Below are 57,671 nucleotides of genomic sequence, written 5' to 3'. Positions count from 1 at the left end.
TGTCTATAAAAAACTGATGGCATCAATAACACGGCCTGCCAGACCCCAAAAAAAGGTCATCAGGCAGGCCGCAAATAGGAACGTATGTCGCAGGTTCACTCAACAAAGGGAACACAAAGCGTCACCGTAAATGGTAATTAATCTTTTTCGATTTTACGCTCGACAGCTTTCAAGCGCTTATTCATCTCATCAATATTCATTACCAACGCAGCCGTCTTACGCCAAACTTTATTCGGTTGTAACGGAATACCGGAGGAGTATACCCCAGGTTCAGTGATTGGTCGCATCACCATTCCCATTCCTGTTACGACAGCCTGGTCACAAATCTCCATGTGACCGTTGATAACACTGGCTCCACCGATTTGGCAGTAGCGTCCAATTTTCAGACTACCGGCCATAATAACACCGCCAGCCACCGCCGTATTGTCTCCAATCACGACGTTGTGTGCAATCTGGCATTGGTTATCAATGATAACGCCGTTGCTGATAATGGTGTCATCCAGCGCGCCGCGGTCAATCGTGGTGCACGCACCAATTTCTACGCGATCGCCAATGATGACGGTGCCCAGCTGAGGAATTTTGATCCAGTTGCCGCGGTCGTTGGCATAACCAAAACCGTCAGCACCGATCACCGTACCTGACTGAATCAGGCACAACTCACCAATTTCTACGCGGTGATAAATAGAAACGTTGGCCCACAAACGTGTACCCGCGCCTATTTTTGCCTCTTTACCGATAAAGCAGCCTGCGCCGATGACAACATTGTCACCCAGCACAACGCCCGATTCGATGACTGCATTTGCGCCAACCGAGACATTCTTACCCAATGAAGCACTGTCTGATATCACCGCGCTCGCAGCAATATCCTGTGCCGGTGCTGGCGTAGTATCCAGCAACTGCGCCATACGCGCGTACGTCAGGTAAGGGTTTTTAACCACTAATGCCGCTGTAGGGCAAAATGGCAGATCCGCTTCCGTCAACACTACGGCACCTGCATGACAGGAGGCCAACTGTTCACGGTAGCGGCTGTTTGATAAAAACGTGATTTGCTCAGAGTGTGCGGAATGCATTGAAGCAACGCCGGTGATGGCAATTTCGCCATCACCGTGCAATTGTGCATCCAACTGCTGTGCGAGATCAGCCAGTCGAATTGAAGACATGTTTATTTAACCTGTTTCAGCACATCAGCAGTAATATCTTTGTCATTGCTTGCGTATGCAATAGCGTTTGCATCAATAACAACATCATAACCTTCTTTGCTGGCAACAGATTTCACAGCGTCCTGAATACGGCTCAGGATTTTGTTACGTTCTTCGCCCTGGCGACGACGGTTATCTTGCTCGAACTGCTGCGCTTTAGCTGAGAAAGCTTCGCGCTGAGCCATAACGTCTTTTTCGAGTTTAGAACGATCGCTGGCTTTCATGGTCGAGCCATCACGTTGCAGACGTTGCATTTTGGTTTGCAGATCACGTTCCTGAGATTGCAAATCAGTTGCACGACTTTTGAACTCGTTTTCCAGTTGTTTAGCCACAGCTTCGCGAGCTGGCATCTGTTGGAAAATGCTAGCGACGTTAACGATAGCAATTTTGTCAGCAGCCTGAACGCTAGCTGAAGAAGCCATAACTAAACCGAGGCCTGCGGCATATAACCACTTTTTCACTATAAACTCCTTCCATCACCCGTTTGTGCCAGATGGCACAGTAAATTACACAAAACACCCGACATTAAAACAATACACGGGCCGAAACCCGTGTATCAAATCCAGCATCAGGCCATTGCGATTCTGCTGAATAAACGCTTTGCAGACAAAACGTTACCAGGTTTTACCAATGTTAAACTGGAACTGTTCCGCTTTGTCGCCTTCGTATTTCTTAACTGGCTGTGCGTAAGAGAACACCAGCGGCCCCAAAGGAGACTGCCACTGCAACGCCAGACCAGAAGACACACGAATGTTGCCAGGCTTACTGTAATCAGGCACACCCGCTGCGATAGTTTGCGGCGTGTTTTCCCAACCTGTATCCCAGACTGTACCGCTATCCACGAACAGAGACGTACGCAATGAGTTAGCGTATTTCTCGCTAACAAACGGAGTTGGAACAATCAGTTCCGCACTCAGGATGGCCATTGCGTTACCGCCCACTGCATCGCTCGAATTATCAATCGGGCAGGTGCTGTACGAGGTATTAGCCGTAGTACATTTGTAATAAGCTGCTTTCGGACCGATGGTGTTCGACTGGAAACCACGAACACTGCTTGAACCGCCGGCATAGAAGTTGTCATAGAACGGCACTTCTTTGCCGCCCAGACCATCCGCATAACCTGCGCGCGCACGCCCCATCAGTACCCAATCACGATCCTGATTCAGCGGCATATAGCTGGTTGAATCGAAAGTGATTTTATAATATTCGTTATCTGAACCCGGCACGGTCACTTTACCGTTCAGGCTGGCTTTGGTCCCTGACGTCGGGAAGTAACCACGGTCAAGGTTGTTATAACCCCAGCCCAGATTCACGAAGAAGTCATCAGCACTGAAATCAGCATCTGAGTTATCGCTGGTCGTTACCGCAGGTTTCAGGCCCACAGAGTTCAGATAACGGAACATCGCGATCTGAGGTTCCATATTGGACAGATCGTTGTGTACGTAATCCAGCCCCAGACGCAATGAGTTGTTCTCATTGACAGGGAAACCAAGGTTGCCGCCAATACCGTAACTTCTGTTGGTATAGTCAGACAGGTCCGCATTATCCGCTTTAAAGTCGTTATAGAAAATACGACCGCCCAGACTCACACCGTCAACGGTGAAGTACGGGTCTGTGATCGTGAATTCTGCGTACGTCTGGTAATCATTTTTCGTACCGCTGATGCCTACGGAGTTACCCGTACCCAGCCAGTTGTCCTGCTGGACACCAACCTGGAAGCTGACACCACTTTCAGTACCGTAACCGACACCAAAGTTGAAACTACCGGTGTTACGTTCTTTCACTTTGTAGACCACATCAACCTGGTCCGGTGAACCCGGAACGCGTTGTGTATCCACATCAACAGTTTCGAAGTAACCCAGACGGTTCAGACGCTCTTTACCTTTATCGACCAGATCATTACCTAACCAGGCACCTTCCATCTGACGCATTTCACGGCGCAGAACGCTGTCTTTACTGGTGTCATTGCCTTCAAAACGGATATGACGCACATAGAAACGGTTACCCGCATCTACGTTGATATGCAGTTTTACTGTCTTGTCTGCATCGTTAATTTCAGGCTGAGTAGTCACACGCGGATAGGCATAGCCATAACGGCCCAACATCTGCTTGATGTCGTTTTCCATCTTGGTGACTTTAGCGCCGTTGTAAAGCTCGCCTTTATCAATTTTAGTCAGGCTCTGAACTTCAGCTGAGTGACCCGCCATGCTGCCGGTAACTTCAACACCAGAAAGTTTGTACTGCTCACCTTCTGTGATGTTCAGCGTGATGTAGATGCCTTTTTTGTCCGGCGTCAGGCTGACCTGAGTCGAATCAATGTTGAAACGGGCATAACCGCGATCCAGATAGAAACTGCGCAGGGTTTCAAGGTCACCCGCCAGCTTTTGTTTCTGGTATTTACGGTCACCGACCACGTTCCACCAAGGCACTTCATCGCGCAACTGGAAGCGGGAAATCAGTTCATCAGTCGAGAAGGCATGGTTACCCACGATGTTGATCTGCTGAATTTTGGCAGAAACACCTTCGGTAAACACCAGTTTCAGGTCAACACGATTACGCGGTAAAGGGGTCACAACCGCTTTTACCGACGCACTGTATTTACCGACGCTGTAATAGAAATCTTCCAGGCCTTTTTCAATACTGCCGATGGTTGTACGGTCAAGCGCTTCGCCAACGCGGACGCCAGAGGCTTCCAGGTTTTGTTTCAGCATGTCATCTTTCACCGATTTATTACCGGAGAAAGTGATGCTGGCAATCGTTGGACGTTCCTTGACCTGGACAATCAGAGAATCACCATCGCGAAGGACACGAACGTCCTCAAAGTTGCCAGTGGCAAACAATGCGCGAATGGTATTACTGATGTCATCGTCAGTAACGGTATCACCGACACGAACCGGCATATTGAGTAACGCCGCACCGACGGCAACTCGCTGCAGGCCTTCGAAATGAATATCTTTCACTACGAAACCGTCTGCACCGTATACGGTGGCGCTGCCAAACAGCAGCGACGCTATGAGCAACTTTTTGATCGCCATCGTTGTTATGCGTTCTTCCTAACCTAATCTCCGGTCTTAAAGACGGGAGAAATCATTGAAAAGTGCAAGCCCCATCAACAACACCAGCAAAACTGAACCAATGCGGTAACTGAAGTCCTGAACTCGCTCGGAAACTGGCCCACCTTTGAGCTTTTCTATTGCAAGAAACAGCAGGTGGCCACCATCTAATACCGGTAACGGGAAGAGGTTGATGATCCCCAGATTGACACTGATGAGTGCCAAAAACGTGAGGTAAGACACCAAACCATACTCCGCTGACATTCCTGCGCCCTGTGCGATGGAGATTGGGCCACTCAGATTGTTCAGCTTCACATCCCCGGTAATTAACTTACCCAGCATGCTCACGGTGAGTTTCATCAGTTGCCAGGTTTTATCCCCGGCCTCATAAAACGCCACAAACGGACCATACTGACGGATTGTTTTATATTCATCAGGCAGCGGCACCACTTTCGGGACCACACCAGCAAAACCCTGTATTTTGCCTTTACCTGCAGACTTCGTATCCGGCGTCAGTGTTAAAGCGACGGGAGAACCACCCCGCTCAACTTCCAGACTGATTGGCTTGCCCGGATTGTCACGCACCTGAATGACAAACGACTGCCAACTTTCCAGAATCTGACCATCGACTTTAACGATCCTGTCTCCGGCTTGCAAACCCGCCTTTTGCGCGGCTGAATCTGGCTGCACTTCCTGCAAGACAGATTCTATCTGCGGACCTCGTGGAATCATACCCAGAGAGACCACCGGATCCTGCTTTTCAGGATCAAACTGCCACTGACGTAAATTCAGTGTTTTCTCAACAACATTATTGGAGCCAAAAGGCGCAACTCCCACTGTCGTTTGATCATCACCAATCTCGCCAATCAACGCCATACGAACTGAATCCCAATCAGGCGTTTCGATACCGGCAACAGACTTTAGTTCCATTCCCGGAGAAATATTGGATTGCGCAGCGATTGAATTTGCAGTGACATTTGCAACAACCGGACGCACGGTCGGCACACCAATCACGAAGATCAGCCAGTATGCAAAAACAGCAAAGATAAAATTGGCAATTGGCCCGGCGCTGATGATAGCAGCACGCTGCCAGATTTTTTTGTTATTAAAGGATTGATGACGAAATTCAGGGGCTACAGCCTCGACGCGTTCGTCGAGCATTTTGACGTAGCCCCCGAGAGGAATAATGGCCAGCACATACTCCGTTCCCTGGCGATCGGTGCGACGCCACAATGCACGACCGAAACCAACAGAGAAGCGTTCAACACGCACACCACAACGACGAGCAACCCAGAAATGGCCGAACTCGTGCACGGTGATAAGCACCCCCAATGCAACGATAAAGGCGGCCAGGCTCCAGAGTATGTTCATCATATGTCCAACTATTCCTTAGAAAACTTCACCGTCTGCGACGGTTAATACACTAACAGCATCAGACAGGCGAATACAGGAACCGCAGCAGTCAGGCTGTCAATGCGATCCAATATTCCGCCATGACCCGGGATCATATGACCACTGTCTTTGATTCCGGCTTCACGCTTGAACATACTTTCCGTCAGGTCGCCCAGCACAGAAGCCAGCGCAGCAACCACAGAACAAATCAATAACGTTGCCGGCTGCACGCTCAAAGGTGCATACCGGCCAAACAACCAGGCTATCAGGGCAGATGTCACCAGCCCACCGATAAACCCTTCCCAGGTTTTCCCCGGAGAAACTTTTGGTGCCAGTTTATGCTTACCGAACAACTTACCAAACAGGTAAGCACCGGAATCAGCACCCCAGACCAGCAGCATGACATATAACAGCCACCACGCGCCTGTGTGAGGATTCTCAGCATAACCGTACTGACGCAACGCAACCATGCCCCAGAAGAACGGCACAATCGTCAGTACGCCAAACAGCAAACGCAACACGCGCGAATGACGCCAGAATGCAGCGGAAGCCGGATACGCAACAACCAGAACTAACGCCAGACACCACCACGCCAGCGCTGCCCACAGCGAGCCGCTAACCTGTGGTAAGTAAACACTCTGATGATAAGCAGGAATGCTCAACATCATGGCGGCTAACAGAAAACCACACAGTATCGCCAGCCAGATACGCTGACTACGGGTTGCAAGCCCGGCGAGCTGACCCCACTCCCACGCGCCCAGCATGCACACCACTAAGGTGACAATGGCGAACCCCACCGGCGGCAGCAAAAAGAGTGCTGCAATAACAATCGGTATTAAAATCAAAGCTGTGATAATGCGATACTTCAGCAAATGTTCTCCCTAGGACGCATCGGCGCCGATAGGTGTAGTCCCCCCGAAGCGGCGCTCTCGCTGTGCAAACGCGGTCAACGCACCTTCAAAGGTGTTTTCATCAAAATCAGGCCAGAGGACATCGGTAAAGTAGAGCTCCGCATAGGCAATCTGCCACAGCAAAAAGTTACTGATCCGATGTTCCCCACCGGTTCTGATCACCAAATCGACGGGTGCCAGTTCGCTCATACAGACCGCTGAATTCAGCAATTCTTCTGTAATCTGCTCTGCCCGCAATGTACCGGCTTCAACCTGCCCGGCCAGCGTCTTCACGCCCTGAATAATATCCCACCGGCCACCGTAATTTGCAGCGATGTTCAGGGTCAGACCGTCGTTATTTTGAGTAAGTGTTTCTGAACGACGAATGCGTTCCTGCAGACGAGCACTAAAACGACTGACATCGCCAATGATCCGCAACCTGACATTGTGTTTATGCAGGCTTTTAACTTCGCTGTCTAACGCACGAACGAACAGCTCCATCAAGGCGGAAACTTCCTGAGCCGGACGATTCCAGTTTTCACTGCTAAAGGCATAAAGCGTGAGCGCATCAAGGTGATGACTGGCAGCAAAGCTTACCGCTTTACGCACTGACTTCACTCCCGCTTTATGACCGAATACCCTCATTTTACCCTGACGTTTTGCCCAGCGTCCGTTGCCGTCCATGATAATGGCAACATGGCGAGGTTGAGAGCAACACATATCAGACATCTGTTGATTTTCGAGGGACATAACGCGTACTCATTTCCTTTTATCAGAACACAACGGCTTTCCAGCTGACATAAGCCTGATATGGCTCACGCTACAACGTTTAGCTGACGCTGCACCTTTTACCGAGGGTGCGGCAACACGCGCAAAAAAGCCGTGTCTCCCTTACAGGCACGGCTTACACTGACAGATCACCGATTCACCTTTAACATTCAGGCTCAGAAAAGCCAAATCTACTGTCAGTGTGGCGCAGACTATACCATTTCAATGTGGCGCTAACAAACTGCTGCATAAGCACTAAACCGGTCTTATCGCGCAAACTGAGGAAGTTTATCCTTTGCCGATGCACGTGCGCGAGCGTCAATCTCCAACACTTCCTCAACAGACGTCGGTTCGGCGCTCACTAACTGCTCCATAACCTGACGATTAAGTGAAGCAATGTCAGTAAAACGAATCTCGCCATTCAGGAAAGCCGCCACTGAGATTTCATTTGCTGCATTCAGCGTGGTAGTGGCCGCCTGTCCGGTATTGCTTGCTTCGATAGCAAGCTGAAGGCAAGGATAACGCGCGTAATCCGGATCGCTAAACGTCAGTGCGCCCATCTTACAAAAATCCAGTGCTTCAACGTCAGTCGCCACACGGCGGGGATACGCCATGGCATGCGCAATGGGCGTTCGCATATCCGGTGAACCCAACTGAGCCAGTACGCTGCCGTCACGGTAGCGAACCATAGAATGGATAACCGACTGCGGATGGATAATTACTTCCATTTCGGCGGCTGACGCATTAAACAGCCAGCGCGCTTCAATATACTCCAGCCCTTTGTTCATCATCGTGGCAGAGTCGACAGAAATCTTGCGTCCCATTGACCAGTTCGGATGAGCGCATGCCTGTTCCGGTGTCACGCGGCTGAATTGATCTAAAGGTAATTCGCGGAATGGTCCGCCGGAACCGGTCAGCACAATGCGCGAAATCCCGTGTTCCTCGAGTGAAGCATAGCCCAGTTGTCTCTGAACGGATTCAGGCAAACTCTGGAAAATCGCATTGTGTTCGCTGTCGATAGGCAAAAGCTGAGACTGACTCTGACGCACGGCATCCATGAAAATGCGGCCGCAGGTCACCAGGGATTCTTTATTTGCCAGAAGAACTTGTTTGCCCGCACGAACGGCAGACAACGTCGGTAACAGCCCCGCAGCGCCGACAATGGCAGACATCACCTGATCGACATCATCCAGCGCCGCCAGTTCGATTGCCGCATCCGGGCCAGACAGGACTTCAGTGTTGATTCCCTGTTCCGACAAGATTGCCCGCAATTTGCGCGTAGAAGACTCATCAGCCATCGACGCATAGGCCGGACGAAACTCCAGACATTGCTGGGCCATAACGTCGACATTGCGGCCCGCAACCAGAGCCTTAACAGAGAACGCGTCAGGGTTAGACCGGACAACGGAAAGCGTGCTGGTGCCGACAGATCCTGTCGAACCAAGAATAGTCATTTGTTTCATGAAAATGCCCGGGATAACGCTCGTAAATTCGGAAAGTGCACAGTCTGAAACCTCTTATCGGGCTTGTCCATGAGATTGTGCAGACAGATAAAAGAATTGGAGGCCACTTAAAAACAAAGCGCCGCAATTGCGGCGCTTTGTGAGAGACATAAGCCGGATTAGAAATCCATCAGCTCAGTTTCTTTTTCAGCTAACGCAACGTCGATTTTCTTGATGAAAATGTCAGTCAGTTTCTGAATATCGTCCTGAGAACGGCGATCTTCATCTTCGCTGATTTCTTTATCTTTCAGCAGTGCTTTGGTTTTGTCGTTAGCGTCGCGGCGGACGTTACGCACAGAAACACGGCCCTGCTCTGCTTCGCCACGAACAACTTTGATCAGGTCTTTACGACGCTCTTCAGTCAGTGCTGGCAATGGAACGCGGATGGTCGCTCCCGCAGAAGATGGGTTCAGACCCAAATCAGATGTCATGATCGCTTTTTCCACAGCCGCGCTGATAGAGCGGTCAAATACGGAAATAGCCAAAGTACGGGAATCTTCAACCGTTACCTGAGCCAGCTGGCGCAGTGGTGTAGATGAACCATAGTAATCGACCATGATGCCATCCAGGATGCCTGGAGAAGCACGACCGGTACGGATTTTGCTGATATGTGTTTTGAATGCTTCAACGCATTTATCCATACGGATTTCAGCGTCTTTTTTGATTTCGTTAATCACGTTGTGAACCCTTGAAAGCTGGTTACCTGGCAGACCATAACATCAGTATAGTCCGTGAATACTTATGCCAGCACAGGCTGGCTGAACGGTATGTTCAATTGTGAAGGATCACTCCGCGTTAGAAATCAGCGTCCCTTCATTTTCACCCATCACCACTCGGCGCAGTGCGCCCGGTTTGTTCATGTTGAAAACACGAATTGGCAGATTGTGATCGCGGGCCAGTGTAAACGCCGCCAGATCCATCACTTTCAATTCCTGTTCCAGCACTTCCTGATAGGTCAATTTTTCGTACAATGTCGCTTCCGGATTTTTCACCGGGTCGGCGGAATAAACACCGTCGACTTTGGTGGCTTTTAATACCACATCGGCTTCGATTTCGATACCACGCAGGCACGCTGCTGAGTCGGTGGTAAAGAAAGGATTGCCGGTACCGGCGGAGAAAATCACCACGCGGTTATGACGCAACAGGCTGATCGCTTCAGCCCAGCTGTAATTATCACAAACACCGTTCAAAGGGATTGCGGACATCAAACGTGCGTTAACATAAGCACGGTGTAACGCGTCACGCATCGCCAGACCATTCATGACAGTCGCCAGCATACCCATATGGTCGCCTACAACACGATTCATGCCAGCCTGCGCCAGACCCGCACCGCGGAACAAGTTACCGCCGCCGATCACAACGCCTACCTGAATGCCGAGTTCGACCAGCTCTTTCACTTCCTGAGCCATACGATCTAATACACTCGCGTCGATACCAAAACCTTCACTGCCCTGCAGGGCTTCGCCACTGAGTTTGAGCAGGATACGCTGATAAACGGGTTTCGCATTGGTAGCCATGGTGTCTGTCCTAGAAGCAATGTGTCTTAATGGATAGTCGGTCTTTACATCATAGCGCTGTCTGAATGGCCACACGCACAATGTAATGGGAATTTGGGGCTGGATAAAACGGAACCGCCCTTTCGCAGCGGTTCCATTTTAGGTGTATCAGATACTGATTAAGACTGTTTAGTCATCGCTGCAACTTCAGCAGCAAAGTCAGTCTCAACTTTCACGATACCTTCGCCCACTTCGAAGCGGATGAAGTTAACAACGTCAGCGTTGTGCTCTTTCAGAACCTGGCCCACAGTTTTGCTTGGGTCGATTACGAAAGGCTGACCAGTCAGAGAAACTTCGCCGGTGAATTTCTTCATGCGGCCTTCAACCATTTTCTCTGCGATTTCTTTAGGCTTGCCAGACTGCATAGCGATGTCCAGCTGTACCTGGTACTCTTTTTCAACAACTTCAGCAGACACGTCTTCTGGTTTAACAAATTCAGGCTTGCTTGCAGCAACGTGCATAGCGATTTGTTTAACCAGATCTTCGTCAGCGCCTTTAGCTGCGATCAAAACACCGATACGTGCGCCGTGCAGGTAGCTACCCAACACTTCGCCTTCCAGGGAAGAAACGCGACGAATGTTGATGTTTTCACCGATTTTTGCGACCAGAGCAACACGCTCTTCTTCGAATTGTGCTTTCAGCACTTCAACGTCGGTGATTTTGCCTGCAACCGCAGCGTCCAACACTTTGTCAGCGAAAGCCTGGAAACCACCATCTTTAGCAACGAAGTCAGTCTGGCAGTTAACTTCCAGAATCACACCGTAGTTGCCTTCGATTTTGGTTTTGATCACGCCGTCAGCAGCTACGTTGCCTGCTTTTTTCGCCGCTTTGATCGCGCCAGATTTACGCATATTTTCAATTGCCAGCTCGATGTCGCCGTTAGCTTCAACCAGAGCTTTCTTACAATCCATCATGCCAGCGCCAGTACGTTCGCGCAGTTCTTTTACCAGGGCAGCGGTAATATCAGCCATTGTATTTTCCTCGATTATCTCAGTGCAAAAAGGCTTTTTGCGGTGAGATATTTCTCGCATTTAAGATAAGCAAAGGGGGCCAATAAAGGCCCCCTAACCAACATATTTCAATACCTGGTTAATAAGGGCTCTGCTGAGCTTGCCTTATTATTCAGCTTCTACGAAGCTTTCTTCTGCCTGAACAGCCAGATCTTGCGAACGGCCTTCACGGACAGTAGCAGCAACAGCGCTCAGGTACAGATTTACTGCACGGATTGCGTCATCGTTACCTGGGATAACAAAGTCAACGCCATCCGGATCGGAGTTGGTATCAACAATGGAGAATACCGGGATACCCAGGTTGTTAGCTTCTTTGATTGCAATGTGTTCGTGATCAGCGTCGACAACGAACAGAGCATCAGGAAGACCACCCATATCCTTGATACCACCCAGGCTGTTTTCCAGCTTAGCCAATTCGCGAGTACGCATCAGCGCCTCTTTCTTGGTCAGCTTCTCGAAAGTACCGTCCTGAGACTGAACTTCCAGATCTTTCAAACGTTTGATGGACTGACGAACAGTTTTCCAGTTAGTCAGCATGCCGCCCAACCAGCGATGGTTCACGAAGAACTGGTCGCAGTTGTGTGCAGCTTCTTTTACCGCTTCGCTTGCTGCGCGTTTAGTACCAACGAACAGGATTTTGCCTTTACGGGCAGAAATCTTCTGCAACTCAGCCAGAGCTTCGTTGAACATTGGAACAGTTTTTTCCAAGTTGATGATGTGAACCTTGTTACGTGCGCCGAAGATGAATGGCTTCATTTTCGGGTTCCAGTAACGGGTTTGGTGACCGAAGTGAACACCAGCCTGGAGCATGTCGCGCATGGAAACAGTTGCCATGATAAAACCTCTATTAAGTAGTTGGGGTTATGCCTCCACGTATCCCATAACACCGACCCTGCAGAACGAATTCCCAGAGCACCCCGGCGAATGTGTCGATACGTGTGTGTTATTACTTACGTTAATAAGTACACAATGAGTGATTTTGGCTTTAATCCCTCAGCGTCGTTAAGACTCAGAGCGGATTGCCGGCGCGCTTTATACCATAAATAACGACCCGGCAGCAACTTTTGTTCACCGGATGACTTCCCGGAAAATGATAGTTTGGCAGGTAATATCAGGGCTGATACCATAAGCCACAGCTAATTATTGACGACATCGGTGCAGAAATAAAGCACACCCGATGTACAGAACCTGCAGGATTACTCATGGCAATTTCAATCAAAACCCCGGAAGATATCGAAAAAATGCGCGTCGCTGGCCGTCTGGCTGCGGAAGTGCTGGAAATCATTGAGCCTTACGTTAAACCGGGCGTCAGCACCGGCGAGCTCGACCGAATTTGTTCCGATCACATCGTCAACAAACAGCACGCCATTTCTGCCTGCCTGGATTACCACGGCTTCCCGAAATCGGTCTGCATCTCTATCAACGAAGTGGTCTGCCACGGTATCCCGAGCGAAGACAAAATCCTTAAAGATGGCGACATCGTCAATATCGACGTTACCGTGATTAAAGACGGTTTCCACGGCGATACCTCTAAGATGTTCATCGCAGGCAAACCGACCATTCTTGGCGAACGTCTTTGCCGTATCACGCAGGAAAGCCTGTACATTGCTCTGCGCATGATCAAGCCGGGCATCCGCCTGCGCACGCTGGGTAAAGAGATCCAAAAATTCGTGGAAGCGGAGAAATTCTCCGTGGTGCGCGAATATTGCGGTCACGGCATCGGCGAAGGTTTCCACGAAGAACCTCAGGTTCTGCATTACGATGCGGATGACGGTGGCGTTGTGTTACAGGCCGGTATGGCTTTCACCGTTGAACCGATGGTCAATGCCGGTGATTACCGTATCCGCACCATGAAAGACGGCTGGACAGTAAAAACTAAAGATCGCAGCTTGTCGGCTCAGTACGAGCATACTATTGTGGTGACAGATAACGGTTGTGAAATTATGACGCTGCGTAAGGATGACACCATCCCGGCTATCCTGACGCACGACTAACAGTTCCCCGCTCGGCGCAGAGGGGTTAAATCTGTCAATCAAACCGGCGAAAGCCGGTTTTTTTATCCTTAACGTGTAGGAATAGGCTGCGCATCTATGATTGAAAATTTCTCTGCTGAAAAGAGCCTGCTGCCGCAAACGACGCAGGAACTCACCCGCGCTTTCCCGCCACAGCCTGTTTCCCCTTCCGCCTACCCGGATGACGACTTAAACCGTCAGAGCCTCAAGCAACACATGGAACAGTTTCAGGTCTGGCTGGCAGAAGCTTTCAATGCGGGACAGCGCGCCGAAGAACTGGTCGATGCACGCACGCATTATATTGACCAGTTGCTGCAACGCCTGTGGACGTTTTACGGCTTTGACAATATCCCGGAAACCGCAATGGTGGCCGTCGGTGGTTACGGCCGCGGCGAATTGCATCCGCTGTCTGATATCGACGTGCTGGTACTCAGCCAGAAGCGCCTCAACGATGAGCAGGCGCAGCGCATTGGCGAGCTGATTACCCTGTTGTGGGATCTGAAGCTGGAAGTCGGTCACAGCGTGCGTACGCTGGAGGAATGTCTGCTGGAAGGGCTGGCCGATTTAACGGTCGCGACCAATCTGATCGAATCCCGCCTGATTTGCGGCGATGTCGCCTTGTTCCTCAACATGCAAAAACACATTTTCAGTGACGGTTTCTGGCCTTCGCCAAATTTCTTCCGTGCCAAAATTACCGAGCAAAAAGAGCGTCACCAGCGCTATCACGGCACCAGCTACGGCCTGGAACCCGACATCAAAAGCAGCCCCGGCGGCCTGCGTGATATCCACACCATATTGTGGGTCGCCCGCCGCCACTTCGGGGCCACATCGCTCGATGAAATGGTCGCGTTTGGCTTCCTGACAAAAGCCGAACGCAACGAACTGCTTGAATGCCAGAGCTTCCTGTGGCGCATTCGTTTTGCGCTGCATCTGGTGCTGCCACGTTACGATAACCGCCTGCTCTTCGACAGACAGCAAAGCGTGGCGCAACTGTTACAATATCAGGGCGAAGGCAACCAGCCCGTCGAACGCATGATGAAAGATTTCTACCGTATGACCCGCCGGGTTGGCGAACTGAATCAGATGTTATTGCAGCTGTTTGATGAGGCGATTCTGGCCATCGGGCCGAATGAAAAACCCCGTCCGCTGGATGAGAATTTCCAGCTGCGCGGTGACCTCATCGATCTGCGTGATGAATCACTGTTTGAGCACCGCCCGGAAACCATCATCAGCATGTTTCAGTTGATGGTTCGCCATCGAGAAATCAAAGGCATTTACTCCACCACGGTACGTTTGCTACGCCATGCACGCCGTCATCTGAAAGAACCGTTGTGCATGATCCCGCAGGCGCGTGAAACCTTTATGTCGATTCTGCGCCACCCCGGCGCCGTCTCGCGAGCGCTGGTGCCAATGCATCGCCACAGCGTTCTCTGGGCTTATATGCCGCAGTGGGGGCAAATCGTCGGACAGATGCAGTTTGACCTTTTCCACGCCTATACAGTTGATGAACACACCATTCGCGTTCTGCAAAAATTAGAAAGCTTCGCCCATGAAGAAACGCGGCCAAAACATCCGTTGTGCGTGGAATTGTATCCGCGCCTGCCGCAGCCTGAATTGCTGCTGATCGCTGCCCTCTTCCACGATATCGCCAAAGGACGCGGCGGCGACCATTCCATTCTCGGCGCGCAGGACGTACTGGAGTTTGCCGAACTTCACGGCCTGAACTCGCGCGAAACACAACTCGTCTCGTGGCTGGTGCGCTGCCATCTGCTGATGTCAGTCACCGCGCAGCGCCGCGATATTCAGGATCCCAATGAAATCCAGCAATTCGCCGCCGAGATGCAGAGCGAGGTGCGTCTGCGTTATCTGGTCAGCCTGACGGTTGCCGATATCTGCGCGACCAACGAAACGCTGTGGAACAGCTGGAAACAGAGCCTGATACGCGAGCTGTATTTCGCCACCGAAAAACAGCTGCGCCGCGGCATGCAAAATACACCGGATCTGCGCGAGCGCGTGCGTCATCACCGCTTGCAGGCGCTGGCGTTGCTGCGTATGGATAATATCGATGAGGAAGCGCTGCACCGTATCTGGAGCCGCTGCCGCGCCGATTACTTCCTTCGCCATTCACCGAATCAGCTCGCGTGGCACGCCAGACATTTGCTTGAGCATGACTCTTCCAAACCTCTGGTGTTAGTCAGCCGTCAGGCCACGCGTGGCGGCACAGAGATATTCATCTGGAGCGCTGACCGCCCGTATCTGTTCGCCACGGTAGCCGGTGAGCTGGACAGACGTAACCTGAGCATCCACGACGCCCAGATTTTCACTAACCGCGACGGCATGGCGATGGACACCTTTATCGTGCTGGAACCGGACGGCAGCCCGCTGGCGCAGGACCGGCACGAAGCCATCCGTTATGCGCTGGAACAATCGATGACGCAGGCTTATCAGCCGCCGCGTGCGCGACGCCCGTCACCGAAACTGCGCCATTTCAGCGTGCAGACCGAAGTCAGCTTCCTGCCGACACATACCGACCGCAGGACGTATATGGAACTGGTCGCGCTCGATCAGCCGGGTCTGCTGGCACGCGTCGGCGAAGTCTTCTCGGATCTGGGGCTTTCGTTACATGGCGCAAGGATTTCGACCATCGGCGAGCGCGTAGAAGACTTATTTATTCTGGCCAATGGCGAGCGCCGCGCGCTGGATAAACAAACTCGCAAGGAAATCACACGCCGATTAACCGAGGCACTCAACCCGGGCGATAAAATGTGATACAAGTACCATTATCTTTTAAAACCAATTCAGGAAAGAGAACAGGATGCAGCAACTACAAACCGTTATTGAACAAGCCTTCGAACGCCGTGCGGACATCACCCCGGCAAACGTTGACAGCGTAACGCGCGACGCCGTGAACCAGGTCATCAACAAAATCGACAGCGGCGAATTGCGCGTTGCCGAGAAGATTGATGGCGAATGGGTAACGCATCAGTGGCTGAAGAAAGCGGTGCTGCTGTCCTTCAGAATCAACGACAACCAGGTTATGGAAGGTGGCGAAAGCCGTTACTTCGACAAAGTCCCGATGAAATTCGCAGACTACGACGAAGCCCGTTTCCAGCGTGAAGGTTTCCGCGTAGTGCCACCGGCGGCAGTCCGTAAAGGCGCGTTCATCGCCCGTAACACGGTACTGATGCCTTCTTACGTCAACATCGGCGCATACGTTGATGAAGGCACCATGGTTGATACCTGGGCGACTGTCGGTTCTTGCGCGCAGATCGGCAAAAACGTTCACCTGTCCGGCGGCGTTGGCATCGGTGGCGTTCTGGAGCCACTTCAGGCTAACCCGACCATCATCGAAGACAACTGCTTCATCGGCGCGCGTTCAGAAATCGTTGAAGGCGTGATTGTTGAAGAAGGCTCTGTGATTTCCATGGGCGTTTACATCGGCCAGAGCACCAAAATTTACGACCGTGAAACCGGCGAAGTATTCTACGGCCGCGTACCTGCAGGTTCCGTCGTGGTTTCCGGCAACCTGCCTTCTAAAGACGGTAAATACAGCCTGTACTGCGCCGTTATCGTGAAGAAAGTGGATGCGAAAACTCTGGGTAAAACAGGCCTGAATGAGTTGCTGCGCACCATCGAGTAAAATTAAATAGCGGGTAATTCAAAAAGATTACCCGCTATTTTTTTATCTTGCAGATGGCGAATTGTGTCATCAGTCAACGATTCGGACCGCTGTTTGGTTCATTATGATCAACAGATATTCTCCTAAACGAAGGTGGCGCTATGTATGACAATCTGAAAAGCCTGGGCATTAATAATCCCGACGATATTGATCGTTACAGCCTGCGTCAGGAGGCCAATAACGATATTCTGAAGATCTATTTCCGCAGAGACAAAGGCGAATTTTTTGCTAAAAGCGTGAAATTCAAATACCCACGTCAGCGCAAAACGATCGTGGCCGATAATGCGGGTCAGGGATATAAAGAAATTCATGAAATCAGCCCGAATCTGCGTTATGTCATTGATGAGCTGGATCAAATCTGTCAGCGCGATCAGGTCGAAGTGGATCTGAAACGTAAAATTCTTGATGACCTTCGTCACCTTGAATCCGTTGTGGCAAATAAAATTTCTGAGATTGAATCCGATCTGGAAAAACTAACTAACGGCCGCTGATTAATCACAATCCGAACCGCCATAAAGCAAAAAGGTCAGGTTTTAAACCTGACCTTTTTTATTACCTTGCGCTGCGCCTGACTGACTTATTTTCAGCAATAACTTATTTCAGCAGCTGGCCCCATTTTTCGGCCCACGGAATTGCCACGGTTTCCGGCTCAGCCGTTTCCATCGCGTCAACTTCCAGCATTTCGCCAATCCGGGAAGCGCCCTGCTCTTGCAATAAATCATCCAGCTTATGACCGCCGCCACAGAAATGATCGTAGCTGCTGTCGCCCAGCGCAATCATGCCATAACGAAGCTCTGGCTGATAACCGACGGTATCTCGAATCGCGGCATAAAGCGGCGCGATGCTGTCGGGCAAATCGCCCTGACCGGTCGTCGACGTCACCACCAGCACAAAATGATGGCGGTAATACTGCCAGGCTTCCAGTGTGCCTTCTTCAAACAGTTTGACGTCATGCCCCTGGCTTTTGAGCACGGTTTCCGCTTCTTCCGCTACCAGTAACGCATTGCCGTAAACCGTCCCGACAAAAATTCCGACTTCAGCCATGAGCTTCACTCCTGTATGATCTTAACGTCTTAAATTTGTGCACTATCCTGACCGTAAGCGGGGTCAAACTCAACCCTTTCAAGCCCGGGGACTTTTCCCTGCCAGCCGAACTGCGTCACGACATTTTGCCAGCGATGATCCCAGCGAGCCTGCAAGCTGAGCAACTCACCCGTCACCGGATGTGGCAGCTGCATATGGCTGGCATGGAGCATCAAACCGGAACAGCCGAAATGCTCGGTCATACCGCGATTCTGCTTTAAATCGCCGTGTGCGCTGTCGCCGATGATCGGATGACGTAAATGCGACATATGACGGCGAAGCTGATGCTTGCGACCGGTTTCCGGCATGAGTTCCACCAGACTGTATCGGGCTGTATTGTAACGCCCGACGGCGACCGGCATTTCTACCTGCGCGAGCGAACGGTAATGGGTCACTGCGGGTTGCGGCGCTTTATCAGGATTCGTAAACTTATCGGCAATTTTATCCAGCTCTTCTGTCAGCGCGTAATCAAGCGTTCCGTCTTCAGTGACATAGCCGCGAACCACGGCGTGGTACACCTTGCTCATCTGCTGATTTTCAAACTGCTGAGACAATAGCCGCGCCACATCGCTCGACAGCGCCAGCAGCAAAACGCCCGACGTCGGCTTATCCAGACGATGAACGGTAAAAACATGCTGACCAATCTGATCGCGTAATGTTTGCATCACAAACACTGTTTCATGTCGGTCCAGCCAACTGCGATGAACCAGCATACCCGCAGGTTTATTCACTGCGACCAGATATTCGTCCTGATACAAAATTTCCAGCATGTTAGTCTTCTATATTGAGCAAGTCGTCGAGGCGTTGCAGCTGGTTCAGCAACAGAGCTGCTTCAGGCATCGCTTCTTCAAAATAGGGGGTGATGGCAAAACGGCTAGGCAGCGGGGCTTCAGCAGCCAGCAACGCGTACATGCGTGGGATCAAAACCCATTGCAACCACTGATCGGCGGACATGGTATCCACCGAAAACGGCTCTTTGCTTTCAAAAGCTTCTGGTTCCGGCGGCGTGGCATGCCATAGCTTATCGTTGCGCATCGCCTGTTCGATATCTTCTAAAATCTCGCGAACCTGTTTTTCTGTATTCATGGTTACTCTCTTCGTTCATGGCCCGGGCAGCTTCTGCCGGGGGCGCAAAGCATAACATTGAAGGCCGGATGCCCCAACCTTCTGCATCGTATCCAAATTATCAATCAATCTATAAGTTTTTCATGGTGGCGGTAAAAGCCCGATACGGGCAAACTACCGCCACTTTTTTCTTCACAGATGTGTCAACATGTCCTCACAACATCCGCAAAAAACACACGCTACGCCAGCCAAAGCCATGCTGGCTTCCGTCACGGGTTACGCCATGGACGGCTTCGATTTATTGATCCTTGGTTTCATGCTGCCCGCCATCGCCAGTGAATTCGGGTTAACATCATCACAAAGTGGCTCGCTGGTCACCTGGACGCTGATTGGTGCCGTTCTCGGCGGCGTCATTTTCGGCCCGATAAGTGACCGCTTTGGCCGAATCCGCGTTCTGACGTTTACCATTCTGATGTTCTCCGTCTTCACCGGCCTGTGCGCTTTTGCACAAGGTTACTGGGATTTGCTCATTTACCGCACGCTGGCAGGCGTGGGCCTGGGCGGCGAATTTGGTATTGGTATGGCGTTAATTGCCGAGGCGTGGCCGGTTGAAAAACGTAACCGCGCATCGGCGTATGTCGGGATGGGCTGGCAGTTGGGCGTGTTACTTGCCGCCTTCCTGACACCGATGTTGCTCGGCATTATCGGCTGGCGCGGGATGTTCCTTGTAGGCCTGCTACCGGCGCTGGCTTCTTTCCTGATCCGCCGCACAATGGGCGAACCAGAAGCCTTCGTCAAAAACACGGCCACTGATAACAAGGGGTCGCTGCTGAGCCGCATCAGATTATTGTTTCGTGACAAAGCCACCACCAAAGCCAGCCTCGGCATTCTGATCCTCTGCTCCGTGCAGAATTTTGGCTATTACGGGCTGATGATCTGGATGCCCAGCTATCTGTCGAAAAACTTCGGTTTCTCCCTGACAAAATCCGGTTTATGGACTGCGGTAACGGTGGTGGGGATGACGTTTGGGATCTGGCTGTTCGGCGTATTGTCGGACCGTTTCCCGCGCTGGAAAATCTTCCTGATTTATCAGATTGGCGCGGTCATCATGGTAGTGTGTTACGCGCAGCTTTCTGACCCGACGCTGATGCTGTTTGCCGGCGCGGTGATGGGCATGTTCGTGAACGGGATGATTGGCGGCTACGGCGGACTGATTTCTGATTTGTATCCGGTACGCGTCAGGGCGACGGCACAGAATTTGCTGTTCAATCTGGGGCGCGGTGTGGGCGGTTTTGGCCCGCTGGTGATCGGCCTGCTGGTTTCGCAGGTTTCCTTTACCGCCGCCATTAGCCTGTTGGCCGCCATTTACCTGCTGGATATTTTCGCCACGCTTTTCCTGCTGCCTAAAAAGCAAGGGCAGGATGATGTGCTGGGTGCGATTGGCTGACAAAAACAGATGCTCCTGTTCAATCAGGAGCGTCTTATAACGAGTGGGTTTAAGGCGCGTGAATTTGTAGCGAAAAAACAAAAAGTTGGGGGCACTGTTTTCACAGTGCCCCCGGTTCGTTTTATAGCAATCCAGCTACATTAGTGCTCCCTGCTCAATCCTTGAAAACTTTTCCTGCGGTTATCCTAACCGGCTGTCCTTCGCATCGTCCTACTTTCATCCTGACGGGCTATCCTAAGTCATCCTGACTATAATCCCTTGGTCATCTGTGACCCGCTCAGCTTCCTTTGTGAGCTCTCTTCTCCGTCCTGGAGGTGTCCCTGGTTTCGTCCTGAAACATCCTGGCATAATCCGATGCCGTCCTGACTCTTCCTGAGCCGTCCCCTGCTTTATAAATCAGCCATCATCCTGATGTTCTGTTTCATGCTTCCTTGGTGCACGACTAGAATCGTCGATTTCGACCTTGGGAGCAAGACAGTGTGTAAGCCAAAACCAGGGAATGTGAGCCGTCTTACAGGTGGAGAAAAAATTATCCATTTGAAATAAAAGAGTTTATTAAATAAAGAAGGAGAGTAATTAAGTCAAATTAGCGAGATCTCTTACAGTCTTTGTGAGAGATCTCTCACACGCTTGTGAGCCATTTGAGCTCTGCGGGAATGGGGGGTTCAGAACAACATCAGGCGGGGTAAACAGCGGTCAGCATTGTAAGGAATTCTGGCAGCGAAGGCGAGAGTATCGTTCTTTTTTTGCTGCCGAACTGTTCCAGAACCACATTTCCGGTCACATTGCACAAAGAAACCATATCCAGCTCGGAATCCGTGGTGGCCAGAAAAACCGTCGGCGTCAGTTTCAGGCGTTTTTGTGTCACCAGATGGCCAATCAGATTCTCCTGCAAACGGGTAAAATCTTCAGGGCTCCAGACCTGAAGCAGGGTCATCGCATTGCCCTGCCAGCTGGCCGTCATATCACCAGCGAACTGCGTGGTGTAAAACGCGTGTGCTTCCGGTCGCAACTGCAATTCCATGGCACGTTCCACATTTTCCAGCGTGGCCGCCGGGCTGAAAACCTGAGTCAGCCAGTAAACAACGTCATCATCGGTTTTCACCACACAAGGGGAATCGACGCCGAACAGCGCTTCGCTGGACGGCGGCATACCTGTCTCCTGCTGCCAGACATCGACATAACGCTGAGTAAATTCACGCAATGCTACAGATACTTCAGACTCCATAATTCTCTCATCTTCCGGTAAGGCTGGGTTAAACTGGTGGCTATTCCCTATTGTACCTATCTCTAAGCAAGGTGACAGCATGTCCTCTTATCAGGATAACCCCGCACTGGCGCAACTGACGCTGGGCAAAAGCACGGCTTACGTCGATCACTACGACGCTTCTTTATTACAGGCGGTTCCGCGTAGCATGAACCGCGAACCGCTGGGCCTGTTCCCTGACAACCTGCCGTTCCAGGGCGCGGATATCTGGACGCTGTACGAACTGTCGTGGCTCAACGCCAAAGGGTTGCCACAGGTGGCCGTCGGTGAAATCAGCCTGAAAGCCGACAGCCAGAATCTGATCGAGTCCAAAAGCTTTAAGCTCTACCTCAACAGCTTCAACCAGACCGTGTTCCCGGACTGGCAGGCGGTACAGGAAACTTTAACGCGGGATTTAGGCGCCTGTGCTCAGGGCGACGTCACCGTCACCGTCAGCCGTTTGTACGACATCGAAGGCTCGCCGGTCGGACACTTTGCAGGTATCTGCATTGACGACCAGGACATTGAAATCGACAGCTATGAATTCAGCACGGACTACCTTGCTGAAGCCGCCGGTGAAGAAATTGTCGAAGAATCGCTGGTCAGCCACCTGCTGAAATCTAACTGCCTGATCACCCATCAGCCAGACTGGGGCTCCGTGCAAATCCAGTATCGCGGCCCGAAAATTGATCGCGAAGCGCTGCTGCGCTACCTGGTTTCATTCCGCCATCACAATGAATTCCATGAACAATGCGTCGAACGCATCTTTAATGACATCTTGCGTTTTTGTCAGCCAGAAAAGCTGGCCGTCTACGCCCGCTATACCCGACGCGGCGGTCTGGATATCAATCCGTGGAGATCTAACTTCCCGTTTGAACCTGCAACGGCGAGGCTTGTCAGACAATAATGCGGGGCATTGCTCAAGAACTGAGCTAACGCTCTGTCAGCATTGGTAAAAGCCTGATGACAAGGTTACTGTTAATTCAGAGAGAGATTCCGGGGACAGCGTATCCGGCGTTCTCTTTGCTATCAGGCTAGTGTTTTTGTTTGTCTTCCGCGATGCGACGCAAAAAACGTGATCCGAAAAATCATGCGTAGCGGGACTCAGCAGAAACATTCACAGCACCATTTGGTGTCAAGGAGCAACTTTGATTACACATATCAGCCCGTTGGGCTCAATGGATTTGTTGTCGCAGTTGGAAGTCGACATGCTCAAGCGAACCGCGAGCAGCGACTTATACCGTCTTTTCCGCAACTGTTCACTGGCCGTTCTCAACAGCGGCAGTCAGACTGACAGCAGTAAAGAACTCCTCGAACGTTTCGAAAGTTTTGATATCAACGTGCTGCGCAGAGAGCGCGGCGTGAAACTTGAACTGGTGAATCCACCGGAAGATGCCTTCGTCGATGGCCGGATAATCCGTTCATTGCAGGCTAACCTGTTCGCCGTCCTGCGCGACATCCTGTTCGTGAATGCCCAGATTTCCAGCAATTCGCGCTTTGAGAATTTCAACAGCGGGAATTCAGCCCATCTCACCAATATGGTGTTCTCTATTTTACGCAACGCCCGCGCGCTCCATCTGGATGAAGATCCGAACATGGTGGTGTGCTGGGGCGGTCATTCAATTAATGAAAACGAATACCAGTATGCCCGCAACGTCGGTAGCCAGCTGGGCTTGCGTGAACTGAACATTTGTACCGGCTGTGGTCCGGGTGCGATGGAAGCACCGATGAAAGGTGCGGCTGTCGGCCACGCGCAGCAGCGTTATAAAGCCGGTCGTTTTATCGGGATGACCGAGCCTTCTATCATCGCGGCTGAGCCACCGAATCCGCTGGTCAATGAACTGATCATTATGCCGGATATCGAAAAACGGCTGGAAGCTTTCGTGCGTATCGCTCATGGGATCATTATCTTCCCGGGCGGCGTAGGCACGGCGGAAGAACTGTTGTATCTGCTGGGTATTTTGATGGATCCGGAAAACAGCGATCAGGTTCTGCCACTGATCCTGACCGGGCCAAAAGAAAGCGCGGATTACTTCCTCGTTCTGGATGCCTTTATCAAAGACACGCTGGGCGAAGAAGCCGCTAAGTTCTACACCATCATCGTTGACGATCCGACCGAAGTCGCGCGTCAGATGAAACGCGCCATGCCGCTGGTGAAAGAAAACCGCCGAAACAGTGGGGATGCTTACAGCTTCAACTGGTCAATTCGTATTGCGCCGGACCTGCAACATCCGTTTGAGCCAAATCACGAAAACATGGCGAACCTGAATCTGTATCCGAACCAGCCACCACAGGAACTGGCCGCCGCACTGCGTCGCGCCTTCTCCGGGATTGTGGCCGGTAACGTGAAAGAATTCGGTATTCACGCTATCGAAAAGCACGGGCGTTTCAAGCTGCATGGCGACCCGGCATTGATGAAAAAAATGGACAGCCTGTTGCAAGGCTTTGTCGCACAGCACCGCATGAAATTGCCGGGCAGCGCGTACATTCCTTGTTATGAAATTTGCGCCTGACACCATTCAGGCTGCATTTCTGAAACAGTTCCCGGAGCGACGTAAGTCGCTCTGATTTTATGGATTTTGATGACTTGCTTATGGCAATACACCTGCTGATTATTGATGCCCTCAACCTGATCCGCCGCATTCACGCAGTCCAGGGTTCTCCTTGTCTTCTCACCTGCCAAAATGCCGCCAGACAACTCGTTCAGCACACACAGGCGACGCATGCCGTTGCGGTTTTCGATGAAGACGATCGCGCCGACAGCTGGCGTCATCAGTGTCTGCCGGATTACAAAGCCGGACGTTCCCCGATGCCGGACAACCTGTTTGCGGAGATGCCGGAACTGAAAGCGGGTTTTACCGCGATGGGCATCACCTGCTGGCATTCCGCCGGAAATGAGGCGGACGATCTGGCGGCCACACTGGCGGCAAAAGTCTCTTCCGGCGGGCATCAGGTCACGATTGTGTCAACGGACAAAGGTTACTGCCAGTTGCTGGCGCCGAACGTACAAATCCGCGATTACTTCCAGAAACGCTGGCTGGACATGCCTTTCGTGCGCGAAACCTTTGGCGTTTTACCGCAGCAGCTTACCGATTACTGGGGGCTGGCGGGGATCAGCAGCAGTAAAATTCCGGGTGTGCCGGGAATTGGGCCGAAAACAGCGGTGACATTGCTGACGCAGACCGGTTCGCTGGACGAGCTTTACCAAAATCTGGAAGGTGTTCCGGAGAAATGGCGCAAAAAGCTGGAAGAACACCGCGAGCTGGCTTATGCCTGTAAACGGGTTTCCACGCTGCAAACCGATATCGCGCTGGATGGCAATTTACAGCAACTGCGCTTACCCTGAATTTTGCATTAAAAAAGGCGCTCTCCGAAGAGAAGCGCCTCATTAACAGACTGAATGTTCGAAAGTATCAGCGGTCCCGCTCGTCGCGACGCCCACCAATTGCCGACCAGAAACGGCGGATGTGCACGGTCACTTCTTCGCGGTCATGATAAAGCTGCTTGGCAAAGATCTCCGCGTTCACGCCGTTTTCCTTCAGGCGCTCATCAATGCGTTCAAGAATGTTAGACACTTCCTCATAACGCTTCTTCATCGGCAACTTCAGGTTGAAAATCGCCTCGCGACACCAGCCGTTCACCAGCCAGTCGCACATCAGCGCGGCTACTTTCGCCGGTTTTTCTACCATATCGCAAACCAGCCAGTAGTTTTTGGTACTGGTGGATTTGTAGCGGAAACCATCTTCACGTAAGTGGATGACCTGACCGGTTTCCATCAGGCTCGGTGCCATAGGGCCGTTATCAATCGCCGTCACCATCATGCTGCGCTGGGTCAGCTGATACGTCCAGCCGCCCGGGCACGCGCCCAGATCGACCGCATACATCCCGCTCGCCAGACGCTCATCCCACTCGTCGGCCGGAATAAACACGTGAAACGCTTCTTCCAGTTTCAGCGTTGAACGGCTCGGCGCTTCGGACGGGAACTTCAGGCGCGGAATACCCATGTAGAACGGGGAATTGTTATTGCTGTAGGAATAGCCTACATAGCAGCAACCTGGCGCGATAAAGAACACGTGAACGACCGGGCGCAGGGCATTTTCTTTCTTACCCAACACGCGGCACTCGCGCATCGCAGAACGCAGCGGAACAGTCAGCTTACGGCAGAACTTGGTCAGCTCTTTGCTTTCGTTGGTGTCAGGCACTTCAACGCGCAGTTCGCCACCGTTGGTAATGACGTTCTGCACCATACCGACGATCGGCGAAACGCGATCCTCCGGCGGTAAATCTTTCAGGAGTTCGCCAACGACAATCAGCTGACGGGCAAAAATCAGCTCGCGGAAAGGCAGATTTTTTGCAATACGGTCAGCGTCATCCGGCTGATAACATTCAAACAGCACATAACCGCTGTTTTCTTTTACGCGGGCAAAACCGAAGATTTCCATCTTCGCGGCTTTGTCGGTAATTTCTGCTGCGCATTCTTTTTCAAAACCCTGACGGCAGTAGAGAGCAACTTTATTCATGGCGTTCGGCCTTTTTCTTCAGGCGCAGTGCGCCGATCAACAACAAAATCCAACCGACCAGAAATAAGGTACCGCCAATCGGAGTTACAAAAACGAATAACCGGAGATGAGACAGCGCCAGGCAATAAAGGCTGCCGCTGAATAAAACGGTTCCCAGCGCTAAAAAGGCGCTGCTCCAGTAGAACCACACATTACGCTGGCGCTGCATCGCAACACCTAAAATCATCACCGCCAGCGTGTGAATACTTTGATACGTTAAGCCGGTATGGATCCATGCCATTTCCGCCTCGCCGAGCGACTGGCTCAGGACGTGTGCGCCGAATGCGCCAAAAGCGACATAAACAAAACCGCTGATCGCGGCAAAGATCAACATTGAACGACTGGTCATTATGCGTTACCTGTTATCGTTGTTTGCTGATAAAGCCGCGAATTATCAGCTTTGTCAGCCTGTTCAGGAAAACCTTCCCCAGACTCAGGCATCACGCCTGATCGAAACGAAAACGCAGTTTTTCCTGCTCGCTGGCAGCGCGGGCGAGGATCCACTGACGAAAGGCGGCTATTTTACCCAGTTCTGCCTGACTGTCATGACAAACCAGATAAAAAGCATTTTTACTGATTAAAACTTCACTGAACGGACACACGAGACGTCCGGCCTCAATTTCCGTCTGCGCCATCACATTATTCACCAGCGCAATTCCCTGCCCGTGAACCGCCGCCTGAACGACCATCGCACTGTGGCTGAAAATTGGCCCCTGCTGAACATTTACCTGCTGCAATCCCAGCTGTTTGGTGTAGGCCAGCCAGTCACGGCGCGAGGCATCGTGCAATAACGTGTGATGACTCAAATCTGCCGGTTCTTTCAGCGGATTATCGCTCATCAGCAAAGACGGAGAACAAACCGGGAGTAAATATTCGGCATATAAACGTTCTGCCCGCAGACCCGGCCAGTTGCCGCGCCCGTGGAAAATCGCCACGTCCACGTCATCGGATAATTTGTCCTCTTCGCGGTCCACAGCCTGGATACGCACATCAATGCCCGGATAAGCTGAGTTAAAGCCAGACAATCTCGGCACCAGCCATTGAATCGCAAAGCTTGGCGGCAAACTGACGGTCAGCGCGCCTTTCGCGCTGCGCGCCTGAAGTTTGCGTGTGGCCTCATTCAGGGCCGAGAATATTTCTTTGATATCCAGATAATAACTCTGCCCTTCTTCGGTCAGTAACAATGACCGGTTGCGCCGGCGAAACAGTTTTAGCCCTAAAAAGTCCTCAAGTGACTTAATCTGGTGGCTAACGGCGGCCTGTGTGACGAACAATTCCTCAGCCGCTTTAGTAAAACTAAGGTGGCGCGCTGCGGCATCAAACACCCGCAGAGAATTAAGAGGCGGTAAACGTTTTGACATAGAATGGATACTTCTTATTCGCCGGTAAGCGGAGCGCCTGTCCGTGGGTTTTGATATTAGTTTTTTTAATCCGAGACATTATAATTTGTCCGTTGAGGATGTACAGGCAAAAACCTATAGTGGCGCCACTTCCTGAGCCGGAACGAAAAGTAGATTGGTATGAGGATGCTGAAATACTTTTGGCTTGTGGTTGTGATGTTGTGTTTGCAATTGTCTGGCAATCCGGACACGTAGCTTGAATGCTACAAACTTTTCACTTCCTGTACATTACCCTGTCTGTCCAAAGTGATTTTTCAGCACCGCAATTTGCGGTGCTTTTTTTTGCCCAAATTTCACCGCAGGCCACGTTTTGTGCTGCGCATAATGTGACAAAACCGGCCACGTCGCAAGAGGGGCCGGTTTTGCCATAAAGCATCTGAGTGAGTGCCCGTCAGGTTCTCACCGGAGGGATCAGTTCCCTTCTGCCATTTCTTTGACTTCAGATTTATTGATCTGCTGCTTGTTGCCATACGCATCGGTATAACTGATCATACCGGTATCACTGTCGGTGCTTGGTTTGCCTTCAGCAACAATGGTCCGGCCATCGTTGGTGTGCATCACATAATTGCTTGAACAGGCGGCAAGTGTTGTTGTCAGCAGTGCGGCTGAAATTACGGCGGCGATCTTCTTCATCATAGACTCCTTGCAGATTAAAATGCTTTAAAATCCTGGGAAAACCCCAGGCTAATGCTTCTAGTCATCGTAATTCAGCATAACAAACCTCTGATAAATTTCCAGGTAACCATTCCTAAAATGAATAAGTGGCTTGTGTAACAGATAAATCTGTACTTTTTCATTCAGGCCGAAGGATCTGATTTCGTATGAAAGACTTTAAACCTGCTGATTTTCGTCAACAATTTCCCGCGCTGTCACAAGGGCAATGCTATCTCGACAGCGCTGCGACGGCGCTCCGGCCTCAGGCGGTAATTGACGCAACCCTGAATTTTTATACTCAGGAAGGCGCGACGGTTCACCGTAGCCAGCACCGCGCAGCGCAAATGCTGACAGAAGAATATGAGCAGGCCAGAACACGGGTTGCACAGTGGATTAATGCGCCCCGCTCAGAAGATATTGTCTGGACGCGCGGCACGACGGAGTCCGTCAATCTGGTTTCGCAAGGCTGGCTGCGCCCGCAATTACAACCGGGCGATGAGATTATTGTCAGCCAGGCGGAGCATCATGCAAACCTGATCCCGTGGCTGATTGTGGCGCAACAATGCCAGGCGCGCGTCGTCACGCTGCCTGTTGATGAGCAGGGTTTGCCGGATATCTCCGCTCTTCCGACCATTCTGAATTCCAAAAGCCGCCTGCTGGCATTGGGGCAGATGTCGAATGTCACCGGAGGGGTGCCGGATCTGGCACGCGCTGTCGAACTTGCCCATGCCAACGGAACGCCGATCTTTATTGATGGTGCGCAGGGCGCAGTGCATTGTCCGGCTGACATGCAGGCTCTGGACATTGATTTCTATGCTTTCTCCGGCCACAAACTCTACGGCCCGACAGGCATTGGCGTGCTCTATGGCAAAACGGCGCTGCTGGAAAATATGCAGCCGTGGCAAGGTGGCGGAAAAATGCTGACACAGGCATCGATGACCGGTTTTACGCCTCAGACCGTTCCGCATCGTTTCGAAGCTGGCACGCCGAATATTGCAGGCGTTATCGGCCTGTCAGCGGCGCTGAAATGGCTGGAAACTGTCGATATGCCAGCCGCCGAAATTTATGCACAGCACCTCACGACGCTCGCAGAGCAACAGCTTGCAGAACTTGCAGGTTTCCGCAGCTTCCGTTCGCAAAACTCATCGATTTTATCTTTTGATATCGCCGGTGTGCACCACAGCGATCTGGTGACACTGCTGGCCGAACAGGGGATCGCACTTCGCGCAGGACAGCATTGCGCGCAGCCGTTAATGGAGGCGATGGGCATCAGCGGAACATTGCGTGCCTCATTTGCACCGTATAATAACGAAAACGACGTGTCGCGGCTGGTCGCGGCGGTAAAATACGCCCTGACGCTGTTAGCAGATTAATTTACACCGAGGAAAGCTATGTTAGCCCCACACCCTTTCGGGCATGAAATCACTGAAACGTCCCTGACGGAAAAATTTGCTTCATTCCGTCAGTGGGAAGATCGCTACCGCCAGTTAATCCTGCTCGCGAAATCCCTGCCGCCGCTCGATGTTTCGCTCAAAACACCTGAAAATGAATTATCAGGCTGCGAAAACCGCGTCTGGCTGGGTGCCAAAAAGGCAGAAAACGGAACAATGCATTTCTATGGCGACAGCGAAGGACGGATCGTGAAAGGGTTGCTGGCCGTATTACTGACGGCCGTCGAAGGCAAAACGCCAGCGGAAATCCTGAAGCGGGATCCGCTGGCGCTGTTTGACGTATTAGGTTTGCGCGAACAACTGAGCACCAGCCGTTCCAGCGGGCTGAATGCGCTGGCAGAAGGCGTAACCGCCCTCGCCCGTCAGGCCGCCTGAGCCTGACGCTGAGCTTTCGCCATCATCTTTTTAAGGACATGGGAAACCGCGACAAAACCAAATGTGGCGGTAACCATGGTCGCCGCACCAAATCCGGAAGCACAATCCATACGTTTCGGCCCTTCCGCCGTCGCGCGTGACGTACATACCGACCCATCCGCCTGCGGGTACATCAGCGGCTCGCTCGAAAATACACAATCAATGCCCAGCTTCCCTTTGCTGTTTTTCATGACATTAAAATCATTTTTCAGGCGTTCGCGCAGTTTCGCCGCCAGCGGATCCTGAATGGTTTTTGCCAGATCGACGACGGCGATTTGCGTCGGATCAATCTGCCCACCGGCACCGCCCGTTGTGACGACAGGGATTTTAAAGCGGCGACAGTACGCCAGCAAAGCCGCTTTCGGACGCACGCTGTCGATAGCATCAATGACGTAGCTGAAACCTCTGTCGAGCATTTCAGCAACATTGTCGGGTGTAATGAAATCGTCGATGCAGGTCACATTGCACTCCGGATTAATGGCCAGAATACGCTGCGCCATAATCTCAGTCTTCGCCTGCCCGACGTTTTCCCGTAATGCATGAATCTGCCGGTTGGTATTCGTGACGCACACATCATCCATATCAATCAGCGTGATAGCGCCAATGCCGGTTCTCGCCAGCGCTTCCGCCGCCCAGGAACCGACGCCGCCAATACCGATCACACAGACGTGCGCCTGCGAGAAAAGCTCCAGCGCCTGCTGACCATAAAGGCGAGCGGTACCGCCAAAGCGTTGCTGATAAGCGTCGGAGTATGTTGCTGTCATGAACGAAAAACCTCAGTGCGTCTGAAAACTTAATTTGATTGTGAATAAGCGGTGAACAGCGGTTTGCCGTTCTGCGCTGATTTTAACACCCAGACGCGCCCGTAGTGATTATAAAATCCTGCTGCATGCCCGGCATCTGTACCAATTCCCTGATACATATCGAAATGTTGTCCTTTGATGGCGCCACCGACGTCCAGCGCAACCATCAGACGCATATGATATTTACCGGTAAACTTACCTTTATCATTCAGTTCAGGCACTTCTGCCAGCAGCGTGGTGCCTGCCGGAATAAGCGAACGGTCGGAAGCCACCGAGGCTTTGGCAATCAGCGGAACACCGCTGGCACCGCGAACCGGCGCGAAAGGTTCAGGTTTAAAGAAGACAAATGACGGGTTTTGTTCCAGTAGTTCACGCACCTCAGCCGCAGAGTGAGTGTCAGCCCACTGGCGAATGGCCTGCATCGACATATTTTCGCGCGCCACTTCGCCACGGTCGATAAGTACCTTGCCGATGCTGCGGTAGGCGTGACCATTTTTGCCCGCATAACCAAAGAACATATAAGGACGCCCGTCGCCGTAATCCACATAACCGCTGCCCTGCACTTCCATCATGAAGTTATCCATCAGGGAATTGGTCCAGGCGACCACGTAATTGTCACTTAGCGCACCGGAGTAAATAGAGGCGCGATCCGGCAGGCGACCGCGTTTTGGCGGCATCCGGTATAGCGGATACTGGAATTCGCCCTGACGGGTATAGCGCGCCTGCACAACGGGCGTGTAATAGCCGGTCAGCTGCACGTTGCCAAAGTTATCGGCACCTTCCATCTGATAGGCGCTGAGGCCGTACTGGCTCAGGTTACGGGTGTCAGCCCCGGAGCGCAGCCATTGCTCCACGGCCTGAAACGTCGTGTTATTTCTCCCATATAAAGAGGAAGACGCGATTTGTACAGCAGCAACCTGATTTGAATAATCCAGCGCGTTGACCGGTTTTCCTGTGGCGTTCGGCTCATTCACGTATTCCAGCGCGTTGTCCAGACGGCCATCCTTATACTGCTGGCCCCGATCAGTCGGCCGCGAGGAACAGCCCGCCAACACTGCAATCAACAGACCACTCAGCAGATACTTACTCCAACGTCCTTTCATTGTTGCCGCGCTCTCTTACTTTCAGGGAAATGACTGGCGAAACGATAACAAACGGAATATCAGAAAGGAATTGCCACAGTATAAAAAAGTGTACTGAGCCAAATTGCCCCCCAAACGACGATTTTGTGAACAAAAACCCAGCAACTTGGTGCTTTATTTGAATAAATTCAAAAAAGGGTTGCACGAAATCTCATGGGGAGTATAGTTCGCCTCCATCGGACGCGGGGTGGAGCAGCCTGGTAGCTCGTCGGGCTCATAACCCGAAGGTCGTCGGTTCAAATCCGGCCCCCGCAACCAATTCGATTTCGATGTATGAAATGCTCAGTTGAATTGTTCGATGCAATAAAGCAGTATCACGGACGCGGGGTGGAGCAGCCTGGTAGCTCGTCGGGCTCATAACCCGAAGGTCGTCGGTTCAAATCCGGCCCCCGCAACCAATTCGGAACTGATGTACAATGATGTTCAGTTCGGATTCTGTGATGATGCAAAGCAGTACCAAGTAGTGACGGACGCGGGGTGGAGCAGCCTGGTAGCTCGTCGGGCTCATAACCCGAAGGTCGTCGGTTCAAATCCGGCCCCCGCAACCAACTACTTAAACAATGAATTACATTAAACAACCAGCACCTTAAGGGGTGTTTTTTTGTATCCAAATTTCGGGTACAGCCCGGAATGGCTTCATATTTTCCACCATTCCCCTGCTTATTTCGCCCTTGCCGCCCCGCCTTCTGAAAACCAAACCTTAATTCCTGCCATAATCGATTCCGCGACCTGCTGCTGAAAATGGGCAGTCCTCAATTTTTTCTCTTCGTTGATATTACTGATGAAAGCCGTCTCCACCAGAATGGACGGAATGTCCGGCGCTTTCAGCACGGCAAAACCTGCCTGATCGACTTTATTTTTGTGCAGATGATTAATCTTCCCCATGCGCGTCAGCACTTCTTTGCCAAATTTTAGGCTGTCGCCGATGGTTGCCGTCTGAACCAGATCGAACATCGTATGATCCAGATAACGATCGCCGCTTTTGCTGACGCCGCCAATCAGGTCAGATTCATTCTGGGTTTGCGCCAGAAAACGTGCAGCAGAACTGGTGGCGCCTTTGGTCGATAAGGCAAAAACGGACGAGCCTTTTGCAGCGCGGTTTGTAAACGCATCGGCATGAATAGAAATAAACAGATCTGCCCGCAATTTTCGCGCTTTCGCCACCCTGACCTTCAGCGGAATAAAGACATCTTCATTGCGGGTCATATGCGCTTTCATATTAGGTTCACGCGTAATCAGTTTTTGCAGACGGCGTGCGATTTGCAAAACCACATCCTTTTCACGCGTTTTGTATTTACCAATCGCACCCGGATCTTCACCACCGTGCCCCGGATCCAGCATAATGACCAGCGGCCTGCTTCGGCCGGCCTGACCGTCTTTGGCCGTTTCAGGCGGCAGCGTTCTCGCCACATCGCCGCGATTGTAATCTTCCAGTAATGCCAGCAGCGGATCATCTTCCGCACTCACGGCACCGTCTTCCGGATACAAATCGACGACCAGACGGTTGTGGAATTCGGCGACCGGCCTGAGAGTAAACACATGAGGATTGATGGCCCGCTTGAGTTCAAGCACCATGCGCACCGTTTTGGTATCAAACTGCCCCACCCGCGCCTGGCGGATATAAGGGTCACTTTGCTGGACCTTTTCTCCCAGCCCTTTCAGAACGCTGTTGAGGTGAACACCTTCAATATCGACGACCACACGCGGCGGGTCGCTCAGCAGAAATTGCTTATATTTTAGTGGTGTACTGGATTCGAGCGTAATGCGGGTGTACGTGGAAGAAGGCCAGATGCGTACTGCAATAACCTGTGAGCTGGCAGCGAACCCCACTTTGCTCACACTCAGCATCCAGGAAGCCGCTACAGTTTGAAGAAGTCGTCGTCGTCCGGGATTGTGGTTATCGTCAGTCATGCAGTCTCAAAAGTATCTAAAAGTAAGAAATTGCTGATAAAAAACTCAGTTTATGGATTCTAACGAATCGTATCCTGCATGTCATTCCTAAACATTTATTCGATTAATCAATTTGTTGTAGGTTTGTAATGGGTGTTAAAACAAAAACAACGATTTCTTACTTGCCACACGCCGACAAAAGAATAAAAATACAAAAATTACGAATAAAAATTCATACGAGGTTTTGCCGTGAAGGAACGTAGTACAGAACTGGTTCAGGGATTTCGCCACACAGTTCCCTATATTAATGCGCACCGTGGCAAAACGTTCGTGGTCATGCTCGGTGGGGAAGCCATAGAACATGAGAATTTTAGCAATATTGTCAATGATATCGGGCTGTTACACAGTTTAGGCATTCGTCTGGTGGTGGTTTATGGTGCACGCCCGCAGATTGATGAGAACCTTTCTGAGCACAATTACGAGCCGATTTATCACAAAAACATCCGCGTGACCGACGCCCGGGCCCTCGAACTGGTGAAGCAGGCAGCGGGTTTGTTGCAGCTTGATATCACCGCGCGGCTTTCCATGAGTCTGAATAATACGCCACTGCAGGGCGCGCATATCAACGTGGTCAGCGGGAACTTTATCATTGCTCAGCCGCTGGGCGTCGATGACGGTATCGATTACTGCCACAGTGGCCGTATCCGCCGTATTGATGAAGAAGCGATTCATCGCCAGCTCGACAGTAACGCTATTGTGCTGCTCGGCCCGGTAGCGGTTTCCGTCACGGGCGAAAGCTTCAATCTGACATCAGAAGAAGTCGCGACACAGCTGGCAATCAAACTGAAAGCCGAGAAAATGATCGGCTTCTGTTCTTCTCAGGGCGTCATCAACGATGAAGGGAATATTATCTCTGAGTTGTTCCCTAACGAAGCGCAGGAACGTATCGACCTGATGGAATCGGGTGGAGATTATCTTTCCGGCACCGTCCGGTTCCTGCGTGGCGCAGTGAAAGCCTGCCGCAGCGGCGTTCGTCGCAGCCACCTGATCAGTTATCAGGAAGACGGCGCGCTGGTTCAGGAACTCTTCTCGCGCGACGGTATTGGTACGCAAATTGTTATGGAAAGCGCCGAGCAGGTTCGCCGCGCCACCATTAACGATATCGGCGGTATTCTTGAGCTGATCCGCCCGCTTGAGCAACAAGGCATTCTGGTTCGCCGCTCACGCGAGCAGCTCGAAATGGAAATTGATAAATTCACCATTATCGAACGCGATAACCTGACCATTGCCTGCGCCGCACTGTACCCGTTCCACGATGAAGGAATTGGCGAAATGGCCTGCGTGGCGGTTCATCCCGATTACCGCAGTTCTTCACGCGGTGAAATGCTGCTGCAACGCGTCGCCAGCCAGGCCAAGCAAATGGGTCTGAACCGGTTATTTGTTCTGACGACCCGCAGTATTCACTGGTTCCAGGAGCGTGGTTTCAAACCTGCGGAAGTTGACGTCCTGCCGATTCAGAAACAGGAAATGTACAACTACCAGCGCAGGTCTAAGATCCTGATTTCAGATCTCTGAAAATCAGAACCCATTATTCTGAGCATAAAAAAGGACGCTTTCGCGTCCTTTTGCTTTTACTGAAGTCTGGAAGTTCTATTTGCTGGTCTGCGATTTCAGAGCCTGCTGCAAGGTTGACGTATCCGGCCAGGTTTTGAAGCCTTCCGGCGCAGCATACTGCGGCGTTTTACTGTCGTTGCCGGAAACCTGAGACAGCATCGCCAGACCATCTTGCGCAATTACAGCCTGATGGAAATAGTCAGCCAGCTGAGTCTGCGTCAATCCGGCAATCACACGGATCACATTAGCCCGGGTATCAAACTGAGCATTTCCACGGCTGAAGTCATTGCCCAGACGATCGGCTTCTTCATCCAGCGTTTGCGGACGTTGCTGCATCTCATTCACCAGTCCCTGCTTATATTGCAGGAATTCATCATCTTTCATTTCCCGCAAACGCTTTTCAGCCTGCGGATAAAATGCCAGATAGCGCTGATAGAGATAGTCAGGTTGTTTGCTGTTACTTTGCAGCAGGAAGCCGATACCCCATTGTTTACCCACCGGGATCGGGAAGGCAAATACCGCGTATCCCAGCTGTTCCTGCGTACGCAGCTGGCTGTAGAACCACGGCTGAATAATCTGACCCAGCAGCGCACTGTAGCCCATACTCTGAACTTCGTCATAACCGCGTGGCACATACACCGCCGCCAGTGCAGAATCCGTGCTGGTACCAGTACGCTGGATATTGGCTTTCATCGGCTCAGACACTTCAGCCTGCTTTCCGCGCCACCATTCGTTCCCGTGCGCGCCCAGCTTTTGCATAATCTGCTGTGACATCGCCCTGACCTGATCGGCGGTCATATTCCCCACCACCATCACTTCGACGGCGGCGTGGTGAATCAGCTGTTCACGGTAATTATTCACGTCATCAAGCGTAATCTGCGCGACTAACTTTTCACGCTCGGCGCGTTCGGTATACGGCACACGGGAAAGCAGTTGGATCGGCTGTAACGCCAGTTCGAAAGCTTTGCCTTTATCGGCTGAAGATAGGCGTTCCAGATACCAGGATTTCGCCTGATCCAGCTGTTCCTGCGTCGGCTTAAAGTTCGGATAGTTATCCACTAATGCCGCCAGCAAATCAGGCAGACATTCAGTAAAGCCGGTGGCGGTAAATTGCAGGCCATTATCCGGAGACGTCCCGAACGTAATGCCGCCGATGGACGCCTGATAGCTCAGCTGATCAAACGCGACACCGGTCAGATAATCCGTCAGGCCGTACAACACCTGATTTTTTGCCGAACTCAGTGCCTCTTCATTACGGAAAGACACCGTGACATTGGCTTTCGGTTCATCGGCGAAGTACCTGCTCGGCATATAGAAGACACGCAGCCCTTTATCTTCCACCAGCAACTCAGGTTTGGCCGCCGTCGAGTCTTTCGTCACCAGCGCCAGAGAATCGGGAATATAGGGATTCAGCGCTGGCAGCGACAACGTGATGCCCTGCGCCAGCGTTTTCCATTTTTCAAAAGTTTGCGGCGGCACTTTATCGACTTCGTAAGGTGCCTCCATAAAGTAAGCCATTTTGTTGTGCGGCTCATTCGGGCTGATGATCCAGTAGCGCGCATTTTGCGGCGTCATTTCATCCAGACGTGATGCGATTGCTTTGGGATCGTACTGATCGGTCAGATACGGCGAATCGAGCACATGTTCAACCGGAACACGGAGCATGGTATCCACCAGCCACTCCACATAGTCCATATCTCGGGTTAACGCGGGATACCGGAAATCAAGCGCCATGACGTGAGCAATTTCGTCGAAATAAGACTTCTTAATACCCTGTGTCCGCATTTCGTTAAGATAACTGAAAATCGCGGCGATCACTGTGTCGCGCCGGGCAAGACCTTTATCCGTCAGGGAAACAGAGATATTAAATACCCCCATATTCCGGTTAACCATCGGGTCTGCTCCGGCGCTGATCCCGTCTGCATAACCTTGTTTCTGCAACCAGTCTGACAGCGTATTCGGGCTGCGGTTACCAATCAGATAGCTGATATAGGTATCTGTTTTACTGCGAAAATCTGCGCTGTTATTGTCGATGGCAAATTCAATACGCAATTCTTTGCGTGGCTGCGCGGGAACAAAATGGATGAATTCACCTTTTTGCTCTGTCGTCACCGTCGGTACGGTAATCGGCGGCACAACGGCATGATGGTTAGTGATCTTTCCGAAAGTATTGGCAGCCAAATCTGCCAGCTCCGGCAACGGTTTATTGCTGTAGATAACTCCTACCAGCAGATTGGCAGAATAATAGCGGTGATAGAACGCGGTGAGCTGATCGTGAAGTTTGCTGCCCGGTTTATCTTTTAACGTATCGAGATTACCACCGGAATAACGGGCCGCCGGGTGTTCAGGGTTTAACGTTTCGGCCCGAACCTGCGCCATACGCATCCCGTCACGCGAACGCGCCATGGTCAGTTCGGCATTTACCGCATTACGCTCACGGTCACCGTTAGCCGGGTCCAGCAATGGCTCACCGATGGCGTCCGAAAGGCGATCCACGGCTTCAGGCAAAGCATCATTTTCAACTTCCAGATAAAAGGCCGTACGGTAAGAAGCGGTGCTGCCGTTATGGCTGCCGCCATGTTTTTTAAGGAACTCGGAGAGGCTTTCAGGCTGAGGATACTTTTTCGATCCCATCAGAAGCATGTGTTCGGTGTAATGGGCAAGGCCAAGCTGGGAATCAGGGTCTTCCAGCGAACCCACGGGAATAGCCAGCGCAGCAAGTGACTTGGGCGCCTGAGGGTCAGAAACCAGCAATACCGTCATATCATTATCAAGCTTGATCGCCTGATACAGACGGGGGTCGTTCTGACTTTTATTAATAGCTTGTGCATAAGGCTGCCAGTTGGCGGCGCTTGCGACTCCAGGGGCCCAAAAGGTCAATAACAACAGTAACCCGGATATTCGGGTAACCTGTTTCAACATTGCCACTCTCCCTCAATCGAGTAAATATGCCCGCGGGCACTAAAAATAAACAGTTCAACAACTGATGGATCTCAACCTGCTGTTTTCTGCTATCAGGACTGTTCAGACCCCGCAGACGCAGGATAGTTGTCAAAAAAATCGAACCGGGATGAGCAGTCAGGAGCTCCGTCACATTTTGTTCCCGAACCGGACGTTTCCTCCAGGGGAAAATCACCCTGTTAAACCACTCTAAGCTGTTAGCCCGTCATTGCAAGCGGCTTGAGGGTATTTTCCCGACTTATTCTGAACCCGTTCTGCTGCCATTTAGCCATCCTATTTGCAGATCAGACGCTGCAAAATTGCCTGATATTTTGCAGGTGACCGGATAACAATATTGACCCGCTGGCATGATTGCCCGAAAGAAATCCCTGACAGTTGATATTCCCAGCCTTTCATGACAGTTTCGTGGCTCTGCCCGGTTGCCGCATAAGCTTCCAGCTGCGAATGAGCCTCTGACCACGCCTGTTGCACCTGCCACTGACGCATAAAACCATAGGTCAGTGACTGGTAATAATTCAGCAGCCCTAAAACAGACACCGACAGCAACAGTGCGGCTATCAATGCTTCCGGCAAGCTAAAACCCTGCTGTGAGATATCTTCTTTTCCGGATGCATTAACCATTACAAATCAGCTCATTAGTTTCAGGGCAGAAATCCAGCCAGCCTTGTTTCAGAGGGATAAAAACCAGAGTGCCGTCAGCCTTGTTTTTTCCACTGGCTTGCTGAAATTGCATGACAGGCTCACCGCCTTCGGCCATTTGCCCTTCCCCGCGCAGCAGAAATAGATCCGGGCGCAGTGACGGGCGCACACAGACCCGGCCTTTTCCTGAAATCAGCAAACCTGCGGCCACATCCTGGCATTGCCAGTCTGAACCGGTAGAAGCCTTCCAGGTTTGCTGAACTCCCCAGGCCAGCACCGTTGAAGCATTTTCCCAGGCAATAACGAACCGGTGCTGGCTGGAAGTCAGCGCCAGGCCAGCCGAAAGTTGCTGCTGTAATGAGTTAAGGGCAATAAGCCCCAGCCCCATCATCACCATAACGCTCAATATAAGGGCGCTGCCGTGCTGGCGTTCCGCACCGGTAAAATTCACAACAGCCTTCACAAGTTATGCCCCGCAACCAGCGCGCCGACCTGCTGATGGATAAAAGGATTTCGGCTCCACCGGGCCTCGAGTTGTAAAGTAAACAAATGGCCGCCAGAACTACTGGTTTGTTCTGTGATGTTAAACCTTGTCACGCTGACTTCGGCAGGATCGAGTAATTTTTCCCAGCCGGAACCGCTGCAACCGGAGGCTCCGCGCTGGATTTCAATGCCTCCTTTACGCAGGCGATAGCCAAAATATTCAGATTCAGCGGTGCCGGGGTTTTCCCATTTTCCGTTGCGGTTCATGTCGTAAATGGCAATGACGCAGGAGCCCGCCGCTTCTCCGTCAGCATTGCCGATAATGACGGGCTTTCCTTCACAAATGCCATTACAAAAACCAGCTCGTCGGAGATCTTTCTCCATCGTAAATGCCGTCTGACGCAGAAGCTGATCCAGCTGATAATGTCGGCCAAGGCTCTGGCTTCTCTGGCGCATCATCGGGTAAATTTGCGCGGCACTGAGCATCAGCATGCTTCCCAATCCCATCGCCATCATCACTTCCGGCAGCGTGAACCCGAAGTTATTGCGCGGGATTACTGGCATGACGCTATCCCAAGTAACGGCTGATTTTCACTGCATATCCGCAATCTTCCCCGAGCAGAAAGGACAATCCGCAGGCTGCCTGCCGCATTTTTCAGTGTGAGATGTCCCGGCATAGCCGAATTTCGCAATCCGTAAAAACCGGTCGCGTTGTCAGAAAAATCGAGCAATTCAATTTCAGGATCATCAACCGTAAACACCTTACTACCAGCCGCCTTGCAATCTGCCGCGCGCTGCCCGGTTCCCACGCAACCGCCCTTTCCACTCATCACCCACAGTAACGCGGAACGGTTGTAGTTGTTGGCACCGGTCTGAACGCCATAAAGATACAGGCGCAGCCGCTGAGCATGCTGCTCAAGCTTCAGCGCCTGCTGATAACTGCGCCAGCTGTGCATTCCCCACAGCGCGCACATCGCTACGATGACAACCACGACCATCATTTCTATCAGCGACATTCCCTGTTCTCCCGTCCTTTGCGTTGTTTTCATGGGGTCAGGTTAGGCATTTAAATTTTATCCGCTACAGGCAAAACGCATTTTTCCAGCACGCCTCGGGAACAATATGTGCAATAAAGGGCACGCAGCAAAATCGTTGTGCGATGCCTCGCAGGGATGAAATGAAATTAGAAATCACAACAGAAATTGTCAGGAAAAGGTGTAAAACGTACGGCAGCAGGGAGAAAGGTGTTAACGGAAATGGCCGCCTGACCAGAGTGGCAGGCGGCAAACAGCGAAGGATCAGACAGCGACGGGCGCTTTGATTGCCGGGTGCGGATCGTACCCTTCAATCTCGAAATCTTCGAAGTTGTAATCAAACAGGGAGGCTGGTTTGCGCTTGATAATCAGTTTAGGCAACGCGCGTGGCTCACGGCTCAGTTGCAAATGCGTCTGTTCCATGTGGTTGCTGTAAAGGTGAGTATCACCACCGGTCCAGACAAAATCGCCCACCGCGAGGTCGCATTGTTGCGCCATCATGTGGACCAGCAATGCATAGCTGGCGATATTGAACGGCAGGCCGAGGAAGATATCGCATGAGCGCTGATACAACTGACAGGACAATTTTCCGTCCGCCACATAGAACTGGAAGAAGGCGTGGCACGGTGCCAGCGCCATCTGATCCAGCTCACCCACGTTCCAGGCCGAAACAATGATACGGCGGGAATTAGGATCCTGTTTCAGTTGCTTAATCACATTGGACAACTGGTCAATTTGCGTGCCATCAGCCGCACCCCATGCACGCCACTGTTTGCCGTACACTGGGCCGAGGTCGCCGTTTTCATCTGCCCACTCGTCCCAGATGCTGACGTTGTTTTCACGCAGATAGGCGATATTGGTTTCGCCTTTCAGGAACCACAGAAGTTCATGAATGATGGAGCGCAGATGGCATTTTTTCGTGGTGACCAGCGGAAAGCCTTCCTGCAAATTGAAACGCATCTGATGACCAAAAATCGACAACGTGCCAGTACCGGTACGGTCGGCTTTAGGGGTGCCCTCATCGAGCACTTTCTGCATTAAATCCAGATACTGTTTCATGTTACCTCACGACAATTGCTGCGGACGGCGATATGCCCAGACCATCATAATCAGGCCAATGACCACCATCGGGATGGACAGAACCTGCCCCATACTGATGATCCCATCGAACAGGCCCAGTTGCGCATCCGGCTGGCGGAAATGTTCGACGATGATGCGGAATAAGCCGTAGCCAATCAGGAATAAGCCTGATACCGCACCCATCGGGCGTGATTTGCGAATAAAGACGTTCAGAATGATGAACAATACGATGCCTTCCAGCAGCAGTTCATACAGCTGCGAAGGATGGCGCGGCAGTACACCGTACTGGTTCAGCAGCGGCTGCCATTTCGGGTCAGCGGCGGCAATCGCGATATCTTCCTGACGTGAGCCGGGGAACAACATCGCCCAAGGCACATCGGTGGTCACACGACCCCAAAGCTCGCCGTTAATGAAGTTGCCCAGACGTCCTGCACCCAGGCCAAACGGGATCAGCGGAGCAATGAAATCGGAAACCTGGAAGAAATTACGCTTGGTACGGCGTGCGAAAATCAGCATCACGACGATCACACCAATCAGGCCGCCGTGGAAGGACATACCGCCGTCCCACACTTTGAAGAGATAAAGAGGATTATCGAGGAACAGTGGCAGGTTGTAGAAGAAGACATAACCGATACGGCCACCGAGGAAGACACCGAGGAAACCGGCATAGAGTAAATTCTCTACTTCTTCTTTTTTCCAGCCGCTGCCTGGCTTGTTGGCACGGCGTACAGCCAGCCACATTGCGAAGACAAAACCGACCAGATACATCAGTCCGTACCAGTGAAGAGATACCGGCCCGATGGAGAAAATCACCGGGTCAAACTGGGGAAACGCCAGATAGCTGTTGCTCATCTATCACCACAAATTGTTTATCATTATCGCCCGGTTAAGGGCCAGCAGGGAGCGAATAGTAGCATAGCCGGGAGGTTTTCCGGGGCTAAGCCGCTGGAAAAGTTCTGTAAAAAATCATCTCATCGTTCGCCGGAATGCGGCCACAGCAGAAGTCACGCGGTACAGCGTACCGCGAAGGGTGTTTATTTGCCGCCGCGGATCAGGCCGCCCAGCCCGCGTCGCTCCATAAATGCTGCCGTCATATGGCGGACATCCGTGGTGAAATGCGCCTGTAAAACGCGGCTGGCCAGCTCTTCGGCATCGTGTAATTCAATACGGCGGAGCAGATATTTTATACGCGCCACGCTGCGGCCGTTCATGCTGAGATTGCGGAACCCCATGCCGGTCAGCAACAGCGCGCCCATCGGGTCACCGGCCATTTCACCGCACAAACTGACATCCAGCCCGGCGGCTTCTGCGCTGGTGACAATCTGCTTAAGCACACGCAACATCGCCGGATGCAGGCTGTCGTAAAGCCCGGCGACCCGGGTATTGTTACGATCGACGGCCAGCAGATATTGCGTTAAATCGTTGGTGCCCACGGAGATAAACTCCACTCTTCCGGCCAGAGCCGGGAGCATGAAGATCATCGAAGGCACTTCAATCATGACACCCAGACGCGTCGGCGGCAGCTCATAACCCAACTGTTCTTCCACTTCACGTCCGGCACGATCAATCAGGCGTCGCGCTTCATCAATCTCTTCGAGGCTGGTGACCATCGGCAGTAAAATGCCAAGATTGCCGGTCGCCGCGTTGGCGCGCAGCATGGCGCGAACCTGAATCAGGAAAATCTCGGGCTGATCGAGCGTGATACGAATACCACGCCAGCCCAGACACGGGTTTTCTTCGCTGATCGGCATATACGGCAGCTGTTTGTCAGAGCCGATATCCAGCGTGCGCAGCGTCACCGACTTTTGCGGGAATAATTGCAGCATGCCCTGATACTGCGCGACCTGTTCTTCTTCCGAAGGGAAGCCGCTTTGCAGCATGAACGGAATTTCCGTGCGGTATAACCCGACACCGTCGACGCGGCTGCCAAACAACTTTTCGTGGTCAGCGCTAAGCCCGGCGTTGAGCATAACCTGTACCCGCTCGCCGCTCTTCAGCGCAGCCGGTTGCTCAACATCATCTTCGGCTTTCTGGCTCAGCTCCATTTCTTCGCTGATGAGACGTTTGTATTCCGTCACCAGAACGGCTTCCGGGTCAATCAGCAATTCGCCACGGTAACCATCAACAATCAGCTGACGCTGGCTCAGCAGCGCGGGCTGAATATCCGCGCCCATAATGGTCGGGACGCCCATCGCACGGACTAAAATTGCGGCATGTGAATTCGCTGCACCGTCGCGGACGACGACGCCCGCCAGCCGGTCTTGCGGAACTTCCGCCAGCAATGTCGCGGTCAGTTCATCAGCGACCAGAATGAAACGTTCCGGCCACTGAGTATTGCCCTGGATGGTATCGTCGAGATGAAACACCAGCCGCTGGCCGAGTGCACGTAAATCGCTGCCGCGCTCACGCAGATAGGTATCCTGGAGGCTGGCAAACTGAGCCGCAAATTCTTCAACAACCTTTTTGACCGCCCATTCCGCCACTGCGCCCTGATCAATCTGCGCAAACAGCTCGCGCTTGAGGCGCGCATCATTGAGTAAATGGGAATAGAGGTCGAAAATCGCCGCGCTTTCTTTCTGCGCGCTGGCCGTGAAGCGTTTACTGAAACGGCGGAATTCTGCACCGGCATCTTCCAGTGCGCGGGTCAGCCGCTCGCGTTCACGAACGGTGTCCAGCGTGGACGCCATGTAGACATGCTCAAGCGAAGGTTGCGAGCTGTCCTGCCAGCCGATCCCAATCGCCACACCGGGCGATGCGGCCAGTGCCCGCACGCGGGTCTGACGGAAACGTCCGTAAAGCACATTAAGCTGTGCCTGGGAAAGGATTGCCGCCAGCTGCGTTGCCAGCGTGACCATAAAGGACTCTTCACTTTCATCAAACTGGCGATGCTCGCGCTGCTGAATAACCAGCACGCCCAGCAGCTGACGACGGTGAATGATCGGCACGCCTAAGAAGGATCGGAAAAGATCTTCTTTGACGGCAGGGATATATTTGAAACTCGGGTGGCTCTGCGCGTCGGCAAGGTTGATGGGTTCAGCCAGACGCCCGACCAGACCCACGATGCCCTGATCAAACGCCAGGGTAATAGTGCGCCCGCGAGGCTTTTTCAAACCTCGCGTCGCCATCAGATAGTAACAACGGCGGTCATTGTCAGCGAGATAGACGGAACACACTTCAGTGTCCATCGCCAGGCAGGTTTCGTTGACCAGTACGTCCAGCGCATCATTCAGGCTGGACGCCATTGCTACCTTTTCAACAATTTCTCGCAAACGCGTGAGCATTTCTTCGTGACTTAGCCTCTTTTACGACGATAAGCGGGTGATGTCTTTGGAAGAGAGACTTCCTGCATCGGCATGATAGTGGTGGAAAACTCCTTCATTACACGACGGTAGACATCACGTTTGAATGACACGACCTGACGAACCGGATACCAGAAACTTACCCAACGCCAGCCATCAAATTCAGGCGTGCTGCTGCGCTGCATATTGATATCCGCATCGTTGCACATCAGTTGCAGCAAGAACCATTTTTGCTTTTGGCCGATACAAACCGGCTTTGTGTCCCAACGCACCAAACGTTTTGGCAATTTATAACGTAACCAGTTACGGGTCGAAGCCAGAATACGTACATCTTTACGGCCAAGCCCCACTTCCTCAAACAGCTCGCGGTACATGGCCTGCTCAGCGGTTTCACCGGGGTTTATGCCCCCCTGTGGAAACTGCCAGGAGTGCTGACCGTATCGTCTGGCCCATAACACCTGACCCTGCTTGTCACAGATTACGATACCAACATTCGGGCGGTAGCCATCATCATCGATCACCGGACTACCTCAATAGCTTAAAATCATAGATGTTCTGATTGTTTCATACTACCAACAGGCGGTAAACCACTGGTTAACGCCGATCGGCATGAATAAAAATGGGATAACTCACAGTTATAACCAAAGTTATAAACAGATTTGGGAAAACATCCGAGATTTTATTCACTTTTTCTGTGGATAGATATGTGAAGAACTTAAGAGTAAGCGGGGTAAAACTCTCCTGAACTTATTTGCCCGCGAAAAATGAAACCCCATAAAACACTTACAAAACATGATATTGACAACCAATAAACACGTTATCCCACGTTCAAAAACGAGAACCAAATCACATTGTAAAGTGATCTGGCGAAAGATCGACCAATGACGTTTTTATCCACAGCGATCGACTAAAAGTTGTCGTTACCTGAGCAATAATTGGATGAAACCCCATACGTCAAGCCTGTAAATCGAACCAGTGATCGGATAAACCTGAGGTTATCCAAGAAATCTGTGGATAACTAGGTGGAAGATCCTGTTTATTGTCGCCTTCAACAGGTGATCAACCTAATCTTTAGCCTGCAAAATCCGCCGGAATGCGGAAAAAAAACTAAGATAAATCATGCTATTATTCCTCAGCCGCGCAGGTATAACTTTTTATTCACCGTGCGGGATGAAAGCAGTACGAAATTTAATCTATTGAATGAGCATTGTTTTTTATGTCGATTCCTTTACCTGCAACACAACCGCCCCGTGACGAAAACGCACTGCTGCAACGCGCGCAATCTCTTGCGGGTCATACATTAGGCGAACTGGCGACACGCGCAGGTTTGCCAATCCCGGCGAATCTGAAACGTGAAAAAGGCTGGGTCGGCATGTTGCTGGAAGTGTATCTCGGTGCCATCGCGGGCAGTAAACCCGAGCAGGATTTTGCCGACATTGGCATTGAGCTGAAAACGATCCCGGTCGATTCCAGGGGGAAACCGCTGGAAACCACTTTCGTGTGCGTCGCCCCGTTAACCGGAAACAGCGGCGTGACGTGGGAAAGCAGTCATGTGCGGCACAAACTGGCCCGTGTGCTGTGGATCCCTGTAGAAGGCGAACGTCAGATCCCGCTGGCAGAACGGCATATAGGTGCGCCTTTGCTGTGGCAACCGTCGCAAGAAGAAGATGAGCAGTTGCGTCAGGACTGGGAAGAGCTGATGGATTTAATCGTGCTCGGTAAAGTCGAAAGCATAACGGCCCGTCACGGAGAATATCTGCAACTGCGCCCGAAAGCCGCGAACAGCAAGGCGCTGACAGAAGCTATCGGCGAGTTCGGACAGCCGATCCTGACACTTCCCCGCGGCTTTTATCTTAAGAAGCGTTTCACCGGCGCGCTGCTGTCCCGCCACTTTCTGCTTTGAATACCGAAATTTATAAAATTTCACACACCTTTTCTGCCACGTTGGATTCCTTTTGCTACGCTAGACTGTAGATCATTTCCCATAACGAAAAATCTTCGACGTAACCAAAGGAATAACAACGATGATGATGAAGAAAACTTTGATGCTGACCGGTGCTGCACTTCTGGTTTTTAGCCTCTCAGGCTGCGCCAGCGACTACGTGATTTCCACCAAAGACGGCAATATGATCCTGACCGACGGCAAACCCGAGCTGGATAAATCCACCGGTCTGCTCAGCTACACCGATGAACAGGGCAATAAGCGTCAGATCAACAACGATAACGTCAGCCAGGTCATGAAACGCTAAATACCGCGCCCCACTCCATCCTGCCTGATGCAATAACGCGGGTAGCCATACGTGCCACCCGCGTTATTGCAGGATAGTTGCCCCCTTCCCCCTTGTTCCTGCCTTGTATATAGTCAGTAAAGGCGCTTTTTCGTTAGGCTGACATTCTCAGATAGAAAGGAAGACCGGCAATGCAATATCACCGTATACCCCACAGTTCTTTAGAAGTGAGCTTACTGGGACTTGGCACCATGACTTTTGGTGAACAGAACAGCGAAGCCGACGCCCATCAGCAACTGGATTACGCCGTTGCGGCGGGCATAAACCTGATTGATACCGCAGAAATGTATCCCGTTCCGCCGCGTCCTGAAACGCAGGGCCTGACGGAAAGCTATATTGGCAGCTGGCTGAAAGCCCGCGGCAACCGCGAGAAGATCATTCTGGCGAGTAAAGTCGCCGGTCCTTCGCGCGGTAACGACAATTCCATCCGTCCGGGCCAGATGCTGGATCGCAAAAATATCCGCGCGGCGCTGGATGCCAGCCTGAAACGTCTGAATACGGATTATCTGGACTTATATCAGCTGCACTGGCCGCAGCGTCAGACCAATTTCTTTGGCAAACTGAGCTATCAGTACACTGAAGAACAGTCTCCGGTGACTTTACTGGAAACGCTTGAAGCTCTGAATGAACAGGTGCGCGCCGGTAAAATCCGCTACATCGGTGTTTCTAACGAAACGCCGTGGGGCGTGATGCGTTATCTGCAACTTGCCGAAAAGCATGACCTGCCGCGTATTGTTTCGATTCAAAACCCGTACAGCCTGCTGAACCGCAGCTTTGAAATCGGTTTGTCAGAAATCAGCCAGCACGAAGGGGTGGAATTGCTCGCCTATTCCAGCCTGGCGTTCGGTACGCTGAGCGGCAAATACCTGAACGGTGCGAAACCGGCCGGTGCGCGTAACACGCTGTTCAGCCGCTTCACGCGTTACTCTTCACCGCAGGCAGAAGCGGCGATTGCCGAATATGTCGCGCTGGCGAAAAAACACAATCTGGATCCTTCGCAAATGGCTCTGGCCTTCGTGCGCCAGCAACCGTTTGTCGCCAGCACGCTGCTGGGCGCGACCACGCTGGAACAACTGAAGATCAACATCGACAGTCAGGACCTGACGCTTGATGGCGAAATTCTGGTTGAGCTGGAAGAAATCCACAAACGCTTCACCATTCCGGCACCGTAACAAACGCCATATCACAGCCATTAAAAAAGGGCGCTCAGCGCCCTTTTGTTTTTTACGGAATTGCTATAAAAACAGCATTAGGCCAGACGGCGTTTCTGCATATTCTTCCAGATCCACAGCCCGGTAATCGCCAGCGCAAACACCACGCCGAAGCCGATACCAATCGCCACGACCGGCGCACCCGCCATCACCACCAGCGAATACAAGCCAAGCATCAGCAACATCGCCGTGTTCTCTCCGAGGTTCTGCACTGCAATTGCATTACCAGCGCCGACGGAAATTTTACCGCGATGCTGTAACAGCGCGTTCAGCGGAACCACGAAGAAACCGCCGAGGATCCCGACAACCACCAGCACAATATACGAACTTAGCATGCTGGTTTGCAGGGCGAATACGACGACCGCAATCCCGATCGCGACACCCGCCGGCAGACAGCGTTTCACTGTTTCCAGGCGGATGAGTTTCGCAGCCGCACCGGCACCAAACACAATACCGATGGCGACCATCGCATTCAGAAGCGTCGGCGTTTTGTTATCGGTAATGCCGAGCGCCACCGGCACCCACAGCACCAGCAGGAAACGCAGCGTCACACCCGCGCCCCAGAAGAGGCTGGTACCGACCAGCGAAAAGCGGGTTTCGCCGTCCTGCCACAAGGTTTTGCAGGCGAAGAAAAACGTCCGCGTCATTTTGGCCGGATTCCACGACTGTCCCGGACGCGCCGGTGTCAGCTTGGGAATAAACCAGTTCGCCGCGACCGCCGCGCCATAAGCCAGCACGCAGATACCGAGCGCAGCCAGAATGCTCCAGTCAGCCAGCGCGCCACCGGCCACCGAGCCGAGAAGGATGGCCGCAATGGTCGAGGCTTCCATCATGCCGTTGGCTTTCACCAGCTGCTCGCCGCTGGCGATTTCACCCAAGATGCCATATTTGGCCGGTGAATACGCCGCCGCCCCAATCCCCACCAGCGTATAGCCGAGGAACGGGTTCAGTCCGGCGCAAATCACCGCCGCCCCGCCGAGTTTGAGCAGATTGGCAACCATCATTACGCGGCCTTTCGAGAAGCTGTCCGCGAACTGCCCGACAAACGGCGCGAGAATAATGTACGTCGCCACAAACGCCATCTGTAAAACCGGCTGGCTCCAGTCGGGATACAGCTGCTGTTTGATCAGCGCCAGCGCGGCAAACAACAGCGCGTTATCGCCAAACGCAGACAGAAACTGCGCGACGATCACCGCCGTCATGCTTTTCGACATCAGCGGCGCTGCCGCCATAGAAGGTTGGCTCATGCCTCACTCTCCGGGTTTTCTGCCATCTGGCGCAGGGTGACAAAATCAGGTTTACCGCTGCCCAGCAACGGCAAGGCTTTAACCACGCGAATATCGCGCGGCACTGCGAGTTCCGGCAGCCCCAATTCGCGGGCGGCTTTACTCAGGGCATCACGGCGCAATTCCGGGTCGGTGGTAAACAGCACCAATGCTTCGCCTTTGCTGCTGTCGCTGCGTGACGTCGCTGCATGTTGTTTATCCGGTGAAGCTTTGATGGCAAGTTGCTCGACGCTTTCCAGCGACACCATTTCACCGGCCAGCTTGGCAAAACGCTTCACGCGGCCACGAATGGCGCAGAAACCTTTGTCATCCAGCGTGACGATATCCCCCGTGTCATACCAGCCTGCCTGCATTTCGCCGTCGGCGTTTTCGGCCTGTGGCGCTTCCAGTACGCCCGGATTTTCAACCCGCAGATAGCCTTTCATGATGTTCGGGCCACGCAGTTGCAGGCGTCCGCCTTCTTCAATACCCGGCACTTTAATCAGACGTGATTCCATTCCCGGCAAAATCTGACCGACGGTATTCACTTTCGCGGCCATCGGCACGTTAATTGCCACCACCGGCGCGCATTCGGTCACGCCATAGCCTTCGAGAATGCGGATACCGAATTTGTTCTGCCAGATTTCCTTGGTGCTTTCCGCCAGTTTTTCCGCGCCAGCAACGACATAGCGCAAGCGGGCAAAATCATAAGGATGTGCAAATCGGGCATAGTTGCCGAGGAAGGTGGACGTACCGAACAACACGTTGCAGTTCTGATCGTAGACCAGCTCCGGCACGATGCGGTAATGCAGCGGGCTCGGATACAGGAACACGCGCGCGCCAGTCATGATCGGCGTTAACAGACCGACGGTCAGCCCGAACGCATGGAACAGCGGCAGGGAGGACATGAAACGGTCGCGGGGGGTGAAATCCGCCACGGTGCGGATTTGCTCAACGTTCGCCAGCAGGCTCGCATGGGAATGCACCACGCCTTTCGGATTGCCTTCGGAGCCGGAGGTAAACAGCACCAGCGCGGCATCGTCAGGTTGCTGTGGCAACATTGCGCGACGCGGGAAAATCAGGTGGAGCAGGATCCAAAGTTTGTCCTGCAACGTGACGGTATCTTTTAAATCTTCCAGATAAACCCAGTTAGCTTCCGGGACATTCTCCGGCAGATGCGTCAGTTTGCCTTTTTCGAGGAACTGGCGGGACGTAATGATCGTTTTGATTTGCGCCGCTTTCATCGCGCTTTGCAGCCCTTTCGCACCGGCGGTGTAGTTGAGCAGCGCCGGAATACGGTTGCGCATCGACGCGCCAAACAGCGCTGCGGCCATGATCGTGGCATTAGGCAGCAGCATCCCGACGTGTTCCCCTTCGCGGGTGAAACGTTGCAGGATACGGCTGACGCCGAGGGATTTTTTCAGCAGGCCCTGATAAGAATCTTCCTTGAAAGAAACATCGGCGATGCAGGGTTTGCGGCGGCCATAGCGGGTTTGCGCCGACAGAAACGCCTGATACAACGTTTCCGGCTCGCGGGTTTCCATGCGCGCCTGCATCATCACTTTATGCAATTGCTCACCAGCCAGCACGCGGCGGTCGCGGGAACGCGCGGCTTCCGGCATCGGGATCGTCACCGGCGGCAAAACGTTGATTGTCACTTTCGGGAACCAGCGGATTTTGAAACTGCCGAACAGGCGACCAAATGGCGTAAATTCTGCGCCGTCAATGCGGATCGGGATCACGGTGGCCTGTGACTTCGCCGCGACAAAAGCGGCGCCGTCATAAATCTTCATTAATGAACCGGTGACCGTAATACGCCCTTCCGGGAAAACCACCACCGGACGCCCTTTTTCCACTTCGCGGATCAGGTGTTTAATCGCCATCGGTTTGGTCGGGTCCAGCGGCATGAAGTCCACGTACGGCTTCAGCCAGCGCATAAACCAGGTATCAGTAATGTTGGAATACACCGCGAACACCGGTTTGACCGGCAGAAAAAGCACCAGCAGCATGCCGTCTATAAAAGAAACATGGTTGGGCGTGAGCAATAAACGCGGGTAATCAAATGAGGATTTCGCCGGCGTGACCGTCACCCGGAACGCTATGCGGAACAGCCACCTGAACGCGGCGAAAAGAAAGTTATACATGTTTGCCATCTCCTTATGTGTCATCCCTGATCTTGAAAGAAAAAGGTTGGGGAAACAGCATACTATAAGCCGTTGTAAAAGACGCCAGTCGGAGAGAGTTTCGGAGGTTGCTTAACGACGTGCAGAATTGAGACAAAAAAAAACCTACGCATCCGCGTAGGTTGGTGCAAATTTAATCGGTATCAACATGCAGAGCACGTTGATGATTCACCAATCAATACCTCTGGGACGTTCAATTTAGCTGGTTTGTACGAACCACAGCCAGCAGGCAATCGAAACATAATTCCGCAAAGTGTAACGAGTGGTGAAAATGCCTCCGGTTTTAATCATTTAATGCTGATTGCGTTACTTCGACCAGGCAGCTCATTGCATTTGGCCCCTGCGTCAGACGCGAGGTGCCGATATCCAGCGTCAGCACATTCGGATTTCCCGCCTGCTCGGTTTCCTGCCATTTACCGCCAAAGCCCGGATCAAACCAGGCGCCGGTGGACATCAGCACCACGCCGCGCGTAATGCCGTCATTGAACGAAACCCCGGCCAGACAGCTGCCGCGCGCGTTATGCACTTTCACCCGGTCGCCGTCGTTCAGCTGGCGGCTGGCCGCGTCTTCAGGATGCATAAACAGCGTTTCTTTCCCGGCCGTTTTGTTCGACTGCGCCAGCGGCGACTGATCGAGCTGGCTATGCAACCGGTCTTTCGGCTGGATGGAAATCAGATGCAGCGGCCACTCTTTGGCCGTTTCTGCGCCCAGCCACTCCACCGGCGGCTGCCATTCCGGATGCGGTGCGAAATCTTCGTAACCGTATCCGGCGATGGTTTCGGAGAACAACTCGATTTTTCCACTGTGCGTGCCCAGCGGATTAGCGCGCGGGCTTTTGCGGAATTCTTCGAAGAAGATGTAATCCTTCTCCGGCGTCGGCAATTCAACAAAACCGCGTTCCCAGAACGTTTCAAAGTCCGGCCATTCAACGCCGGTGCCTTTCTGCGCTTCACCGCACTGACGGTAAATATGGCGCAGCCACTGATCTTCGTTGCGCCCCTGCGTGAACGGTTCGCGGTAACCGAGACGGTCGGCGATATCGGCGAAAATATCAAAATCGTTACGCGCCTGATGCTGTGGCGCGACGGCCTGATGCATCGCCAGCACGAAACGGTCACGCGAAGAACCGCCGATATCATTACGCTCAAGCGAGGTGGTCGCAGGCAGCACGATGTCGGCCATCTGCGCTGCCGGTGTCCAGACGTTATCCTGCACGATCACCGTGTCCGGTTTCTGCCAGCCTTCAACCAGGCGGTTAAGCTGCTGATGGTGATGGAACGGATTGCCGCCGGCCCAGTGAACCAGATGAATATCCGGATAATTCAGCGTCTCGCCCTGGAATTCGTACGGCTGCCCCGGATTGAGCAACATGTCGCTGATGCGCGCAACAGGAATCGACAAACCGGAAGGATTCGGCCCGGCGCTGACGGCAGGGCCCGGCGTGTCAAAACGCGGATTGCCGACGCTGTTCATCGAACCGTGACCAAACGAGAAGCCGCCGCCCGGCAAACCGACCTGCCCGAGCATGGCGGAAATGGCGATCATCATCCAGTACGGCTGTTCGCCGCGATGGGCGCGCTGCACGGAATAAGAACAGGTAATAAAGCTGCGCACGCCGATCAGATCGTCGGCCAGCCGCGCAATGCGTTCAGCCGGAATACCGGTAATGTGGCTCGCCCACTCCGGCGTTTTCGCCACGCCGTCAGTATCACCGCGCAGGTACGCCGCGAGCTGCGGATAACCCACGCAGTGGCTGGCCAGAAACGCATCGTCCTGTGCATCCTTGCGCTGGATCTCATACGCGATCGCCATCATCAGCGCTGCGTCAGTGTTCGGGCGGATCGGGATCCACTCGGCATTCACAAACGCCGGGCAGTCATCGCGCATCGGGCTGATGTTAATCACCCGCGTGCCTTTTTTTGCCAGCTGTTCCAGCGCCGGTTTCAGCGTATGTTCCACCGCGCCGCCGGATGCCACTTGCGCGTTTTTCAGCGCCAGACCGCCGAAGGCAAGCAGGATTTCCGCATGCTCCACCACGCTCGGCCACGACGTGACGCGCCCGGTCAGTGGCGTAAATGTACCAATCACATACGGCAGGAAAAACTGCGCCGAGCCCCAGCTGTAATTGCCCTGCTGATCCACACCGCCGCCGCCGGTGAAATAAAAACGGCGCACCAGCGAACGGGCATGGTGTAAACGCCCCGCAGAAGACCAGCCGTAAGAACCGTTGAAAATCCCGGATGCGCCGTAGCGGTCGCGCACGCGTTTATTCTCTTCAGCGACCAGATCCAGCGCCAGATCCCAGTCCACTTCGACAAAATCTTCACGCCCGCGCAGCGAGCGATCACTGTTTTCGCGTTTTTGCAGCCAGGAACGGCGCACCGCCGGTTTGCGGATGCGTTTTTCCGAATACACCAGCGGCGCAATCGAATCGAGTAAAGGCGAAGGGTCAGCATCGGCGGAATAAGGCTCGCAGCGGATCAGGCGGCCATCTTCCACCACGGCGGTATACGCGCCCCAGTGAGCCAGTTGCGGGTAACGTTTTATCGGCATTTTTTCTTTTTCTCAGCGCGGGTGAATAGCATTAAAAATAACATTCGCGCCGTTCTCAGTTCAAAGAACAAATCATCTTAATCAAACCCATTTCGGCCCTTTCAGGCTGCGATTTCCGTTAAAGACGGCATTCTTTTCCCGTTACATGCGTCTTGCATCGAAAAGTTGCGATCGACATCCTTGCAGCCACCGGTCTTTTCCGCAAAACTGGGCAGTGTAAACGATTACCCTCACGGAATAGCGGAAGTGTTATGGCAACGATTAAGGATGTAGCAAAACTGGCAGGCGTATCGGTTGCGACCGTTTCACGCGTGATAAATCATTCTCCGAAAGCCAGTGAAAGCTCGCGGGAAGCCGTTCAGAACGCCATGCAGCATCTGCAATATCATCCGAATGCCAACGCCCGCGCACTGGCGCAACAGGCTACCGAAACCCTGGGCCTGATTGTGGCCGACGTGTCCGATCCTTTTTTTGGCGCGATGGTAAAAGCCGTCGAACAGGTGGCATATGCGACCGGCAATTTTCTGCTGATTGGTAACGGTTATCACAACGTGGAAAAAGAGCGTCAGGCCATCGAACAGCTGATCCGTCACCGCTGTGCGGCGCTGGTGGTCCACGCCAAAATGCTGCCTGAAGATGAACTGACCAGCCTGATGCAGCAAATTCCCGGCATGGTGCTGATCAACCGCACGCTGCCCGGTTTCGAGGAGCGCTGCATTGCGCTTGATGACCGCTACGGTTCATGGCTGGCAACCCGCCATCTGATTCAGGCAGGGCATCAGCGCATCGCCATTTTGTGTTCCAACCACGGCATTTCCGATGCCAGCGACCGTCTTCAGGGCTACATTGACGCGCTGACCGAACACAATATTCCTGTCGATGACAAACTGATTGCCTACGCCGAACCCGATGAAATCGGCGGCGAAAAAGCGATGGCGGACTTACTGGGATTAGGCAAAAGCTTTACCGCCGTGACCTGCTACAACGACCCGATGGCCGCCGGTGCGCTTTCGGTATTAAGCGATAACAGCATTGATGTGCCGGGGGAAATTTCTCTGATCGGGTTTGATGACGTGCTGATTTCGCGGTATCTGCGCCCGCGTCTGACCACGGTGCGTTATCCGGTTGTCGCGATGGCGAATCAGGCTGCGCAGCTGGCGTTAGCGCTGGCAAACGGCCAGCCGCTGCCCGAAACCACTCACATGTTCAGCCCGACGCTGGTGCGCCGTCACTCGGTGAGTTCTCCGGGGAATTAAAGGAATTGCTGGTAAACGCGGACAGGTTTGTCAGGGTAATCCAGCGCATCGCCGATGTATTTCCAGCCCAAACGTTCGTAGTAGCCGGTAAATTCAGCGTAGAGATAGAGTTCGGAAAAGCCGCTGCGGCGGCTGTGCTCCAGCACGAAAGCCTGCAATTCCTGCCCTAACCCGCGCGATCTGTAACCTTCATCAACGTACAGCGCCGCCAGCCAAGGTGTGAGATCCTGACGGCTGATTAAATCGCAGCGCCATAACCCGACCGTTCCCGCCAGCGTATCGCCCTCGAGCGCGATAAAGGTTTGTGGCAAATCCGCACCGCGCAGGCTGCTTTGCACCACGCTTTCAAAAAACGCCCGGCTGTTTTCACTGCCAAACGCTTTCCACAGCCAGTCCGTGACGGTTTCCTGAAATTCCGGGCGTTCGCTGAGATTGATGATCTTCATACTCAGACCAGTTTCCCCTGAAAAATCGGCACAGATTCAAACAGATAACCGTCGAACTCAGGCGCATCAACATCAGAAAGTTCCATCAGCGTGTTCTTCACATTTTCCATGTGCTGCCACATGGCCTGATACGAACCCATCACGTCGCGGCGGCGCAGTGCGGCCAAAATATTCTGATGATCTGCCAGCCATTTCAGCCGGTAACCGCGCGTGGCGATGTGGCTGTGTAATTGTTTCCAGAGCGGGCTGGAATCGCGATGCATCCAGATATTTTTGACGGAATCGAGCAGCATCTGGTTCTGCGTTGCACCGGCGATCAGCAGGTGAAAAAGGCGGTCGTTATCACCACTTTCGTCGTTGGCAACAATCGCGATTTGTTCCTGCTCCAGCGTGCGGCGCAGGTTTTCGATATCCGCCTTGGTCGCCATTTTGGCGGCAAACGCGGCAATATTACTTTCGAGCAACTGCCGCGCCTGTAAAATTTCAAACGGGCCAATCTGCCCCTGATACATCAGTTCGTCTTCGCCCTCTTCCTGCGAAGGAATGCGGATCACGTAAACGCCGGAGCCCTGGCGGATATCCACCGTGCCTTCGAGTTCCAGCATCAGCAGAGCTTCACGCACGATAGTCCGGCTGACGCCGTAGGTTTCAGCCATATTTCGTTCAGGCGGCAGGCGGGAACCCACAGCGAAATGCCCCTGCTTGATTTGCTCGCGCAGGTCGTGCCCGATTTCCTGATACTGCTTTCTGTCCTGCGAAACCACACCTTTATCCACACATTCACCCTGATGCAAAGACTGACAAATTGGCTCCAAAGACAGAGCCAATGGACCTACGCTGAAGGGTCAGTGTATCAAACTTAATGCCTGATCCAGCACTTTGGCGCCGTTCAGGGTTCCGTATGCCACCATGTCGATCACGGCGATGGGAATGTTGTGTTCATCCGTCAGCTTTTTATTTTCCGCCAGTTTGAACCGCACCTGCGGCCCTAACAGCACAACCTGAATGTCACGTCCGTAGGCCTCAAGTTCGTCGCGCAGATTATTTTCCGGGATGGCGTAAATCTTAAATTCCAGCCCGCGGGCTGCCGCTTCTTTTTCCATTTTGGTGACCACAAGGGAAGTGGACATCCCTGCCGAACAA

52 protein-coding genes and 3 tRNA genes (1 of these 55 only partly in view) are annotated in these 57,671 nt (G+C 52.6%); 18 read left to right on the top strand and 37 right to left on the bottom strand.

Annotated elements, in window-relative coordinates; genetic code table 11:
- Nucleotides 1–137: 137 nt before the first annotated feature.
- The 11 genes from lpxD to rpsB all read right to left on the bottom strand — a co-directional run bounded on the left by lpxD (nt 138) and on the right by rpsB (nt 12,204).
- Nucleotides 138–1,160 (bottom strand): UDP-3-O-(3-hydroxymyristoyl)glucosamine N-acyltransferase, encoded by a 1,023-nt coding sequence (lpxD, locus tag GW579_RS21665; RefSeq protein ID WP_152326529.1) that lies wholly within the window; start codon nt 1,158–1,160, stop codon nt 138–140.
- Between the two features lie 2 nt (nt 1,161–1,162).
- Nucleotides 1,163–1,660 carry a molecular chaperone Skp gene (gene skp, locus GW579_RS21660; protein WP_056781728.1) on the bottom strand — a complete coding sequence of 166 codons (498 nt, stop codon included), beginning with the start codon at nt 1,658–1,660 and terminating at the stop codon, nt 1,163–1,165.
- A 153-nt stretch (nt 1,661–1,813) separates the two neighbouring features.
- Nucleotides 1,814–4,234, bottom strand: coding sequence for an outer membrane protein assembly factor BamA (bamA, locus tag GW579_RS21655; RefSeq protein WP_165061770.1), 2,421 nt, complete (start codon nt 4,232–4,234; stop codon nt 1,814–1,816).
- 36 nt (nt 4,235–4,270) lie between these two features.
- Entirely contained in the window at nt 4,271–5,626 is a 1,356-nt protein-coding gene (gene rseP, locus GW579_RS21650) for a sigma E protease regulator RseP (RefSeq protein ID WP_152326527.1), read from the bottom strand.
- Nucleotides 5,627–5,667: 41 nt separating this feature from the next.
- Complete coding sequence (gene cdsA / locus GW579_RS21645) at nt 5,668–6,516, bottom strand: phosphatidate cytidylyltransferase (protein ID WP_165061768.1); 849 nt, start codon at nt 6,514–6,516, stop codon at nt 5,668–5,670.
- A gap of 9 nt (nt 6,517–6,525) precedes the next feature.
- Complete coding sequence (gene ispU / locus GW579_RS21640) at nt 6,526–7,284, bottom strand: (2E,6E)-farnesyl-diphosphate-specific ditrans,polycis-undecaprenyl-diphosphate synthase (RefSeq protein WP_095923213.1); 759 nt, start codon at nt 7,282–7,284, stop codon at nt 6,526–6,528.
- A gap of 284 nt (nt 7,285–7,568) precedes the next feature.
- A complete protein-coding gene (ispC, locus tag GW579_RS21635) occupies nt 7,569–8,765 on the bottom strand; it encodes a 1-deoxy-D-xylulose-5-phosphate reductoisomerase (RefSeq protein WP_152326525.1) in 1,197 nt (398 codons plus the stop codon).
- Between the two features lie 158 nt (nt 8,766–8,923).
- Nucleotides 8,924–9,481, bottom strand: coding sequence for a ribosome recycling factor (gene frr / locus GW579_RS21630; RefSeq protein ID WP_152326524.1), 558 nt, complete (start codon nt 9,479–9,481; stop codon nt 8,924–8,926).
- Nucleotides 9,482–9,589: 108 nt separating this feature from the next.
- The gene (pyrH, locus tag GW579_RS21625; protein WP_101079218.1) at nt 9,590–10,321 is read right to left on the bottom strand and encodes a UMP kinase; all 732 of its coding nucleotides are present in this window, start codon (nt 10,319–10,321) and stop codon (nt 9,590–9,592) included.
- Nucleotides 10,322–10,479: 158 nt separating this feature from the next.
- On the bottom strand, nt 10,480–11,331 hold the full coding sequence (tsf, locus tag GW579_RS21620) for a translation elongation factor Ts (protein WP_152326523.1): 852 nt from the start codon (nt 11,329–11,331) through the stop codon (nt 10,480–10,482).
- Between the two features lie 147 nt (nt 11,332–11,478).
- Nucleotides 11,479–12,204 (bottom strand): 30S ribosomal protein S2, encoded by a 726-nt coding sequence (gene rpsB, locus GW579_RS21615; protein WP_152326522.1) that lies wholly within the window; start codon nt 12,202–12,204, stop codon nt 11,479–11,481.
- A 368-nt stretch (nt 12,205–12,572) separates the two neighbouring features.
- On the opposite strand from rpsB, the gene map reads away from it, so the two are divergent.
- The 4 genes from map (at nt 12,573) to GW579_RS21595 (ending at nt 17,552) form a co-directional block, all read left to right on the top strand.
- Nucleotides 12,573–13,364, top strand: coding sequence for a type I methionyl aminopeptidase (gene map, locus GW579_RS21610; protein ID WP_152326521.1), 792 nt, complete (start codon nt 12,573–12,575; stop codon nt 13,362–13,364).
- 96 nt (nt 13,365–13,460) lie between these two features.
- Entirely contained in the window at nt 13,461–16,151 is a 2,691-nt protein-coding gene (gene glnD / locus GW579_RS21605; RefSeq protein WP_152326520.1) for a bifunctional uridylyltransferase/uridylyl-removing protein GlnD, read from the top strand.
- A 46-nt stretch (nt 16,152–16,197) separates the two neighbouring features.
- Nucleotides 16,198–17,022, top strand: coding sequence for a 2,3,4,5-tetrahydropyridine-2,6-dicarboxylate N-succinyltransferase (gene dapD / locus GW579_RS21600; protein WP_152326519.1), 825 nt, complete (start codon nt 16,198–16,200; stop codon nt 17,020–17,022).
- 140 nt (nt 17,023–17,162) lie between these two features.
- Nucleotides 17,163–17,552 (top strand): DUF3461 family protein, encoded by a 390-nt coding sequence (locus GW579_RS21595; protein WP_013574189.1) that lies wholly within the window; start codon nt 17,163–17,165, stop codon nt 17,550–17,552.
- A gap of 103 nt (nt 17,553–17,655) precedes the next feature.
- On the opposite strand, the gene GW579_RS21590 is transcribed toward GW579_RS21595, so the two are convergent.
- Genes GW579_RS21590 through GW579_RS21580 form a run of 3 tightly spaced genes read right to left on the bottom strand, consistent with a single transcriptional unit; the run spans nt 17,656 to nt 19,230 of the window.
- Nucleotides 17,656–18,105, bottom strand: a complete 450-nt coding sequence (locus tag GW579_RS21590; protein WP_104924619.1) for a flavodoxin — start codon at nt 18,103–18,105, stop codon at nt 17,656–17,658.
- A gap of 29 nt (nt 18,106–18,134) precedes the next feature.
- Nucleotides 18,135–18,914 (bottom strand): tRNA pseudouridine(65) synthase TruC, encoded by a 780-nt coding sequence (gene truC, locus GW579_RS21585; RefSeq protein WP_165061766.1) that lies wholly within the window; start codon nt 18,912–18,914, stop codon nt 18,135–18,137.
- A 1-nt stretch (nt 18,915) separates the two neighbouring features.
- Complete coding sequence (locus tag GW579_RS21580) at nt 18,916–19,230, bottom strand: YqcC family protein (RefSeq protein ID WP_165061765.1); 315 nt, start codon at nt 19,228–19,230, stop codon at nt 18,916–18,918.
- Nucleotides 19,231–19,417: 187 nt separating this feature from the next.
- Here GW579_RS21580 and GW579_RS21575 point away from each other — a divergent pair, with 187 nt between their 5' ends.
- On the top strand, nt 19,418–20,656 hold the full coding sequence (locus tag GW579_RS21575; RefSeq protein WP_152326516.1) for an MFS transporter: 1,239 nt from the start codon (nt 19,418–19,420) through the stop codon (nt 20,654–20,656).
- Nucleotides 20,657–21,332: 676 nt separating this feature from the next.
- Here the strand turns inward: GW579_RS21575 and syd are convergent.
- On the bottom strand, nt 21,333–21,884 hold the full coding sequence (syd, locus tag GW579_RS21570) for a SecY-interacting protein (protein ID WP_152326515.1): 552 nt from the start codon (nt 21,882–21,884) through the stop codon (nt 21,333–21,335).
- A 79-nt stretch (nt 21,885–21,963) separates the two neighbouring features.
- Between syd and queF the strand changes: the two genes are divergently transcribed.
- The 3 genes from queF (at nt 21,964) to xni (ending at nt 25,248) form a co-directional block, all read left to right on the top strand.
- Nucleotides 21,964–22,809: an NADPH-dependent 7-cyano-7-deazaguanine reductase QueF gene (queF, locus tag GW579_RS21565; RefSeq protein WP_165061763.1), complete on the top strand. Its 846-nt coding sequence runs from the start codon at nt 21,964–21,966 to the stop codon at nt 22,807–22,809.
- A 241-nt stretch (nt 22,810–23,050) separates the two neighbouring features.
- On the top strand, nt 23,051–24,415 hold the full coding sequence (gene ppnN, locus GW579_RS21560; protein ID WP_152326513.1) for a nucleotide 5'-monophosphate nucleosidase PpnN: 1,365 nt from the start codon (nt 23,051–23,053) through the stop codon (nt 24,413–24,415).
- Between the two features lie 80 nt (nt 24,416–24,495).
- The gene (gene xni, locus GW579_RS21555; protein ID WP_165061761.1) at nt 24,496–25,248 is read left to right on the top strand and encodes a flap endonuclease Xni; all 753 of its coding nucleotides are present in this window, start codon (nt 24,496–24,498) and stop codon (nt 25,246–25,248) included.
- A 67-nt stretch (nt 25,249–25,315) separates the two neighbouring features.
- On the opposite strand, the gene rlmM is transcribed toward xni, so the two are convergent.
- The 4 genes from rlmM to GW579_RS21535 form a co-directional block, all read right to left on the bottom strand.
- On the bottom strand, nt 25,316–26,422 hold the full coding sequence (rlmM, locus tag GW579_RS21550; protein ID WP_101079232.1) for a 23S rRNA (cytidine(2498)-2'-O)-methyltransferase RlmM: 1,107 nt from the start codon (nt 26,420–26,422) through the stop codon (nt 25,316–25,318).
- Nucleotides 26,415–26,810, bottom strand: coding sequence for a DUF423 domain-containing protein (locus GW579_RS21545; protein WP_152326511.1), 396 nt, complete (start codon nt 26,808–26,810; stop codon nt 26,415–26,417). Before GW579_RS21545 ends, rlmM begins: the two co-directional genes overlap by 8 nt.
- A 91-nt stretch (nt 26,811–26,901) precedes the next feature.
- On the bottom strand, nt 26,902–27,822 hold the full coding sequence (locus GW579_RS21540; RefSeq protein WP_152326510.1) for a transcriptional regulator GcvA: 921 nt from the start codon (nt 27,820–27,822) through the stop codon (nt 26,902–26,904).
- Nucleotides 27,823–28,272: 450 nt separating this feature from the next.
- Entirely contained in the window at nt 28,273–28,494 is a 222-nt protein-coding gene (locus tag GW579_RS21535) for a YgdI/YgdR family lipoprotein (protein WP_104924609.1), read from the bottom strand.
- Between the two features lie 188 nt (nt 28,495–28,682).
- Between GW579_RS21535 and csdA the strand changes: the two genes are divergently transcribed.
- The gene (gene csdA / locus GW579_RS21530; protein WP_165061759.1) at nt 28,683–29,888 is read left to right on the top strand and encodes a cysteine desulfurase CsdA; all 1,206 of its coding nucleotides are present in this window, start codon (nt 28,683–28,685) and stop codon (nt 29,886–29,888) included.
- 18 nt (nt 29,889–29,906) lie between these two features.
- Nucleotides 29,907–30,341 carry a cysteine desulfurase sulfur acceptor subunit CsdE gene (gene csdE / locus GW579_RS21525; RefSeq protein WP_152326508.1) on the top strand — a complete coding sequence of 145 codons (435 nt, stop codon included), beginning with the start codon at nt 29,907–29,909 and terminating at the stop codon, nt 30,339–30,341.
- On the opposite strand, the gene tcdA is transcribed toward csdE, so the two are convergent.
- Complete coding sequence (tcdA, locus tag GW579_RS21520) at nt 30,329–31,144, bottom strand: tRNA cyclic N6-threonylcarbamoyladenosine(37) synthase TcdA (protein ID WP_152326507.1); 816 nt, start codon at nt 31,142–31,144, stop codon at nt 30,329–30,331. The two genes, csdE and tcdA, sit on opposite strands and share 13 nt — an antisense overlap.
- 29 nt (nt 31,145–31,173) lie before the next feature.
- Entirely contained in the window at nt 31,174–32,286 is a 1,113-nt protein-coding gene (gene mltA / locus GW579_RS21515) for a murein transglycosylase A (protein WP_165061757.1), read from the bottom strand.
- 220 nt (nt 32,287–32,506) lie between these two features.
- On the opposite strand from mltA, the gene GW579_RS21510 reads away from it, so the two are divergent.
- The 3 genes from GW579_RS21510 to GW579_RS21500 all read left to right on the top strand — a co-directional run bounded on the left by GW579_RS21510 (nt 32,507) and on the right by GW579_RS21500 (nt 32,873).
- A tRNA-Met gene (locus tag GW579_RS21510) sits at nt 32,507–32,583 on the top strand.
- A 63-nt stretch (nt 32,584–32,646) separates the two neighbouring features.
- Nucleotides 32,647–32,723, top strand: a tRNA-Met gene (locus GW579_RS21505).
- A 73-nt stretch (nt 32,724–32,796) separates the two neighbouring features.
- Nucleotides 32,797–32,873, top strand: a tRNA-Met gene (locus GW579_RS21500).
- 112 nt (nt 32,874–32,985) lie between these two features.
- Here GW579_RS21500 and amiC read toward each other — a convergent pair.
- Complete coding sequence (amiC, locus tag GW579_RS21495; RefSeq protein WP_152325441.1) at nt 32,986–34,236, bottom strand: N-acetylmuramoyl-L-alanine amidase AmiC; 1,251 nt, start codon at nt 34,234–34,236, stop codon at nt 32,986–32,988.
- A gap of 228 nt (nt 34,237–34,464) precedes the next feature.
- Here amiC and argA point away from each other — a divergent pair, with 228 nt between their 5' ends.
- Complete coding sequence (gene argA / locus GW579_RS21490; protein ID WP_152325440.1) at nt 34,465–35,790, top strand: amino-acid N-acetyltransferase; 1,326 nt, start codon at nt 34,465–34,467, stop codon at nt 35,788–35,790.
- A 75-nt stretch (nt 35,791–35,865) separates the two neighbouring features.
- Here argA and ptrA read toward each other — a convergent pair whose 3' ends face one another.
- The 9 genes from ptrA to rppH form a co-directional block, all read right to left on the bottom strand.
- Nucleotides 35,866–38,751 (bottom strand): pitrilysin, encoded by a 2,886-nt coding sequence (gene ptrA / locus GW579_RS21485; RefSeq protein ID WP_165061755.1) that lies wholly within the window; start codon nt 38,749–38,751, stop codon nt 35,866–35,868.
- Nucleotides 38,752–39,063: 312 nt separating this feature from the next.
- Entirely contained in the window at nt 39,064–39,411 is a 348-nt protein-coding gene (locus GW579_RS21480) for a prepilin-type N-terminal cleavage/methylation domain-containing protein (protein WP_165061752.1), read from the bottom strand.
- On the bottom strand, nt 39,404–39,892 hold the full coding sequence (locus GW579_RS21475; RefSeq protein WP_338105872.1) for a YgdB family protein: 489 nt from the start codon (nt 39,890–39,892) through the stop codon (nt 39,404–39,406). Before GW579_RS21475 ends, GW579_RS21480 begins: the two co-directional genes overlap by 8 nt.
- A complete protein-coding gene (locus tag GW579_RS21470) occupies nt 39,889–40,476 on the bottom strand; it encodes a prepilin peptidase-dependent protein (RefSeq protein ID WP_165061749.1) in 588 nt (195 codons plus the stop codon). The genes GW579_RS21475 and GW579_RS21470 overlap by 4 nt, the downstream gene beginning before the upstream one ends.
- A complete protein-coding gene (locus tag GW579_RS21465) occupies nt 40,467–40,961 on the bottom strand; it encodes a prepilin peptidase-dependent protein (RefSeq protein WP_268959665.1) in 495 nt (164 codons plus the stop codon). Before GW579_RS21465 ends, GW579_RS21470 begins: the two co-directional genes overlap by 10 nt.
- Nucleotides 40,962–41,210: 249 nt before the next feature.
- Nucleotides 41,211–42,005, bottom strand: a complete 795-nt coding sequence (gene thyA / locus GW579_RS21460) for a thymidylate synthase (protein WP_152325435.1) — start codon at nt 42,003–42,005, stop codon at nt 41,211–41,213.
- Nucleotides 42,006–42,011: 6 nt separating this feature from the next.
- Entirely contained in the window at nt 42,012–42,878 is an 867-nt protein-coding gene (lgt, locus tag GW579_RS21455) for a prolipoprotein diacylglyceryl transferase (RefSeq protein ID WP_165061743.1), read from the bottom strand.
- A gap of 182 nt (nt 42,879–43,060) precedes the next feature.
- Nucleotides 43,061–45,307 (bottom strand): phosphoenolpyruvate--protein phosphotransferase, encoded by a 2,247-nt coding sequence (ptsP, locus tag GW579_RS21450; protein WP_152325433.1) that lies wholly within the window; start codon nt 45,305–45,307, stop codon nt 43,061–43,063.
- A gap of 11 nt (nt 45,308–45,318) precedes the next feature.
- Entirely contained in the window at nt 45,319–45,846 is a 528-nt protein-coding gene (gene rppH, locus GW579_RS21445) for an RNA pyrophosphohydrolase (RefSeq protein ID WP_101079247.1), read from the bottom strand.
- A 695-nt stretch (nt 45,847–46,541) separates the two neighbouring features.
- On the opposite strand from rppH, the gene mutH reads away from it, so the two are divergent.
- From mutH to GW579_RS21430, 3 genes are all read left to right on the top strand, one after another.
- Complete coding sequence (mutH, locus tag GW579_RS21440) at nt 46,542–47,228, top strand: DNA mismatch repair endonuclease MutH (RefSeq protein ID WP_152325432.1); 687 nt, start codon at nt 46,542–46,544, stop codon at nt 47,226–47,228.
- Between the two features lie 127 nt (nt 47,229–47,355).
- The gene (locus GW579_RS21435; protein ID WP_165061797.1) at nt 47,356–47,574 is read left to right on the top strand and encodes a YgdI/YgdR family lipoprotein; all 219 of its coding nucleotides are present in this window, start codon (nt 47,356–47,358) and stop codon (nt 47,572–47,574) included.
- 170 nt (nt 47,575–47,744) lie between these two features.
- Nucleotides 47,745–48,785 carry an NADP(H)-dependent aldo-keto reductase gene (locus GW579_RS21430; protein WP_152325431.1) on the top strand — a complete coding sequence of 347 codons (1,041 nt, stop codon included), beginning with the start codon at nt 47,745–47,747 and terminating at the stop codon, nt 48,783–48,785.
- Between the two features lie 77 nt (nt 48,786–48,862).
- Here the strand turns inward: GW579_RS21430 and lplT are convergent, their stop codons facing one another.
- The 3 genes from lplT to GW579_RS21415 all read right to left on the bottom strand — a co-directional run bounded on the left by lplT (nt 48,863) and on the right by GW579_RS21415 (nt 54,826).
- Nucleotides 48,863–50,071, bottom strand: coding sequence for a lysophospholipid transporter LplT (gene lplT, locus GW579_RS21425; protein ID WP_152325430.1), 1,209 nt, complete (start codon nt 50,069–50,071; stop codon nt 48,863–48,865).
- Nucleotides 50,068–52,233 (bottom strand): bifunctional acyl-ACP--phospholipid O-acyltransferase/long-chain-fatty-acid--ACP ligase, encoded by a 2,166-nt coding sequence (gene aas, locus GW579_RS21420; RefSeq protein WP_152325429.1) that lies wholly within the window; start codon nt 52,231–52,233, stop codon nt 50,068–50,070. The genes lplT and aas overlap by 4 nt, the downstream gene beginning before the upstream one ends.
- Before the next feature lie 322 nt (nt 52,234–52,555).
- Nucleotides 52,556–54,826, bottom strand: coding sequence for a molybdopterin guanine dinucleotide-containing S/N-oxide reductase (locus tag GW579_RS21415; protein ID WP_165061740.1), 2,271 nt, complete (start codon nt 54,824–54,826; stop codon nt 52,556–52,558).
- Nucleotides 54,827–55,077: 251 nt separating this feature from the next.
- Here GW579_RS21415 and galR point away from each other — a divergent pair, with 251 nt between their 5' ends.
- Nucleotides 55,078–56,082: an HTH-type transcriptional regulator GalR gene (gene galR, locus GW579_RS21410; protein ID WP_152325427.1), complete on the top strand. Its 1,005-nt coding sequence runs from the start codon at nt 55,078–55,080 to the stop codon at nt 56,080–56,082.
- Here galR and GW579_RS21405 read toward each other — a convergent pair.
- The 3 genes from GW579_RS21405 to GW579_RS21395 form a co-directional block, all read right to left on the bottom strand.
- The gene (locus GW579_RS21405) at nt 56,079–56,528 is read right to left on the bottom strand and encodes a GNAT family N-acetyltransferase (protein ID WP_165061738.1); all 450 of its coding nucleotides are present in this window, start codon (nt 56,526–56,528) and stop codon (nt 56,079–56,081) included. The two genes, galR and GW579_RS21405, sit on opposite strands and share 4 nt — an antisense overlap.
- Nucleotides 56,529–56,530: 2 nt before the next feature.
- The gene (locus tag GW579_RS21400; RefSeq protein ID WP_152325445.1) at nt 56,531–57,304 is read right to left on the bottom strand and encodes an FCD domain-containing protein; all 774 of its coding nucleotides are present in this window, start codon (nt 57,302–57,304) and stop codon (nt 56,531–56,533) included.
- Between the two features lie 69 nt (nt 57,305–57,373).
- Nucleotides 57,374–57,671, bottom strand: the 3' portion of a protein-coding gene (locus tag GW579_RS21395; protein WP_101079257.1) for a PTS sugar transporter subunit IIB. The gene runs 20 nt beyond the window's last position; the window shows 298 of its 318 coding nt (coding positions 21–318); its start codon lies off the right edge, out of view; the stop codon is at nt 57,374–57,376.

Source organism: Rahnella contaminans (assembly GCF_011065485.1).
GTDB classification, from domain to species: Bacteria; Pseudomonadota; Gammaproteobacteria; order Enterobacterales; family Enterobacteriaceae; genus Rahnella; species Rahnella contaminans.
This window is presented reverse-complemented; position numbering and strand designations above follow the sequence as displayed.

Excerpts from the sequence above, each read along its gene's own strand:
- mltA (WP_165061757.1), bottom strand. The coding sequence starts at position 32,286 with ATGAAAGGACGTTGGAGTAAGTATCTGCTGAGTGGTCTGTTGATTGCA.
- xni (WP_165061761.1), top strand. The coding sequence starts at position 24,496 with ATGGCAATACACCTGCTGATTATTGATGCCCTCAACCTGATCCGCCGC.
- GW579_RS21535 (WP_104924609.1), bottom strand. The coding sequence starts at position 28,494 with ATGAAGAAGATCGCCGCCGTAATTTCAGCCGCACTGCTGACAACAACA.
- GW579_RS21595 (WP_013574189.1), top strand. The coding sequence starts at position 17,163 with ATGTATGACAATCTGAAAAGCCTGGGCATTAATAATCCCGACGATATT.
- GW579_RS21590 (WP_104924619.1), bottom strand. The coding sequence starts at position 18,105 with ATGGCTGAAGTCGGAATTTTTGTCGGGACGGTTTACGGCAATGCGTTA.
- ptrA (WP_165061755.1), bottom strand. The coding sequence starts at position 38,751 with ATGTTGAAACAGGTTACCCGAATATCCGGGTTACTGTTGTTATTGACC.
- GW579_RS21465 (WP_268959665.1), bottom strand. The coding sequence starts at position 40,961 with ATGAAAACAACGCAAAGGACGGGAGAACAGGGAATGTCGCTGATAGAA.
- rlmM (WP_101079232.1), bottom strand. The coding sequence starts at position 26,422 with ATGAATAAAGTTGCTCTCTACTGCCGTCAGGGTTTTGAAAAAGAATGC.
- aas (WP_152325429.1), bottom strand. The coding sequence starts at position 52,233 with ATGTATAACTTTCTTTTCGCCGCGTTCAGGTGGCTGTTCCGCATAGCG.
- csdE (WP_152326508.1), top strand. The coding sequence starts at position 29,907 with ATGTTAGCCCCACACCCTTTCGGGCATGAAATCACTGAAACGTCCCTG.
- queF (WP_165061763.1), top strand. The coding sequence starts at position 21,964 with ATGTCCTCTTATCAGGATAACCCCGCACTGGCGCAACTGACGCTGGGC.
- syd (WP_152326515.1), bottom strand. The coding sequence starts at position 21,884 with ATGGAGTCTGAAGTATCTGTAGCATTGCGTGAATTTACTCAGCGTTAT.
- GW579_RS21545 (WP_152326511.1), bottom strand. The coding sequence starts at position 26,810 with ATGACCAGTCGTTCAATGTTGATCTTTGCCGCGATCAGCGGTTTTGTT.
- csdA (WP_165061759.1), top strand. The coding sequence starts at position 28,683 with ATGAAAGACTTTAAACCTGCTGATTTTCGTCAACAATTTCCCGCGCTG.
- GW579_RS21540 (WP_152326510.1), bottom strand. The coding sequence starts at position 27,822 with ATGTCAAAACGTTTACCGCCTCTTAATTCTCTGCGGGTGTTTGATGCC.
- mutH (WP_152325432.1), top strand. The coding sequence starts at position 46,542 with ATGTCGATTCCTTTACCTGCAACACAACCGCCCCGTGACGAAAACGCA.
- lpxD (WP_152326529.1), bottom strand. The coding sequence starts at position 1,160 with ATGTCTTCAATTCGACTGGCTGATCTCGCACAGCAGTTGGATGCACAA.
- ispC (WP_152326525.1), bottom strand. The coding sequence starts at position 8,765 with ATGAAACAAATGACTATTCTTGGTTCGACAGGATCTGTCGGCACCAGC.
- GW579_RS21480 (WP_165061752.1), bottom strand. The coding sequence starts at position 39,411 with ATGGTTAATGCATCCGGAAAAGAAGATATCTCACAGCAGGGTTTTAGC.
- map (WP_152326521.1), top strand. The coding sequence starts at position 12,573 with ATGGCAATTTCAATCAAAACCCCGGAAGATATCGAAAAAATGCGCGTC.
- GW579_RS21575 (WP_152326516.1), top strand. The coding sequence starts at position 19,418 with ATGTCCTCACAACATCCGCAAAAAACACACGCTACGCCAGCCAAAGCC.
- lgt (WP_165061743.1), bottom strand. The coding sequence starts at position 42,878 with ATGAGCAACAGCTATCTGGCGTTTCCCCAGTTTGACCCGGTGATTTTC.
- rpsB (WP_152326522.1), bottom strand. The coding sequence starts at position 12,204 with ATGGCAACTGTTTCCATGCGCGACATGCTCCAGGCTGGTGTTCACTTC.
- amiC (WP_152325441.1), bottom strand. The coding sequence starts at position 34,236 with ATGACTGACGATAACCACAATCCCGGACGACGACGACTTCTTCAAACT.
- ptsP (WP_152325433.1), bottom strand. The coding sequence starts at position 45,307 with ATGCTCACGCGTTTGCGAGAAATTGTTGAAAAGGTAGCAATGGCGTCC.
- GW579_RS21580 (WP_165061765.1), bottom strand. The coding sequence starts at position 19,230 with ATGAATACAGAAAAACAGGTTCGCGAGATTTTAGAAGATATCGAACAG.
- bamA (WP_165061770.1), bottom strand. The coding sequence starts at position 4,234 with ATGGCGATCAAAAAGTTGCTCATAGCGTCGCTGCTGTTTGGCAGCGCC.
- GW579_RS21405 (WP_165061738.1), bottom strand. The coding sequence starts at position 56,528 with ATGAAGATCATCAATCTCAGCGAACGCCCGGAATTTCAGGAAACCGTC.
- galR (WP_152325427.1), top strand. The coding sequence starts at position 55,078 with ATGGCAACGATTAAGGATGTAGCAAAACTGGCAGGCGTATCGGTTGCG.
- GW579_RS21430 (WP_152325431.1), top strand. The coding sequence starts at position 47,745 with ATGCAATATCACCGTATACCCCACAGTTCTTTAGAAGTGAGCTTACTG.
- tsf (WP_152326523.1), bottom strand. The coding sequence starts at position 11,331 with ATGGCTGATATTACCGCTGCCCTGGTAAAAGAACTGCGCGAACGTACT.
- thyA (WP_152325435.1), bottom strand. The coding sequence starts at position 42,005 with ATGAAACAGTATCTGGATTTAATGCAGAAAGTGCTCGATGAGGGCACC.
- rseP (WP_152326527.1), bottom strand. The coding sequence starts at position 5,626 with ATGATGAACATACTCTGGAGCCTGGCCGCCTTTATCGTTGCATTGGGG.
- truC (WP_165061766.1), bottom strand. The coding sequence starts at position 18,914 with ATGCTGGAAATTTTGTATCAGGACGAATATCTGGTCGCAGTGAATAAA.
- GW579_RS21415 (WP_165061740.1), bottom strand. The coding sequence starts at position 54,826 with ATGCCGATAAAACGTTACCCGCAACTGGCTCACTGGGGCGCGTATACC.
- dapD (WP_152326519.1), top strand. The coding sequence starts at position 16,198 with ATGCAGCAACTACAAACCGTTATTGAACAAGCCTTCGAACGCCGTGCG.
- pyrH (WP_101079218.1), bottom strand. The coding sequence starts at position 10,321 with ATGGCTACCAATGCGAAACCCGTTTATCAGCGTATCCTGCTCAAACTC.
- GW579_RS21470 (WP_165061749.1), bottom strand. The coding sequence starts at position 40,476 with ATGCCAGTAATCCCGCGCAATAACTTCGGGTTCACGCTGCCGGAAGTG.
- ispU (WP_095923213.1), bottom strand. The coding sequence starts at position 7,284 with ATGTCCCTCGAAAATCAACAGATGTCTGATATGTGTTGCTCTCAACCT.
- lplT (WP_152325430.1), bottom strand. The coding sequence starts at position 50,071 with ATGAGCCAACCTTCTATGGCGGCAGCGCCGCTGATGTCGAAAAGCATG.
- tcdA (WP_152326507.1), bottom strand. The coding sequence starts at position 31,144 with ATGACAGCAACATACTCCGACGCTTATCAGCAACGCTTTGGCGGTACC.
- GW579_RS21435 (WP_165061797.1), top strand. The coding sequence starts at position 47,356 with ATGAAGAAAACTTTGATGCTGACCGGTGCTGCACTTCTGGTTTTTAGC.
- glnD (WP_152326520.1), top strand. The coding sequence starts at position 13,461 with ATGATTGAAAATTTCTCTGCTGAAAAGAGCCTGCTGCCGCAAACGACG.